This window comes from Streptomyces sp. NPDC033180 (assembly GCF_055577645.1).
On record NZ_JBVIPU010000005.1, the window covers coordinates 269,604 to 324,618 of the forward strand.

Sequence of the window (55,015 nt, forward strand, 5' to 3'; positions counted from 1 at the left end):
GCGTACAGAGAGTGCAGCAGGAGGCGGGCCGCGAGGGCAACTGATTTACCCGGCGTCGCGACGGCAGGGCGGGCGACCGGCCCCGCAGGTGCGGGGCGGCGCGGTCGGCGAGACCCTGGAAGGGAGGAAGTGAGTGCCATGAGAGTCATGCTCAGAGCGCGTCTGGACACCCAGATCTCGAACGAGGCGATCAAGAACGGAACGCTGCCGAAGCTGATGCAGTCGGTGACGGAACAGCTCAAGCCGGAGGCGGCGTACTTCGGCCCCTGCGACGGCGGCCGCACCGCCACCTTCGTCTTCGACATGCAGGACAGCTCGGAGATGCCGTCCATCGCCGAGCCGTTCTTCCTGGAGCTTGGCGCCGAGGTCGAGATCTACCCCGTGATGAATGCGGAGGACCTGCGCAAAGGCCTTGCGGCGCTGCAGGGCTGATCGGGGGGCGGAACGCCGAAAGCACCCGGCTCCGCGCGGATGCCGGGTGCTTTCAGCTGACGTGACGCGAAGGCTCAGGCCTTCTTGGTCTCCCAGAAGATCTTGTCGATCTGGGCGATGTAGTCCAGCGCCTTCTGGCCCGTGGCCGGGTCGGACGAGCCCTTGGCGGCCGAGAGGGCCTTGAGGGTGTCGTTGACCAGCTGGTGCAGCTCCGGGTACTTCTCGAAGTGCGGGGGCTTGAAGTAGTCGCTCCAGAGCACCGAGACGTGGTGCTTGGCGAGCTCCGCGCGCTGCTCCTTGATGCCGATGGCGCGCGTCTGGAACTGCGCGTCGTCGTTGCCGGCCATCTTCTCCTGGACGGCCTTGACCGACTCGGCCTCGATGCGGGCCTGGGCCGGGTCGTACACGCCGCAGGGGAGGTCGCAGTGGGCGCTGACCTTTACCTTGGGGGCAAACAGGCGGGAAAGCATGCAGCGGTCCTTCCTCGTGATCGTCTTCTCAGGTGGGACATTACTCCGTGAGAGACGGGTTTTCGCGAGTGCCCCCATGGGCTTAGGACAAAAGTCCAGGGTCAGACTGGGACTCGTGGAGGATAGGACCGGGGAGGTGCGGTGATGCCGGAGCTGCCGCAGGAGAGCGAACACAGAAGGGCCATCCTGCCGTTGGGCGCGGCCGAGGTGACCGGCCCTTCGATGGTGCCCACGCTCTACCACGGGGACCGCCTGGTGGTGCAGTGGGGCGCGCGGGTCCGAGCGGGTGACGTGGTGGTGCTCCGCCATCCGTTCCAGCAGGACCTGTTGGTCGTCAAGCGCGCCGCCGAGCGGCGCGATGGCGGCTGGTGGGTGCTCGGGGACAACACGTACGCGGGAGGGGACAGCACGGACTACGGCACGGTGCCCGAGGAACTCGTCCTGGGGAAGGTGTGGTTCCGCTACCGCCCGCCCCAGCTGAGGCCCGGTCAGCGCTCGCCGTTCAGCCTGCTGCGCTGGGCCGTGTCGGCCGCGCGGCCCGTGCTGGCCGACCGCTCCGTCTCCAGGCGCTTGCGGGCGCGGTAGGCGGCGACATTGGCGCGGGTCGCGCAGCGGTCCGAGCAGTAGCGTCGGGAGCGGTTCGTCGACGTGTCGAGGTAGGCGTTGCGGCAGGGCGCTGCCTCGCACAGGCCGAGGCGGTCGACCCCGTGCTCGGTGAGGTGGAAGGCGAGGCCCATCGCGGCGATCGCGGCGTACCCGGAGGTGGCGTTCGAGGGGTGGTCCGCGAGGTGCATGTGCCACAACGGGTTGCCGTCGTCGTCGCGGTGGTCGTGGCCCGAGATCTGCGGGCTGACCGGGAACTCCATGAGCAGTGAGTTCAGCAGGTCCACCGCGAGGGTCTCGTCCCCGCCGTCGGCCGCCTCGAAGACCGCCCTGAGCCTGGCCCGCACCGAACGGAAGCGGGTGACATCGGAGTCCGTGGCGCGACGTGCCGCCTGCGAACTGCCTCCGAACAGCTCACGGACCGCATCGACCGACGTCAGCGTGTCCTTGTTGCGACCCGGCTCCTCGCTGTTGACCAGACGTACGGCGTAGTCCGAGTAATAGGCCAGTTCCACTTGTAGTCCTTACCGGGGCGGGCTATCTTCGTCAGGTGCGTGAGTAACAGTTGCGCGCGCTTCTAGGGTATTACGAGAGCGTATTACGTACGGGAGGGCTTCTCATGACGGAAACGGTGGCCACAGCCGACTGGCGTGCCTGGCAGGACAGCTGGGACCGGCAGCAGGAGTGGTATCTGCCGGACCGAGAGGAGCGGTTCAGGGTCATGCTGGACATGGTCGAGGCCGTCGTCGGCGCCGAGCCGCGCGTCCTCGACCTCGCGTGCGGTACGGGGAGTATTACGGACCGGCTGCTCAAGAGGTTCCCGAACGCGGTCAGTACGGGCGTCGACCTCGACCCCGCGCTCCTGGCCATCGCCGAGGGCACCTTCGCCGGGGACGACCGCGTCACGTTCGTGACAGCGGACCTCAAGGACCCCGAGTGGACGGCGCAGCTCCCGTACGACGCGTACGACGCCGTCCTCACCGCCACCGCCCTGCACTGGCTGCACAGCGAGCCCCTCACCACCCTCTACGGGCAGATCGCGGGCATCGTGCGCGACGGCGGCGTCTTCATGAACGCCGACCACATGCCCGACCCGGCGACGCCCCGCCTGAACGACGCCGACCGGGCCCAGCGGCACGCCCGCATGGAAGCGGCCAAGGCCGAGGGCGCCGTGGACTGGCGGGAATGGTGGGAGCTCGCCGCCAAGGACCCGGTGCTCGCCGGGCCCACCGCCAAGCGCTTCGAGATCTACGGCGAGCACGCGGACGGCGACACGCCCCCGCCCGAGTGGCACGCGCGCACGCTGCGCGACGCGGGCTTCGGCGAGGCGCGGACGGTGTGGTCCTCGCCTTCGGACGCGATGGTGCTCGGCCTCAAGTAGGGGGTACGCAAAGGGCGGTACGGATCCGGGATCCGTACCGCCCTCTGCGTGAGCAGGAGTTACAGCACCTTGGAGAGGAACGACTGCGTCCGCTCGTGCTGCGGATTCGTCAGGACCTCGCGCGGGTGGCCGGACTCGACCACGACGCCCTCGTCCATGAAGACGAGGCTGTCGCCGACCTCGCGCGCGAAGCCCATCTCGTGCGTGACGACGATCATCGTCATGCCGGACTCCGCGAGGTCGCGCATGACGTCGAGCACGTCACCGACCAGCTCCGGGTCGAGCGCCGACGTCGGCTCGTCGAAGAGCATCAGCTTCGGGTCCATCGCCAACGCACGGGCGATGGCCACGCGCTGCTGCTGGCCGCCCGAGAGCTGCGACGGGTAGTTCTTCGCCTTGTCCGCGAGGCCGACGCGCTCCAGGAGCTGACCGGCGCGCGCCTTCGCCGCTGCCTTCGTCTCGCCCTTGACCTGGACCGGCGCCTCCATGACGTTCTCGAGGGCCGTCATGTGCGGGAAGAGGTTGAAGCGCTGGAAGACCATGCCGATGTCCCGGCGCTTGAGGGCGACTTCGCTGTCCTTGAGCTCGTACAGCTTGTCTCCCTTCTGCCGGTAGCCGACCAGCTCGCCGTCGACGTAGAGCCGCCCGGCGTTGATCTTCTCCAGGTGGTTGATGCAGCGCAGGAACGTCGACTTGCCGGAGCCCGACGGGCCGATGAGGCAGAAGACCTCACCCGACTTGACCTCCAGGTCGATGCCCTTGAGGACCTCGACGTTGCCGAAGGACTTGTGGACGCCCTCGGACTTCACCATGGCGGTGGTCATGAGCTCGCCCCCGAACGGTTGCCGAGCGACAGCATGTTGGCCTTGATCTTCTGGAAGGGAGTGGCCGGCAAGGAGCGCGACGAACCGCGGGCGTAGTAGCGCTCCAGGTAGAACTGGCCGACGCTGAGGATCGACGTCATGATCAGGTACCAGCAGGCGGCGAGCAGCAGGGTCTCCACCGTGGCGCCGGACGAGGTGCCGATGTCCTGGGCGTACTTCAGGAGCTCGTAGTACTGGACCGCCGCGACCAGCGAGGTCGTCTTCAGCATGTTGATGACTTCGTTGCCCGTCGGCGGCACGACCACGCGCATCGCCTGCGGAAGCACGACACGGCGCAGCGTCTTGCCGTGGCTCATGCCGAGCGCGTGCGAGGCCTCGGTCTGGCCCTCGTCGACCGAGAGCAGACCGGCGCGGCAGATCTCCGCCATGTACGCGGCCTCGTTGAGACCGAGGCCGAGCAGCGCCGTCAGGAACGGCGTCATGAAGTCCGACCACTCGTCCTTGTAGACGGGGCCGAGGTTCACGTAGTCGAAGACGAAGCCGAGGTTGAACCAGACGAAGAGCTGCACCAGGACCGGCGTACCGCGGAAGAACCAGATGTAGAACCAGGCGATCGAGGACGTCACCGGGTTCTTCGACATCCGCATCACGGAGAGGACGATGCCGCCGACCACGCCGATGAGCATCGACAGGAAGGTCAGGATCAGCGTCTCGCGGACGCCCCTGAGGATGCGGTCGTCGAAGAAGTTGTCAGGAATCGCGTCCCAGTTGATGTCGCCCTGGGAGAACGCGTAGACGATCGCGGCGAGCGCACCGATGGCGGCGACCGCGGCGACATACCGGCCGTAGTGGCGCACCGGGATGGCCTTGATGGCCTCGGGGTGGGAGGACGGGGGTGTGTCCTCAGGCCCCTTCTTGGAGATGTCCGTAGTCACGGGAATGGCCTTTCAGCGGCGAGACGGTTACGCGGTCACTTGCCGCCGTTGATCTGGGCTTCCTTGACCGCGCCGTCCTCGACGCCCCACTTCGAGATGATCTTCTCGTACTCGCCGTTCTTGATGATCGCGTCGAGCGCGGCCTTGATCGCGTCACGCAGCTCGGGGTTCTTCTTCGAGATCGCGATGCCGTACGGCGCGGCCTCGACCTGCTCGCCGACCAGCTCGAAGTCCTTGCCGCCGCCCGAGGTCTTCACCGCGTACGCCGCGACCGGGAAGTCCGAGGAGCCCGCGTCCGCGCCGCCGGAGCGCAGTCGCGTCTGGGCCTGCTGGTCGTTGTCGAAGGACTCGATGGCGATCTTCTTGCCGCCCTTGCACTTCTTCGACTCGGCCTTGGCCAGGTCGTGCGAGACGGTGCCGCGCTGGACGACGATCTTCTTGCCGCAGAGGTCGGCCCAGGTCTTGATCCCCTGGTCCTCGCCCTTCTTGGTGTAGATCGAGACGCCCGCGGTGAAGTAGTCGACGAAGTCGACGCCGTCGCCGATCTTCTTGCCGGTCTCCTCGTCGACGCCTTCCTGGCGGTTCTTGGTGTCGGTCATGGCCGACATCGCGAGGTCGTAGCGCTTGGAGCGCAGACCGCCGAGCAGGGTGTCGAAGGTGCCGTTGTCGAACTGGAACTCCACGCCGAGCTGCTTGCCGAGGGCTGCGCCGAGGTCGGGGTCGATGCCGACGGTCTTGCCGGACTTGTCCTTGAACTCGACGGGCGGGTAGGCGATGTCCGAACCGACCTTGATGACGCCGCCGTCCCGGATGTCCTTGGGGAGCTTGTCGGCGAGCGGTGCGTTGCTCACCTTCTCGCCGCCCTCGTCCTTGCTCTTGGTCTGGTCACCGCAGCCGGTCAGCAGCAGCGCGCCGGCGACCGCGATCGCGCCGACCGTGGCCATCCGGGACTTCGCGGACTTACCGGCGGTGGTACGACAAATGGAGCGTGCGGTCATGAGGGTCCTCCGGCGGATGAGGGAGTTGCCGAGCGGTCGTGCACACACCTTCGGGTGTCGCGACCTCGTGTGATGACGGCATCTTGCCATTCGGACCGTCCGATTCTGGGTGCCAGAGATGTCAAAATCGGATAACGGGTGACCGGGGTACCCAGACAGGCCGGGACAACAGGGCCGTACCGCCCGGGAACGAAGTACCGCCATTTGAGATCTTCAGTGAATCTCGGGTGAATCTCGCGATGCGGACCGGCGGCGTGCGCTCGACGGAGAATTCGGGCATCGGCCCGCACCCGCTCTTGTGGGACCACTACAACCACCGCGGGTGCCTCACGTAACCAATCCCACTCGCCCATGGCAAGGACCGTCAGGTAGAAAGGTGCGTTACACCCCTCATCCGGGGCCCAGGGCGCGTGTGCGGCGCGCTCGCGTGTCTGTACCTCCCTCCGCCGACAGGCGGGGAACAGACGCGGTGCCCGCCCACTTCTCAACCAGGAGTGGACACCCTCAACTGATGATTTAAGACTTAAGGGGTAAGACAAGTGGCAGCGGAGATCGTCAATCCTCGCAGCGACAGCAGTACGGGTCACGAAGGCGCTGAAGAGCCCTTCGATCCGGCGTTCGCGCTGCACCGTGGCGGCAAGATGGCCGTGCAGGCCACTGTGCCGGTGCGGGACAAGGACGACCTGTCCCTGGCGTACACGCCCGGCGTCGCGAAAGTGTGCACCGCGATCGCCGAGCAGCCGGAGCTGGTGAACGACTACACATGGAAGTCGAACGTCGTGGCCGTGGTCACCGACGGTACGGCCGTCCTCGGCCTCGGTGACATCGGTCCCGAGGCATCCCTCCCCGTGATGGAGGGCAAGGCCATTCTGTTCAAGCAGTTCGGCGGCGTGGACGCGGTCCCGATCGCGCTCGCGACGACGGACGCGGACGAGATCGTCGAGACGGTGGTGCGCATGGCGCCGTCCTTCGGTGGTGTGAACCTCGAGGACATCTCGGCGCCGCGCTGCTTCGAGATCGAGCGCAAGCTCCAGGAGCGGCTCGACATTCCGGTCTTCCACGACGACCAGCACGGCACGGCGGTCGTGACGCTCGCCGCGCTGCGCAACGCGGCGCGACTGACCGGGCGCACGCTCGGTGAGCTGCGTGCCGTGATCTCCGGCGCCGGTGCGGCCGGTGTCGCCATCGCCAAGTTCCTGCTCGAAGCGGGCCTCGGCGATGTGGCGGTCGCGGACCGCAAGGGCGTCGTGAGCCGGGACCGGGACGACCTCACCCCGGTCAAGCGTGAGCTCGCGGAGATCACCAACAAGGCAGGGCTCAGCGGTTCGCTGGAGAGCGCCCTCGCGGGTGCGGACGTGTTCATCGGCGTCTCGGGCGGCACCGTCCCCGAGCCCGCGGTCGCCTCCATGGCGCCGAACTCGTTCGTGTTCGCCATGGCCAACCCGAACCCCGAGGTGCACCCGGACATCGCCCACAAGTACGCGGCTGTCGTCGCGACGGGGCGTTCGGACTACCCGAACCAGATCAACAACGTGCTCGCCTTCCCCGGCATCTTCGCGGGCGCGCTGCAGGTGCGGGCCTCGCGGATCACCGAGACGATGAAGATCGCCGCGGCGGAGGCGCTGGCCGGCGTGGTGGGCGATGAGCTCTCCGCCGACTACGTGATCCCCTCGCCGTTCGACGAGCGGGTCGCCCCGGCGGTCACCGCGGCTGTTGCGGCGGCCGCTCGTGCGGAGGGCGTGGCTCGCCGCTGATCTCCGGGCCCCGTCACGTTGTGGCGGGGCCCATGCTTTTCCGCCCGCCCACCCGTTTCAGTCTCTTGAACGGGTGGGCGTCTCTCCTCTCGGGCGCTCGCCGTCGGCGTCTGACGGCATGTGGTCGGGTGCGGGGTGTGTCACAGAGGCATCCGGTTACGTACAGGTAGGCCGCGCGCCTATCGTCACCCTCATGTTCGCTGCCTACGCCGCCCGCATCGACCGTGACCAGCCGCTCAATGGCCTTGAGTTGGGGGAGCGACCCGCCCCCGAGGCCAGGCCCGGCTGGTCGACCGTGAACGTCCGGGCCGCCTCTCTCAACCACCACGATCTGTGGTCCCTGCGCGGAGTCGGCCTCCCCGAGGCCAGGCTGCCGATGATCCTCGGCTGTGACGCCGCGGGGATCGACGAGCACGGCAACGAGGTCGTCCTGCACTCCGTCATCGGCCAGACCGGGTACGGGGTCGACGCGGGCGAAGGCCGCTCGATCCTCACCGAGAAGTACCAGGGGACGTTCGCCGAGCAGGTGTCCGTCCCCACGTGGAACGTGCTGCCGAAGCCGAAGGAGCTGTCGTTCGCGGAGGCGGCCTGCCTGCCGACCGCGTGGCTCACCGCGTACCGCATGCTCTTCACCAATGCCGGGGTGCGCCCCGGGGATTCGGTCCTCGTCCAGGGTGCGGGCGGCGGCGTCGCGACGGCCGCGATCGTGCTCGGCAAGGCGGCGGGGCTCCGGGTCTTCGCCACCAGCCGCGACGAGGCCAAGCGGAAGCGGGCCCTGGAGCTGGGCGCGGTGGAGGCCGTCGAGACCGGGGCGCGGCTGCCGGAGCGGGTGGACGCCGTCATCGAGACGGTGGGGGCGGCGACGTGGTCGCACTCCGTCAAGTCCCTCAAGCCGGGCGGCACTCTGGTGATCTCGGGTGCGACCAGCGGTGACAGGCCCTCGCACGCGGAGCTGACCCGGGTCTTCTTCCTGGAGCTGAAGATCGTCGGTTCGACGATGGGGTCCAAGGACGAACTGGAGGACCTGCTGTCCTTCTGCGCGGCCACCGGAGTGCGCCCCATCATCGACGAGGTGCTGCCGCTGGACCGGGCGCGTGAGGGCTTCGAGCGCGTGGAGTCCGGCGACCTGTTCGGGAAGATCGTGCTCGAAGTCGGATGACCTTGAGCGTCAACTTTGATTGACATCTACCTCTTGTCAACGTAAGTTGACATGCATGACCGAAGCTACGGATCTCGCCGAGCGTGCGGGTGATCGTGACCCACGAGTCGGACTGCGGGCCGTCTCCGCGCTGCGGAGGCTGGTGGAGCAGTTGGAGGCCGTGCAGGTGCGCAGTGCGCGTCAGCAGGGCTGGTCGTGGCAGGGGATCGCCGCGGAGCTCGGAGTGAGCAGGCAGGCCGTGCACAAGAAGTACGGGAGGCAGTGATGTTCGAGCGCTTCACGAAGGACGCCCGCGCCGTGGTCAAGGGCGCGGTCGAGCATGCCGAGGGCGAGGGTGCGGCCTCCGTCGACGACGGGCACATGCTCCTCGCGCTGCTCGACCGCGAGGCCAGCCGGGCGTCCTTCGCCCTGGCCTCGCTCGGGGCCGTGCGCCGCCGTGACTCGATCAAGGGTGCGCTGGGCGAGGCACGGCGCCGCGGCGGCCTCTCACAGGCTGACACGGAGGCGCTGGCCGAACTCGGCATCGACGTGTCCGAGATCGTCTCCCGGGTCGAAGAGACCCACGGCGTGGGCGCGTTGGCGGGTGGCCGGACGGCCGGGCGCCCGGGGCGGGGCCGGGGCTGGAGCGGGCACCCGCCGTTCACCCGCGAGGCCAAGGACACCCTGGAGAAGTCCCTGCGCATCGCCACCGCGCGCCGGGACCGGCACATCGGTGACGAGCACATCCTGTTCGCCCTGACCGTCCGCCCCGGCCCCGTCAGCGAAGTCCTCGCGGACCATGGCGTGACCCATGAGTCGGTGGAGCGGGTGCTGTACGGCGAAGGCGCCGCGTAGCCCGACGGGGCTGCGGCCTGGGTGGCTGGCGTGGCCTGCCTGGGCGGCCCGCGTGGGCCGCCCAGGTCAGCCCTTCGGTGTGCGCAGGGTCGCGGCGATGTGGGCCGCAGCCGACGACAAGTGGCGGCGGGCGTCGCGCAGTTGATCCTCCGTCACGCCGTGGTCCCGGGCCGCGTCACGAATGTCGTCACGGAAGCGGTCAAGCAGCCGGTCCAGGTCACGTGCCGGATTGCCGGTGGTGTCCTCCTGGGCCCACTCCGGGACGTACTCCGTGGGGACCACGTCCTCGGGGGCCGACGTGAACTTGGGCTCCTCGGCGGTGGATCGCGGCCCCTTGCGGCCGAAGTCCTTGCCCAGGTCCTTGCCGAACTCGCCGAACTCCTTGGCCAGTTCCGTCAGCCCTTCGCGGACCCCCGTCGGCCAGTCGCCCCGCGTGAAGTGGTCCTGCACCTGGTCCTGGACGCGCCGTGCGATGCGCTGCACCTCTTCCTGCGCCTGGGCACGCGCGGTCTCCTGCGCGTCCTGGGCCTGGCGCCGGGCACGCTGGGCGTCCTCGCGTGCCCTGCGGGTCTCGTCCTTCGCCCGCCGGGCCTGCTCCTTCCACTCCTGCTTGGCGCGCTTGAACTCCTCCTTCGCCTGCCGCCAGCCATCCTTGTCACCCCAGGAACCGTCGAAGAAGTCCGACGGGTCGGGGAAGGGCTTGCCGGAGCCGGAGCCGGAGCCGGAGCCGGAGCCGGGGCTCTTGCCCTCGGTGCCGGCGCTCCTGCCCTCGGGCCCGCCGCCGGACGCGCGCGCCTCCCTGGCCGCCGCCCGCATCTCACGGCGGAGCTCGCCGGCCGCGCCCCGCACGCCGTCACGGATCTCGGCCGCGAGCTCGGCGACGGAATCGCGGATCTCCAGCTCCAGATCGGCCAGCTCACCGCTGCGGTCGGCCAGTTCGGCGCGGCCGGCGTCCGTGATGGCGTACACCTTGCGGCCGCCCTCTGTGGTGTGCGTGACCAGGCCCTCAGCCTCCAGCTTCGCCAAGCGCGGGTAGACCGTCCCGGCCGAGGGCGCGTACAGCCCCTGGAAGCGCTCCTCCAGGAGGCGGATCACCTCGTAGCCGTGGCGCGGCGCCTCGTCGAGGAGCTTGAGCAGGTACAGGCGCAGTCGGCCGTGGGCGAACACGGGGGCCATGTCAGAGCACCTTCTTGTCGGTCGGGGCGTCGTCGGCAGGGGGAGCGTCCGTCGGGTCCGTTGGGGGCACAGTCGGCGGGACCTCGTCGGACGGGTCCTCCTCCGCCGGTGGCCTGCGCAGCAGTGCGATGGACCCCGATACCGTCGTCGCCTTGAGCTTTCCGCTGCCCGAGCCCAGGCGGCCGGTGATCTTCTTCGCCCCCCACTGGCCGCTGACCCGCAGATCCTCGAACGCGTTGGACACCGAACCGCTCGCGGTGTTCGCTTCGACGTCCGCGTCCGTCGGATGGGGCAGCCGTATCGCGATCTCGCCCGAGACGCTCGTCAGGCCGATGTCGGTCGGGGCGCCCGCGGGGTCGAGGTCCACGATCATCGAGCCGCTCACCGAATCGGCCCGAACGGAGGAGCCCGCGCCCTCGAAGACGGTCAGGTCCCCGGAGACCGAGTTGAACCGGAGGTCGCCGGTGATGCCCTGTGCCTCCAGGCTGCCCGAGACCGTGTCGGCGCGCACCCGGCCCGAGAGGCCGACGAGGGTCGTGTCGCCGGTGACGCCCTTGACCTCGGTACTCCCCTCGATGCCCGAGACCACAGCGCCCGCCCCGACCACGCCCACCTCGACGCGGGTGCCCGCGGGGACGGCCAGGGAGACCACGGCACTGCGTCGCCAGCCCTTGCGGTCGAGCCACTTGAGGAAGCCCTTCCAGGGCAGGTCGTCGTACGCGACGGTCAGGGTGCCGTCGGCCTGCGTGACGGTCAGGGGTGGCCCCTCGATCTCGGAGACCTCGAGCCGGGCGGAAACTTCGTCGGTGCCCACGACGTTCACTGTTCCGTTGACGACGCGCACATGGAGGGTCTTCACGGGGGCGTCGAACGTGAGCTTCTGGGGCTCGGCGACGGACCACTCTGACATCGGGCTGACCTCCTCGGGCGGGCTGGGTGGCGCGATGGACGGCGACGACGGCGATGAACAGGGGGCCCGCAAGCCCAACCCATCAGCATCAGCACCCCATCACGCGCCATATCGCGTCTCTGAGATACACGATATATCGTGGTTACGGAAAGTCAAGACACCATCGCGTCTCTGCGCTAAATAAGGTGATTTGACCTAGCGTGGGGCCATGTCGTCCGAAGCTTTCGAGCACGCCACCGCCGGTGCGCTGCTGCTCTGCCGGGCCGAACCCGACGTGGTCGAGCCCGCCGCCCGCCTCTTGCGCGAACAGATGCTGCTCGCTCCGGCGGGCCGCGAGTGGAGCGTGCTGGTGCCTGAGGGAAAGCCCTGGGTGCACGGTGACGAACCGGTGGACCGGGTGCTCACCGGCTGGGCCACCGCGCTCGCCGTGGGGTCGAACTGGCCGGTGCTCGCGCTGTGGTGGGACGCCGACCGCTCGGGCTGCACCCTCGCGGCGGGCTTCCGGCGCACCGTCGAGTACGTGTGGCTGGCGAACGGGACGCCCGTCGGTGAGGACGAGGCCCTGCGCACCTTCGCCGCGCGCCTCGGCCTCGACCCCGTCCTGGACATGCAGTCCCTGGAGGCCCTGGGGCGCCCCGACCCAGAGTCCGACGCCCGCGCGCGACTGCTGGGACTGCTCGCTGTCCTCACGCGGGCAGGGGTGAAGCTTCCGTCCGGCCTCGGCCCCGGGGAGCCCGCCGACCGGCTGCGCGCCGTGGCACGGGTGATGCCGGGGGTGCGGGAGATCGAGTGGTCCGGGTGGCGGGAGGCGGTGCGGGCGGAGCTCGACGTGGTCGAGCGTGGCCCCTTCGGACCCTGGCTGCGGGGCCCCCGGGCCCGCGCGCTGGCCGTGGCGCAGATGACCGCCGGGCTGCCGCTCCTGGCGTGGGCCGCGCGGCGACGCAGCGGAGGATGGGCCGTGGCGGGGGCGCTCCTGCTGGTGCACGGCTCCCTGGGGCTCGCGTACGACAGGGTGCGGGCGGCCGACGCCGGGTCCGGGTGGGCCTGAAGCCCTACTCGTCCTCGTCCTCGTCGTCCAGACGGGCAAGCCACGTCGCCAGGCGCTCGACCGGGACCTCGAAGTCCGGGTTGAGGTCCACGAAGGTGCGGAGCTGCTCGGCGAGCCACTCGAAGGTGACTTCCTCCTCGCCGCGCCGCTTCTCCAGCTCCTCGATGCCACGGTCGGTGAAGTACAAGACAGGCTCCGCGATTCAGGAACGACGACGAACGACAACAGACGAGCGGTGTGCTCAGGACATTCAGGATAAGCCGATACGCCGGTGGGCCCGGCCCCGGGTGACTGGCACTCGGGACCGGGCCCACCGGCGTACGGACTGTTCAGGCAAACGCCTGCCTACGCCTCGAAGACCTCGCGCAGCAGCTGCTCCTGCTCCTGCTCGTGGCGCTTCTTCGAGCCGACCGCCGGGGACGAGCCGTGCGGCCGCGAGATGCGGCGCAGGCGCTCGCCGTGCGGGATGTCCGCGCCGACCGCCAGGTCCAGGTGGTCGATGAGGTTGAGGGCGATGAAGGGCCACGCGCCCTGGTTCGCCGGCTCCTCCTGCGCCCACAGGTACTTCTCGGCGTTCGGGTACTTGGCGATCTCCGCCTGGAGCTCGGCACCCGGCAGCGGGTACAGACGCTCGATGCGGATGATCGCGGTGCCCGTGTCGCCGCGCTTCTTCCGCTCGGCCTCGAGGTCGTAGTACAGCTTGCCGGCGCAGAAGACGACCTTGCGGACCGCCGACGCGTCGACCGTGTCGTCGCCGATGACCGGGCGGAAGCCACCCGTGGTGAACTCCTCCGTCTTCGAGGCCGCCGCCTTGAGGCGCAGCATCGACTTCGGGGTGAAGACCACCAGCGGCTTGTGGTGCGGGTTGTGCACCTGCCACCGCAGGAGGTGGAAGTAGTTCGACGGGAGGGTCGGCATCGCGACCGTCATGTTGTTCTGCGCGCACAGCTGGAGGAAGCGCTCGATGCGGGCGGAACTGTGGTCCGGTCCCTGGCCCTCGTAGCCGTGCGGAAGGAGCAGCGTGACGCCGGAGTGCTGGTTCCACTTCTGCTCGGCGGCCGAGATGTACTCGTCCACCACCGTCTGCGCGCCGTTGACGAAGTCACCGAACTGCGCTTCCCACATGACGAGGGACTCGGGACGGGCCAGCGAGTAGCCGTACTCGAAGCCCATCACCGCGTACTCGGAGAGCAGTGAGTCGTAGACGTTGTAGCGGGCCTGGTCCTCGGAGAGGTACAGGAGCGGCGTGAAGTCCTCGCCCGTCTCACGGTCGATGAGGACCGCGTGACGCTGACCGAACGTGCCACGACGCGAGTCCTGGCCCGACAGACGGACCGGCGTGCCCTCCAGGAGCAGCGAGCCGATGGCGAGGGTCTCGCCCATGCCCCAGTCGATCGTGCCTTCCTCGACCATCGACATGCGGCGCTGCAGCTGCGGCAGCAGACGCGGGTGGACGGTGACCCGGTCGGGGATGTTGACCTGGGACTCGGCGATCCGCTTGACGACTTCCTGGGTGATCGAGGTGTCGACGTTCACCGGGAACTCGGCCTCCGGGGCCGGGACCTCGGCCTCGGCGGGCTGCGAGATGGCCTCGCGGACCTCCGTGAAGACCTTCTCCAGCTGCCCCTGGAAGTCCTGCAGGGCCTGCTCGGCCTCTTCCAGGGTGATGTCGCCGCGACCGATGAGGGACTCGGTGTAGAGCTTGCGCACCGAGCGCTTCTTGTCGATCAGGTCGTACATCAGCGGCTGCGTGAACGCCGGGTTGTCCGACTCGTTGTGACCGCGGCGGCGGTAGCAGATGAGGTCGATCACGACGTCCTTGTTGAACGCCTGGCGGAACTCGAAGGCGAGCCGCGCGATGCGCACGACGGCCTCGGGGTCGTCGCCGTTCACGTGGAAGATCGGCGCCTCGATCATGCGGGCCACGTCCGTGGCGTACATGGAGGAGCGCGACGACTCCGGGGCGGCGGTGAAGCCGACCTGGTTGTTGATGACGATGTGGACCGTGCCGCCCGTGCGGTAGCCGCGCAGCTGCGACATGTTGAGCGTCTCGGCGACCACACCCTGGCCCGCGAAGGCCGCGTCACCGTGCAGGGCGACGGGCAGGACCGTGAAGTCCGTGCCGCCCTTGTTGATGACGTCCTGCTTGGCGCGGGTGATGCCCTCGATGATCGGGTCGACCGTCTCCAGGTGGGACGGGTTCGCCGCGAGCGAGACCTTGATCTGCTCGCCGTCCAGGCCGGTGAAGGTGCCCTCGGCGCCCAGGTGGTACTTCACGTCGCCGGAGCCGTGCATGGACTTGGGGTCCATGTTGCCCTCGAACTCGCGGAAGATCTGGGCGTACGACTTGCCCACGATGTTCGCGAGGACGTTCAGGCGGCCGCGGTGGGCCATGCCGATGACGACCTCGTCCAGGCGGGACTCCGCGGCGCTGTCGATGACGGCGTCCAGCAGCGGGATGACGGACTCGCCGCCCTCCAGGGAGAAGCGCTTCTGGCCGACGTACTTCGTCTGCAGGAACGTCTCGAAGGCCTCGGCGGCGTTCAGCCTGCGCAGGATGCGCAGCTGCTCCTCGCGCTCCGGCTTCGACGCGTGCGTGCGCTCGATGCGGTCCTGGAGCCACTTGCGCTGCTTCGGGTCCTGGATGTGCATGAACTCGATGCCGGTGGTGCGGCAGTACGAGTCGCGCAGGACGCCGAGGACGTCGCGCAGCTTCATCATCGACTTGCCGGCGAAGCCGCCGACCGCGAACTCCCGCTCCAGGTCCCACAGGGTGAGGCCGTGCTCGGTGATGTCCAGGTCGGGGTGCTTGCGCTGCTTGTACTCCAGCGGGTCCGTGTCGGCCATGACGTGGCCGCGGACGCGGTAGGAGTGGATCAGCTCGAAGACGCGGGCGGCCTTCGTGACGTCGTCGTCGTGCGAGGCGTCGATGTCCTTGAGCCAGCGGACCGGCTCGTAGGGAATGCGAAGGGCCTTGAAGATCTCGTCGTAGAACTCCTGCTCGCCGAGGAGGAGGTTCGCGACGATGCGCAGGAACTCGCCGGATGCGGCGCCCTGGATCACCCGGTGGTCGTAGGTCGACGTGAGCGTCATGACCTTCGAGATGCCGAGCTTGTTCAGGGTGTCCTGGGAGGTGCCCTGGAACTCCGCGGGGTAGTCCATCGAGCCGACGCCCATGATGACCGACTGTCCGGGCATCAGGCGGGGGACCGAGTGGACGGTGCCGAGGCCGCCGGGGTTGGTCAGCGAGACCGTGACGCCGGTGAAGTCGTCCATGCCGAGCTTGCCGTCGCGTGCGCGGCGGACGATGTCCTCGTAGGCCTGCCAGAACTCGAAGAAGTTCAGCGTTTCGGCCTTCTTGATGCCCGCGACGACCAGCTGGCGGTCGCCGTTCGGCTTCACGAGGTCGATGGCGAGGCCGAAGTTCACGTGCTCCGGCTTGACCAGCGTGGGCTTGCCGTCCTTCTGCACGAAGGAGTAGTTCATCGACGGCATGGCCTTGATGGCCTGCACCATCGCGTACCCGATGAGGTGCGTGAAGGAGATCTTCCCGCCGCGGGCGCGCTTGAGGTGGTTGTTGATGACGATGCGGTTGTCGAAGAGCAGCTTCACCGGGACCGCGCGGACCGACGTCGCCGTCGGGACCTCCACGGAGGCGTTCATGTTCTTCGCAACGGCGGCGGCGGGGCCGCGCAGCGTCACGTACTCGGGCCCTGCCGGAGCCTCCGTCGCGGGCTCCGCCTTGGCGGCGGGCTTCGCGGCCGCGGCCGCGGGCTTGGCGGCGGGGGCCGGAGCGGCCGCCGCGGGCTTCGCAGCCGGAGCTGCGGGCGCGACAGACGCGGGCTTCGCGGGAGCAGCCGCAGCGGCGGCGGGTGCGGCAGGAGCTGCGGGGGACGTGGTGGCCGCAGCCCCCGCGGCTGCGTCACCCGCCGGCTTGGCCGGGGCGGCGGCAGGTGAGGCGCCCGCTCCTGGCTTGTAGTCGGCGAAGAAGTCCCACCAGGCTCGGTCGACCGAATTCGGGTCCTGGAGGTACTGCTGATAGATCTCGTCGACGAGCCACTCATTGGGACCGAAGGCAGCAGCAGGGTCCTTGCCCTGACCGTCTTGGTCGGTCGAGATGCTCGAGCTACTGGGGGACTGTGACGACACGGCGGTAACCGCCCTCTTCCGCTTCACAAGGTGATGGACAGCGGGAATCAAGGCTACGCCTCCATTGCCGCCAGTTGCAGACCGGCCCCGTCATCCGTCGCGTAAGTCACATTGGGCGGATGGTTTCGGCGGCTTGAATGGCGGGAAACAAGCGAGGTTCCGGAACGCAGGATGGCCGCGCGGGCCGTGCCCTGCGCGGTGGCGTCACCCGGGCGCGCTTCCGATGCGCCCGCGAATCGCTTCCGTTTCGAACCCTACGTCAACTTCGCACTTCGGGCAGGCCCGGAAGAGTGACCTGGATGCGGCAGCCGCGAGGGGATTCAGCCACACCGATGTGCCCGCCGTGCAGATCGACCGCCCAGCGCGCGATGGCGAGCCCGAGCCCGGTGCCGCCGTCGCTGCCGGGGCCCGACGGAGGCGTGTTGGCGTGGCTGCCGCGGTTGAAGCGCTCGAAGACCCGGTGCCACTCCGACTTCGGGATGCCGGGGCCCTCGTCCAGGACCTCCAGGTCCAGGGACTCGGGGTAGAGGCCGCGCCGGGCGCGCACGGTGACGCGGCCGTGCGGCGGGCTGTGCTTGACCGCGTTGTCGATGAGGTTGGCCACGACCTGGTGCAGCCGCTCCGCGTCCGCGTGCGCGGTCAGCTCGGGCGGCGTGACGTCCAGGTGCAGATGCACGTCCGTACGCGTGTGGCTGCCGGAGCCCGACGCGATGCCCGCGCGCGCGGAGGCCACCATGTTGGCCTCCTTCAGGACGCCCGACAGATAGGGCCACACCTCGAAGCGGCGGGCGTGCAGCGGTACGACGCCGTTGTCCAGGCGGGAGAGGTCGAGCAGCGTCTCCACAAGACGCCCGAGCCGCTCCGTCTGCTTCAGGGCCGTACGCATGGTCTCCGGGTCGGCGGCGGAGACTCCGTCGACGACGTTCTCCAGGACCGCGCGCAGCGCCGCGATGGGGGTGCGCAGCTCGTGCGAGACGTTGGCGACCAGTTCCTTGCGCTGCTGGTCCTGGGCCTCCAGGTCGTCCGCCATGCGGTTGATCGTGGTGGCCACGTCGCCCAGCTCGTCGCGGCGGTCGGCGCCGCGCACCCGGCGCGTGTAGTCGCCGTGCGAGACGGCGCGCGCCACGGAGTTCATCTCGTCCAGGGGCGCGGTGAGGCTGTGCGCCACGAACTGCGTGATCAGCAGCGTGGCGATCACCGAGAAGACGGTGATGAAGCGCAGCTCCGTCTCCGTTTTCATCGCCACCATCAGCAGACCCGTGGTGATGAAGACCGAGACGACCACCAGGGTGCCGAGCTTGGTCTTGATGGAGAACGGCCGCAGCCCGCCGAAGGGACCTGTCATCGGAACGGTCACCTCAGGGGGTCGGGGTCTCCAGGGCGTACCCGACGCCGTGCACCGTACGGATCCGTTCGGCGCCGATCTTCCGGCGCAGCGCCTTGATGTGGCTGTCGACGGTCCGGGTGCCGGACGCGTCCGCCCAGTCCCACACCTCGGCGAGCAGCTGCTCGCGGGAGAGGACCGCACGCGGGGTGTTGGCCAGGCAGACCAGGAGGTCGAACTCCGTAGGCGTCAGGTGCACGTCCTCGCTGCGGACCCTGACGCGCCGCTGAGCGTGGTCGATCTCCAGCTCGCCGAGCCGCAGGATGCCGCTGCGCGGGGTGGTGGCGGCCAGGGCGGCCCGCTCGACCCTGCGCAGCAGGACGTGCACGCGGGCCGCGAGCTCCCGCATGGAGAACGGCTTGGTCATGTAGTCGTCGGCGCCGACGCCGAGCCCGACCAGCATGTCCGTCTCGTCGTCGCGTGCCGTCAGCATGAGGACCGGAACCGGCCGCTGGGCCTGCACCCGACGGCACACTTCCAGGCCATCGAAGCCCGGCAGCATGATGTCCAGGATCAGCAGATCGGGCTGCCAGGCCTGCGCGGTGTCGACCGCCGACGGGCCGTCTCCCGCCGTTTGCACTACGAAACCCTCGGCGCGTAGCCGGGCGGCGATGGCGTCGACGATCGTCGGGTCGTCCTCGACCACCAGAACCCGGCGCTGGGCGCCGGGCATCGCCGCCGTCGCGCCGTTGTGGGAGGTGTGTGTCTGCTCCATCGCCCGCCCCTGACACTGATCGCTTGTGTTCGGTCAGCAGAGTACGGGTCGCGAAGGCACCTCGGCTACGCAGCCCTTACGCCGAGATGAACCACGTCGGGTACGCCTCGGGCAACGGGGATCTCTTCCGTCCGTACCGACTGGAACCCGGCATTCCGTAGAGCGAAGTCGAAAGTGGACGAGGGCTGGGCGGACCACACGGCGAGCACACCACCGGGCTTGAGGCGGGCCTGACAGGCAGCCAGACCGGCAGGCGAGTAGAGGGAGTTGTTGTCCTCCGTCACCGTCCAGTCCGGGCCGTTGTCGATGTCGAGACAGAGCGCGTCGTACGTTTTCGGGGTGCCGTCACAGGCGTCGGCGCCCAGGACGTGGGCCACGAGGTCTGTGTGCAGAATCTCTGTGCGCGGATCGGCGAGCGCGGCGCCGGACAGCCGGGCAAGCGGGGCGTCCGCCCCCGAGCAGTGCCAGTCGATGATGGCCTGCTCGCGCTCCACGACCGTGATGCGGCCCCAGCGCGGGTCGGCCGCCGCGTGGGCGAGGGAGAAGCCGACTCCCAGGCCGCCGATGAGCAGGGCGGGGTCCCGGGGGCCGTCCAGCGCGTCGTACGCCGCGTCGACGAGCAGCCGCTCCGAGCGGCCGTCCGAAGTGTCCATGAGGAAACAGCCGTTGGCGATGATCTGCAGCAGCGCACCATGGCGCCGCAGGACGACTTCGCCGTACGGGCCCTCACGCCTGTCGATCACGACGGGGGCGGTGGTGTGGGGGTGCATGGCGGCCAGGGTATGACCGGTGGAGGTGCGGCTCGAGGGGGACGCGAAGACGGCCTTTCGGGTTGCTGTGATTTGCGTCTCACGTGTCCCGGGCCGTGGCACGGGTCATAGACACCGCCGGAAAGATCGGCAAAGGGTGGACATGACGGAAGGAGCGTCTCACCTTGGATCTGAGCGTGTCGGCCGCCCCCACGGCGCCCGACGGGAGTGCCCCACCCGACAAGAGCGCCCCGCCCGGCCTGGACGGCATCCCGCGGCAACGGCCCCGCGCGCCCGAGTCGACCGCGTCCGGGTCGACCGCGTCCGGGTCGACCGCGTCTGAGTCGACCGCCTTCGAGGCGACCGCGCCCGGCCGTCGCCCGCGCCTCCTTCGTCTCCTCCCGACCCCCACGGGTACGCCCTTCACGTTCGGCTATGCGGCGGTCCTCGCCGTGACGTCACTCCTGACCTCGTACGCGGACCCGTCCCTCATCTCGGCCCTGCACCGGCACTCCAGCACGGATGTCGCGCACCTGGCGCAGGAGCCCCTGCTCGTCCTGGTGGCCAGCGCGCTGTGGATCGCGGGCGGCATCGCGTCGCCGTACGCGATCGGCTTCCTGCTCGTCCTCACGGCTCTGGAGCGCCGCATCGGCGCGCTGCGGACGGCGGGCGTCTTCCTGCTCGGGCATGTCGTGGCCACCCTCGCGACCGAGGTCCCGGTCGGCCTCTCGGTCCTCGCGGGCCATCTGCCCGACAGCTCACTGCACCGTCTCGACTACGGCATCAGCTTCGGTGTCGCGGCGAGCGTCGGCGCGCTGGCCGGTCTTTTCAGGCCGTGGCTGCGGTGGCTGGTGCTCGCCGGGTTCGGCGGAATGCTGATCGACGACCTGATCGCGTTCACGGACCCGATGACGAACTGGGGCCACCTGCTCGCGCTGTCGCTCGGCGTCGCCACGTGGCCGCTGGTGCGGCGGTGGCGCCGACCCGCCTGAGGGCGGAGAGCCCCTGGCATTCGCATTCCCGCACGTGTCGCAGTGATCGCTCACAGCGAACACCCTTTGGGGAACATTCAAGGACTCACGAGCATTGAGTCCACATAGCTCAACTTGAATGCCGAAGGGGAGATCATGTCTGCTGAGTCCGCTGAGTCAAAGGCCACCACACCGCTCGCGTTGCCCGTGCTGCCGCTCGACGACGAGGTTGTCCTGCCCGGCATGGTGGTTCCGTTCGACCTGTCCGACACCGAGGTGCGCGCCGCGGTGGAGGCGGCCCAGGCGGCCGCACGCTCCACTGGGAGCAGCAAGCCGCAGGTCCTTCTTGTTCCGCGCATCGACGGGACGTACGCCGCGACCGGCGTCCTCGGCACCGTCGAGCAGGTCGGCCGCCTCTCCGACGGTGACCCCGGCGCCCTGATCCGCGGCCGTGGCCGCGTGCACATCGGCGCAGGGACGACCGGGCCGGGCGCCGCGCTCTGGGTGGAGGGGCTCAAGGTCGACGAGACCGTCCCCGACCCCCTCCCCGGTGCCGTCGCCGAGCTGGTCAAGGAGTACAAGGCGCTCGCCACCAGCTGGCTGAAGAAGCGCGGGGCCTGGCAGGTCGTCGACCGTGTCACGCAGATCGACGATGTCTCCGCGCTCGCCGACAACTCCGGATACTCCCCCTTCCTCTCCACCCAGCAGAAGATCGAACTCCTGGAGACCGACGACCCGGCCGCCCGCCTGAAGCTCGCCACCGAGCAGCTGCGCGAGCACCTCGCCGAGCAGGACGTGGCCGAGTCCATCGCCAAGGACGTCCAGGAAGGCGTGGACAAGCAGCAGCGCGAGTTCCTCCTTCGCCGCCAGCTCGACGCCGTGCGCAAGGAGCTGCGCGAGATCAACGGCGACAGCAACGACGCAGCAGAGGAGTCCGACGACTACCGCACCCGCGTCGAGGCCGCCGACCTCCCCGAGCACGTCCGCGAGGCCGCCCTCAAGGAGGTCGACAAGCTGGAGCGGTCCAGCGACCAGTCGCCCGAGGGCTCCTGGATCAGGACCTGGCTCGACACCGTCCTCGAACTGCCCTGGAACGAACGCACCGAGGACGAGTACGACATCAAGGGCGCCCAGAACGTCCTCGACGCCGAGCACGCGGGCCTTGAGGACGTGAAGGAGCGCATCACCGAGTACCTCGCGGTGCGCAAGCGGCGCTCCGACCGCGGCCTCGGGGTCGTGGGCGGCCGTCGCGGCGGCGCGGTGCTCGCCCTGGTGGGCCCGCCCGGCGTCGGCAAGACGAGCCTCGGAGAGTCCGTCGCGCATGCCATGGGCCGCAAGTTCGTGCGGGTCGCGCTCGGCGGCGTACGCGACGAGGCGGAGATCCGCGGACACCGTCGTACGTACGTCGGCGCGCTGCCAGGACGGATCGTGCGGGCCATCAAGGAGGCCGGGTCCATGAACCCGGTCGTGCTCCTCGACGAGATCGACAAGGTGGGCTCCGACTACCGCGGTGACCCGGCCGCCGCCCTCCTCGAAGTCCTCGACCCGGCGCAGAACCACACGTTCCGCGACCACTACCTGGAGGTCGAGCTAGACCTGAGCGACGTCGTCTTCCTGGCGACGGCGAACGTCCTCGAATCCATCCCCGAAGCGCTGCTGGACCGCATGGAGCTGGTCAGGCTCGACGGGTACACCGAGGACGAGAAGGTCGTCATCGCCCGCGACCACCTGCTCCCGCGCCAGCTGGAGCGGGCAGGCCTGGAGACGGACGAGGTGACCCTGGACGAGAGCGCGCTGCGCAAGCTCGCGGGGGAGTACACCCGGGAAGCGGGCGTACGGAACCTGGAGCGGTCCGTGGCGCGGCTGCTCCGCAAGGTCGCGGCGCAGCACGAACTGGGCGAGCGGGAGCTGCCGTTCACCGTCGGCGACGACGATCTGCGCGGCCTCATCGGGCGCCCGCACCACGTCCCCGAGTCCGCGCAGGACCCGGCCGAGCGGCGCACGGCGGTGCCGGGCGTGGCGACCGGGCTCGCGGTCACCGGCGCGGGCGGTGACGTCCTCTTCGTGGAGGCGTCGCTCGCCGATCCGGAGACCGGCGCCGCCGGCCTCACCCTGACCGGTCAGCTCGGCGACGTGATGAAGGAGTCCGCGCAGATCGCGCTCTCCTTCCTGCGCTCGCGCGGCGCCGAACTGGAGCTGCCCGTCGCCGACCTGAAGGAACGCGGCGTGCACATCCACTTCCCGGCGGGCGCGGTCCCCAAGGACGGGCCGAGCGCGGGCGTCACCATGACGACCGCCCTCGCGTCGCTGCTGAGTGGCCGTCTCGTCCGTACGGATGTGGCCATGACCGGTGAGGTCTCGCTGACCGGGCGCGTCCTGCCGATCGGTGGCGTCAAGCAGAAGCTGCTCGCCGCGCACCGGGCCGGGATCACCACGGTGATCATCCCGAAGCGGAACGAGGCCGACCTGGACGACGTCCCCGCGGAGATCCTGCAGAAGCTGGACGTGCACCCGGTGACGGATGTCCGTCAGGTGCTCGAACTGGCCCTGACCGAGGCCGAGGTGAGGGTTCCGGCCGCCGCGTGACGGAGGAGGCCGGTCAGCGCGGGCCCGGGACCCCTCGAGGGGTCCCGGGCCCGCGTGCCGAGAGCGGCGTGCTCAGCCGTTGGCGAGCGCCCGCACCCTGTCCAGGGCGCCGTTGAACTTGTTGTGGTCCCCGACCGTCGGGCCCGTCGAGGTGTACTGCCACATCGTGTGGAAGCCCCACCCGGCGGGCAGCTCACCCGGCGATGTGTTGTAACGCGCGATCCACAGCGGGTTGTTGGCCGCGAAGCCGCCGTAGTTGCCGGTGCACTGCTTCCACCAGCTGGTGGCCGTGTAGATCACCGCGTGCCGGCCGGTGCGTGCCTTGTACTGGTTCAGGAAGTCACGGATCCAGGTGACCATCGCGGACTGTGACTTGCCGAAGCAGGCCGCCCCGTACGGATTCCACTCGATGTCCAGCGCGCCCGGCAGTGTCCTGCCGTCGCGGGACCAGCCGCCGCCGTTGTCCACGAAGTAGTTGGCCTGGGTGGCGCCGCTCGTCGTGTCGGGCGTGGCGAAGTGGTAGGCGCCGCGGATCATGCCCACGTTGTACGAACCGTTGTACTGCTGGGCGAAGTACGGGTTCTTGTAGTACGTGCCCTCGGTGGCCTTCACGTAGGACCACTTCACGCCGCTGTTCCAGAGCGTCGCCCAGGCGACGTTGCCCTGGTGGCTGCTGACGTCGACGCCTTCGGTCTGTACGGCGTCGCCACCGGGCGGCAGACTGCCCTGCCCGTCGTGCTCGATGACGCCCTGGCCCATGCGGGCGGAGCCGCGGGCCGGTGCGTCGTCGCCGTCGGCGGCCTGTGCGGCGCCGGGCAGAGTGAGGAGGAGGGAGAGGGCGGAGAGGACTGAGAGCAGGACCGCGGCCGCTGACCAGCGGGAGCGGCGGGGCGTTCCGGGTCTGTGCACGGGCATGTGCGTGCCTCCGTAGGCCTCGGGTGAGCTCGATGGAGCTCGTGGGGGGACCTGTCGACATGTCGTGGTGTGAACATGTCATGTACGACGCTACGCACGTAGACCCGCGGCTGGGAAGGGGAGCCGGTGTCTGCCGTTGGTCTACTCCTGCGGCGGTGTGCTCGTCGTGGCCCGTCGGAGCGTTACGAAATACTGGTCGAGCTGCGGCGATGGGCCGACGCGGGTGTCTGCCGCCGTGCGGGGCGGAAACTTCTCTGATCCGGAAAGAAAGCGTGCCATGGGTGCTGAAGTGCACGAGGGCGAGAAAGACGGTGGAGTCGACGTGAACGGCGGTGAGGTCGACGTGAACGGCGGTGGAGTCGACGTGAGCAGCGGGGTCGACGTGCGCAGGGGTGTCGACCGTGAGTTCCTCTCCCTGGAGCGCGAGTTGACGCTGCTCCTGCGCCGGGCGCGTGCCTCATCCGGGGAGATGGCGCGTCAGGTCCACCCCGATCTGGAGCCCGCCGCGTACGGACTCCTGGTCTGCCTCGACGACTCCGGCCCGCAGCGGGCCACGGAACTCGCCGCGTACATCGGCGTCGGCAAGGCGACGATGAGCCGCCAGCTGCGTGCCCTCGAGGAGCTCGGGCTCGTCGCCCGCGAGCCCGACCCCGCCGACGGCCGGGCGTGGTTGGTGCACCTCACGGAGGAGGGCGGCGCCCGGTTCCGTACGGTGCGGGCGGGGCGGCGGGAGCGGTATGTGCGGAAGCTGGCCGGATGGGACCGTACGGAGGTGGCGGAGCTTGCCCGCCTGCTGCGGCAGCTGAACGAGTCCCCTGAGGGCTGAGGGGGCACCCTGAACCGCCGCTTCGCGGCGGATTTCTTCCCGCCCGTCCACCCGTTACTCGGCGGACTACAACTCCGCGTACACCACAGCCGCGTCGTCATGCCGCTTACCGCGCGGGAAGCCCGTGCCCTCAGGGTCCGCGCGCTCCAACTCCCGCACCCGGTCCACCAGGCGCTGCGGACCGTCCTTCCGCAGCAGCGCGAAGCACTCGGCCCAGTCGCCCTGCCGGAACGTCTCGACCCAGCGGCCGACCCCGTCCGTCAGGGCCGCCACCGCCGTCACTTCGGCGCGCGGCCAGGCGCCGGTGATCGCGCGCGTTGCCGCCGAGGGGTCCGCGGCCGCGGTGAAGAAGCCGTCCTCCGCGTTCCGCAGGGCCTCGACGGCGGCGCCGTACGCGCGGCCCGCCTCCTCGCGCTCGGCGGAGCCGCGCGGCAGCGCGCGCACCGCGTCGCGCATCGCGCGGATTCCCGGCGGCAGTTGCGCGAGGCGCTCGTCGAGCACCGGCGTGACCAGACCGTCCGGGCCCGCCATCAGGAGCGCCGAGTCGGACAGGACGAGGTGCTCGACCTGCTCCTCGTCCCAACGCACCAGAATCACGGTCGCCTGAGGCGTGCGCGGGTGAGAAAGGTCACAAGTTTGACAATGGGCCTCCGCGGTGCGCACGATCGCCGCCGCGAGGATCTCGGAGAGCGTCATATCCCGCCGTGAAACGGACAGTTCCCCCAGTGCGCCCCCGAGGCGTGCCGTGAACCAAGGGACGGAATGCAGACAGCCGTCATCCCCCGCGGGCGGAGTCACCCCATCCAGAAGGACGAGCGATCCGCCTTGTCCGGCTGCGGGAAGAATCACCGCGGCATAGTCCTCGTTGGGGCGTGCGGGGTCCCCGGGCTCGGTGGCGAGTTCGATACGCATTCGGCCAGTCTGCACGAGGCCTTCACAAGGTCATCCGGAGGCGGCAGAAAGGCGAGGATTGGCCCGGACCAGCAGGTCAGACGCCGGATTTCAGTCGGAATGATCGCTTCCGGCGCCGTGTGGCGGCGCATCCTGCCAAAGCCTGCGGTCGGCGTCCAACCGGCGCACCGTGGCCGGGACTTTCGGCTCCGGGCGGAACTTGCTCGCCAACTCCCCGCCGATGTTCACTCCTTCGGGTGGCCAGGCATGTGATGCACGACTGCCACCCATCGGCACTGGAAGGGTCTGGAGCCGTACCGGGGGCGCGTGTGTTGACGGATCGTCACCCGGGCCCATGGGCAGACGAAAACAAGAATGCGAGCACCGGTGCAGAAGATGCGGCCTGGGCGCAAGGGCAAGCAGACGGCTTCCGAAGGGGCCACGCCGGGCGCGACCACCCCTACAGAGCGCTCGCCCGAGCCCACAGCGGCCGAGAACCCCGAGCCCGCGGCGGGAGAGCACGCTGCCCCTGCCGTGACGGCTCCTGACGGCTCGAAGCCCGCCGAGGGAGCCCCGAAGCCCGCCGAGGGGGCCCCGAAGCCCGCCGAGGGAGCCCCGAAGCCCGCCGGCGGACCCTCGAAGCCCGTGAAGTCCGTCAACTCCAAGCCCACCGCACGCGTACGCAATCGGCTGATCGTCGCCGTCGCCGTCGTGGCCGCCGCGATCGCCGGGGCCGGAGCGCCCGCCATCGTCGCCGCCTCCGGGCAACTGAGCGACGCGCAGAGTCTGGTCACCCTCGCCGAGCGCACCCAGGACGCCGTGTCCCTCGGCCACTCGCTGGCCGACGAGCGCGACGAGGTCACCTCGTTCATCGCGGCGGGCCGCCCGCAGGGCAGGGGGCTCTCCGAGAGCCGCAGCGCCCGCGTGGACCGCCAGATCGAGGAGCTGCGCACGGCCGACGCCCCGGCCGGACTGCGGGAGGACCTCGCCGACATCGCCGCCGTGCGCAGAGCGGCGCTCACCGGCAAGAGCACCGCTCTTCAAGCCCACACGTCGTACTCGAACGTCATCACCGAACTGCACGGCCTGACCCGCGAACTCGCCGAGAAGACCCCGCCGCGCGCGGGATCCGGCGCCTACGCCCTCGCCGACCTGGACCACGCCGTCGAACAGGCGGCCAGCGCCCGCGGCCTGCTCCTGGCCGCCCTCGCCGTCCCGCGCTCCACGCAGACGAGCACCACCGTCGACCCCGTCACCGGCCTTCCCACCACGGTGGTCGACGAGTCCCCCGCCGCGGGCAGGAGCCGAGACGCCCTCAGCGCCGCGGGCCAGCAGGCCCGCACCCGCGCGGAGGCGGCCCTCGCCGACTTCCGGGACGCGGCAACGGACGGCGCCCGCACCACGTACGACTCGGCGGTCACGGGCCACGAGGTGACGACGGCCGAGAAGTACCTCTCCCGCCTCACCGACCAGCCCACGCTCTCCATCGCCGAGCAGGCCTTCGACCGCAAGAAGCTCGACACCGCGCTCTCCGCCCGCATCGAGATGATGCGCGGCGCCGAGTCCGCGCTCACGGTGCAGCGCACCAAGGACCTCACCTCGCTGCGCGACGACGACGTGACGGCCCTGGAGATCCGCGTCGCGCTCATCGGCGTCACGCTGCTCGTCGCGGTCGGCGTCTCCATGGCCATGGCCCGCAGCCTGACCCGTCCGCTCGCCGTCCTGCGCATCGGCTCGGCCCGCCTCGCCCACGAGCCCGCGCCCCAGGCGCCGATCCGCTTCACCGGCCGCGACGACGAGTTCGCCCAGGTCGTACGGTCCGTCAACGCGCTGCACGAGCATGCCTCCGCCCTCACCGAGCGCCTCACCACGCTCGAAGCCGACCGCAAACACCTCATCGGGCAGCGCCAGTCGATGGCCGACGAGCGCGAGACGCTGCGTGCCGAACTGACCGAGGCCTCCGCCCACCTGGAGCGGGTGCGCCAGTCCATCCACGGCACCTTCGTCAATCTGGCCCTGCGCACCCTCGGCCTGGTCGAGCGGCAACTCGCCGTCATCGAGAACCTCGAGGACCGCGAGCAGGACCCCGACCGCCTCGCCACGCTCTTCAAGCTCGACCACTTCGCCACGGTCATGCGCCGTCACAGCGAGAACCTCCTGGTCCTCGCCGGCGCCGAGCACGGCCACCAGCACCCGGGACCGGTCCCGCTCGTCGACGTCGTACGCGCCGCCGTCTCCGAGATCGAGCGGTACGAGCGGGTGCGCATCGCCACGCTGCCGCCGCACGCGCACGTCGCGGGTTTCGCCGCGGACGACATCAGCCACCTGGTCGCCGAGCTCCTGGAGAACGCGACCTCGTTCTCGCCGCCGGACGCCTCCGTGGAGGTCTCCGGCTGGCTCCTGGAGAGCGGCGAGGTCATGCTCTCCGTGCAGGACGAGGGCATAGGCGTCACGCCGGACCGCATGGACGAGCTCAACTCCCGCCTCGCGGACTTCCGTCCGGACGACGCGTACGACCAGGAGAGCGGGGACGGGCTCGGGCTCGGCCTCTACGTCGTGGCCCGGCTCGCCGCGCGGCACGGGGCCAGGGTCCGGCTGCGCGAGCAGAAGCAGGGCGGTGTCGCGGCGGTCGTGGTGCTGCCGAAGTCGATCCTCGCCGCGGCGCCCGCGGTGACGGCTCCGCCGGTCGGTGAGCATGTACCCGGCGGGGCGCCCGCCCTGCACCTGCCGGGCTCCGAGGCCGAGGCCAACTCCAACGTGCTGCCGGGCCGCTCGGCGCTGACCGCTGCCGCGGGGGCCGACGAGGATCCGCTGATCGCGGCAGCGGAGCAGGCCGTACGGGAGGCCGAGCCTGACCCCGCGCCTGCGCCTGTGCCTGAGCCCGAAGCTTCACCCGAGACGACTCTGGAGCTGACCCCTCCGCCCGCCGTCGAGGACCCCGAAGCCGCCGAAGCGCCCGAAGCGCCCGAAGCGGAGACACAGCAGGACGAGGAGACGCGGCAGGACGAGCCGGAGGCCGAACCCGCACCGGCCCCCGCCCCCAAGTGGGAGCGCGTCACCGACAAGGGCCTCCCCAAGCGCACGCCGAAGATCACCGCGCCCGAGCCGACCGTGCCCAAGGCGCGCGGCTCCGTCGACGCCGAAGCGCTGCGCAAGCGGCTCGGGGGATTCCACCAGGGAGCCATCAGCGGCCGCCGCGACGTAGAGGCCGAGCTGACGGAACGTAACGCGGAGACCGAAGAGACCGCAGAGACCAAAGAGACCGAAAACATGGGGGACACAGTCGAGGAGGCAAGCAGTTGACTGCGCCCATGCGCTCGCCCAGTTCTTCCACCGGCAGTAAACCCACCGGCAGCTCCACCCCCGGCGGCAGCTCCGCCAGGTTCGGACTGAGCAGCGAAGCACGCAACCTGCACTGGCTGCTGACGAACCTCGTCGAGGAGGTGCCAGGTCTGCTCTCGGTCGCGGTGGTCTCGTCCGACGGTCTGCTCCTGCTCTCCTCCGACCCCGCACGGAACAACGAGCAGGCGGTCGACAACAGTTCGGGCCCCAGAGGCTCCAGCGCGGACCTCGCCACCATCGTGTCCGGCCTCGGTTCCCTGTGCATCGGCGCCGCCAAGCTGATGGACGCGGGACCGGTCAAGCAGACCGTCGTCGCGATGGAGGAGGGCAGCCTCTTCGTCATGTCGATCAGCGACGGCTCGCTGCTCGGCGTGCACGCCACCCCGGACTGCGACATGAGCGTCGTCGCGTACCACATGGCGCTCTTCGTCGGCCGCGCCGGGCATGTCCTCACCCCCGAACTCCGCAGCGAGCTGCGCCAGTCGATGGAGAGCGTCCGATGAGCAAGCCCGGGAAGCTGCCGCAACGCGGCGGCGATCGCAAACCCGCCCGCGTACGGCCGTACTCGCTCACCGGCGGCCGCACCCGCTTCGGCCACGTCCTGCTCGTCGAGACGTTCGTCGCCGCCCTCGAAGCCCCCGAGGAGCGCCGCGAGCTGCCGCAGGGCAACGCCACCGCCCGCGTCATGCCGGAGATGCGGGCCATCGTCGAGATCTGCCGCCGTATGCGTACGGTCGCGGAGATCGCCGCGCTGTTGAAGATGCCGCTCGGCGTGGTCCGCGTACTGCTCAGCGACCTCGCAGACCAGGGAAAGATCCGCGTGTACGGAACGGGCCACGGCCCGGGACAGCCGGACCGCGCACTGCTCGAAAGGGTGCTCAGTGGACTCCGCCGTCTCTGAAATCCGGCACCCGGGCCCCGACCCGGACGAGAACCTCCAGGCCTGGCAGACGGACCGCACCCGCGCCCCGATCGCGACGAAGATCGTGGTGGCGGGCGGCTTCGGCGTCGGCAAGACGACTCTGGTCACCGCGGTCTCCGAGATCACGCCCCTCCAGACGGAGGCGCTGATGACGCAGGCGAGCGAGGACACGGACGACCTCACGTCGACCCCGGACAAGACCACGACCACGGTCGCCATGGACTTCGGCCGGATCACGCTCGACGACGACCTCGTGCTCTACCTCTTCGGTACGCCGGGGCAGCAGCGCTTCTGGTTCATGTGGGACGACCTGGTGCGTGGGGCGATCGGCGCGGTGGTCCTCGCCGACACCCGCCGCCTGTCCGACTGCTTCCCGGCGCTCGACTACTTCGAGAGCTGCGGGCTTCCGTACATCGTGGCCGTCAACCACTTCGACGGCACCGAGGAGTTCGAGTCCGCGGACGTCCGTGAGGCGCTGACGATCCCGCCGCACATACCGGTGCTGATCATGGACGCGAGGCAGCGGATCTCGGTGATCGAGTCGCTGCTCTCGCTGGTGGGCCACGCCCTCGCAGCAACCCCCGAATAGTTCTTGCATTGACCCCGTAGGAGAAGTTGCCGCATGCGGAAGATACTCGTCGTCGGAGCCGGTCAGGCCGGGCTCCAGATCGCCCTCGGACTCCAGTCGCAGGGGTACGAGGTCACCCTGATGTCCAACCGCACGGCGGACGAGGTCCGGTCCGGCCGTGTGATGTCCACGCAGTGCATGTTCCACACGGCGCTGCAGCACGAGCGGGACCTCCAGCTGAACTTCTGGGAGTCGCAGGCCCCCAAGATCGAGGGCGTCGGCGTATCGGTCGCCGGTCCTGACTCCTCCCGCGTCATCGACTGGGTCGGCAAGCTGGACGGCTTCGCCCAGTCCGTCGACCAGCGCGTGAAGATGGCGGGCTGGATGGAGACGTTCGCGCAGCGGGGCGGCCAGCTGGTCATCCACGGCGCGGCGGTCTCGGACCTCGACTTCTTCTCGCGCACGTACGACCTGGTGCTCGTCTCCGCGGGCAAGGGCGAACTGGTCTCGATGTTCGAGCGGGATGCCTCGCGCTCCCCGTACGACGCCCCGCAGCGCGCGCTCGCCGTCGCGTACGTCCACGGCATGGGGCCGCGCCCCGAGCACCCCGAGTTCGACGCGGTGCGGTGCAACCTCGTGCCGGGCGTGGGCGAGCTCTTCGTCATGCCGACCCTCACCACGTCCGGGCGCGCGGACATCCTGTTCTGGGAGGGCGTGCCGGGCGGCCCGCTGGACGTCTTCCAGGGCGTCAAGGACCCCTCCGAGCACCTCGCGCTGACCCTCGGACTCCTGGAGAAGTACACGCCGTGGGAGTACGCGCGGGCGACGAAGGTCGAACTCACGGACGCGGGCGGCACGTTGAGCGGCCGTTACGCGCCGACCGTGCGCAAGCCGATCGGCCGGTTGCCGGGCGGCGGCCTGGTCCTGGGCGTCGCGGACGTGGTGGTCGCCAACGACCCGATCACGGGCCAGGGCTCCAACTCGGCGTCCAAGTGCGCCGCTTCGTACCTCTCCTCGATCCTCGCCCGCGGCGACAAGCCGTTCGACGAGGAGTGGATGCAGACCACGTTCGACCGGTACTGGGACACGGCTCAGCACGTCACCAAGTGGACGAACGCGATGCTGTCCCCGCCGCCGGAGCACGTCCTGAACCTCATCGGCGCCGCGGGCCAGCTCCAGCCGGCCGCGGACCGCTTCGCGAACGGCTTCAACGACCCGTCGGACTTCGAGAACTTCTTCTACGAGCCGGAGAAGACGGGCGCGTACCTGGGCTCGCTCTCCGGGGCCTGACGGTCGCTCGCCCGGCACTCTCCCGCGGACCCGGTCAGCCGCCCTCGGCCAGAAGCTCGTCGAACCGGGCCCAGCCCTCCCAGGTCCACACGTCGGCGTCCGGGTCCGCGCGCAGCGGTACGAAGCGGCCGAGCTCGAAGTCGTCGGAGCCGGCGGACACATCGAACCAGTGTTCGTCGGCGACTTCGGTCCCCAGGCCCACCGTCCTCGCGGTCAGCCTGACAAGGAGCTTCACCTCGGTCGCCGCCGACAGGCCCTTGCCCTGGATCCGCGCGAGAGGCAGGGCGGCGAGCGGGGCGTCGACGGGGATCCAGACCGTGAAAGGAGCCCCGCGCTCCACCGCGAGCCACGCCCGCTCGTCGGCCCGCTCGCCCTTCTCGTGGAGGACCTGGAGCGGGCGATGCTGCCGGGGGGCGAGTTCGACATGATCATGCCCTCCGGGGAGCGGCTCGGTGGTGCGTACATCTACTTCAGCGCGCACGGTGACCTCGCGGGCCCCCACGGGCGGCCAAGGCCCGGCGGGGGCGACCAGTCCGCGCTGCTCGCCGCGCTGCTCGCCGAATCGGCTCAGCTGCGGGAGCTCCTCGGCCCCGATCCGGGCACCTGGGTGGCGAGGGCGGGCGGCGACGAGGCGGTGCGGGAGCAGGGGACAGCGATCTTCGGCCAGGCCGGCTGGGTCCTGCCGCAGAGCGAATTCCTGCCCTACCTGGACGACTCCGGCGACCTGCCGCTCTACGACGACCTTCCTCCGCTGGCCGGCTCTCTTCCGTCGATGACGTAGCCCGGGCCGTCCGAACCGGCCCTACGCCCGCGGTGCCCCCGCCGCCCCGTACCCCGCGTCGCCGCCCTTCATCGCCCCACGCGGCAGCTTCGGCGGCTCGTAGCCCTTCATGGGCTTTGCCTTGGGGTCGGGGCGTACCGCTCCCCTTACGGGGTTTGCCGCGATGGGGGAGACCTTGATGCGGGCTCCCGGGCGCGGGGCCTGGATCACCATGCCGTCGCCCAGGTACATCGCCACGTGCGTGGCCTTGGGGAAGTAGACGATCAAGTCGCCCGGCCGCAGCTTCCGCAGCGAGACCCGCCGCAGTTGCGCCCACTGCTCCTGCGACGTGCGGGGAATCTCCTTCCCCGCCGCCGCCCACGCCTGTGACGTCAGTCCCGAGCAGTCGAAGGACTTGGGTCCTTCCGCGCCCCACTTGTACGGCTTCCCGATCTGTCGCACGGCGTAGGAAAGCGCCTCGTCCCCTCGCCGCGACGGTGGCCGGGTCGGCGCGGCGGAGCCTGGAGACCCGCTCAGGGAGCCCGACTTCAGGAACTTCCGCTGGGACTCGGCCATCCCCTCCTCCTCCGCACGCGCCAGATCCTCCAGCTGTTCCGTGCTCAGGGAGGCGAGCAGCTCCTCGACCTCCTTCAGCCGGCCCTTGACCGTGTCCCGCGCCTCCTTCTGGCGTGCTGCGAGCTCCAGTTGGGCCGCCAGGGCCTTCTTCGCGCCGGCCGCGAGCTCGGATGCCTTCTTCTCCCCGCCGACCAGCCGGTCCACCGTCGCGGCGCGTTCCGCCGACGCCCGCCCGATCACATGCCCCTGGTCGAGGGCCTGCTGCGGGTTGCGGGCGAGGAGGAGATGTACGTACGGGGAGATGTTCGTCCTGCCCTGGTACTGCTGGCGCGCGAAGCGGCCCGCCGCGCCTCGGCTGTCGCGCACCGAGGTCCGGGCGCGGGCCAGATGGCCGTTGAGGCGTCTGACCTCGGCGCGCTGTTCCTTCAGCTTCTCCGCCGTCGCGTTGTACGTCTCCGTCGACTCCTCGGCCTTCCGGTACAGCTCCTGAAGGTCCGTCAGGAGCTCGGAGACCGTGCGCTCCCCGGCGCCGTCGGGCCCCGGGGCGGCGTACGCCGGGTAGGCGGGCGCAAGCAGCGCCCCGACCGCGGCGCCCGTACCGACCCATCGCAGCAATGTTCCTGACATGCCATCACCTCCGGCGCGCGGCGGCGGTTCCGCCCCGCACCGCGAGCATCGGGCGCCCCGGCGCGGCCCGCCTCCGGAAGGTGCGCGGGTTGGCGCAATGCGGTCACTCGTCCAGGGCCCCACGGCGCGTCGCCCTTGCGGCGGTGGCCTCTCAGCCCGCAGCCCCGCCCGGCTTCGACCAGGGCCACTTCAGTCCGGACCCGGCCTTGTCGCCGTCGGGGTCGTACTCGTACGTCCAGCCCTGGTGAAGGCCGAGCCGCTTGCCCCCGGCCCTGGCCACCCGGCGGTACACGAGCACGGTCGCCGGTCCGCCCGCCTCGTCCGGCACCGGGACCCGGTACACCTTCGGGGGGTGGCCGGTCGGGCCGAGCAGGATGGGCAGTACGCGGCCGTCCAGGGGGCCACCCACGAAGGGGGTGTCTTCGCTCTTCACCCGGCCAGTGTCACAGCAGGCGCCCGCCGCGCTTCACAGCAGGTGCGCCGCGTCGCTCACCACGGGAAGGACACGCCGGGCGAGCGAGCCCGCGGGGCCCTCGGACGTCTCCATGGCAAGGGCGACCCGTACCGCCTCCGCGGTCTGCGGGTCGCGGCCCGCGGAGGCCACCAGGACCGCCATGAACTGCTCGACCAGCCAGTCCCGCAGCTCGTCGAGCGGCGGCTGCTTCTCCTCGTCAAGCCAGATCAGGGACGCCGCCTCGACGGAGGTGATCCACATCCGCACGGTCATCCTGAGCCGGGGGCCCGTGGCGCCCACGACCTCCAGGTGGGCCAGGATGTGCTCGGCGGCCGTCCTGCGCACCTCGTCCACTATGGCGGTGGTCCGCGAGGTCTCCACCACGCTGCCGCCCTGGAGCAGCGCGCTGAACCCCGCGTCGTGCTGGTCGACGAAGGCGAGGTAGCGGTCGAGGGCGTTCGCGAGGCGCTGAGTGAGCGGACCCTCCGGAGGCTCGGCGAAGCACTGCTCCAGCTCGTCCGCGGCGGAGCGCAGCGCGGCCTCGTACAACTGCTGCTTGCCGCCCGGGAAGTAGCGGTAGACGAGCGGCCGGGAGACCCCGGCCGCCTCCGCGACGTCGTCGAGGGAGACCTCGTCGGGTGCGCGCACCGCGAAGAGGGACAGGGCGGCCTCCTTGAGCTGCCGCTGCCGCTCTTCGACACTGAGGCGCCGGTACGCGCGGGTGGGAGCAGGCGAGGTCATGCCTCGCAGCGTAACCGCCCTTTCGAACAAGCGCCCCGAAACCCCGCGTACCCTCTTCGCTACGCCAGGAGCCCCGAGCTCTTCCACAGCCGCCGACCGGCCCCCCGCAGCACGCCGATGTCGTCCAGGCTGCATCGATGTGCGGCTTCGCCGCGCGGCCGCCAGGCGCTTCGTGGAGGGTGGCGGTGGGGTCGTGGGGTGATGAGTGTGTTCACGCCAGGAGCCCCGAGCTCTTCCACAGCCGCCGCCCGGCCCCCCGCAGCACGCCGATGTCGTCCAGGAAGTCGGTGAGGCGCTTCGCTCCGGTCTGCATGATCTCGCGGCGGTGGGCGCTCGCCTTGACCTGGGCCATGGCTTCGCGCCTGTCCAGGCCGACGTTCGTGTAGACCTCGGGGTTGATGAAGGCGATGGAGAAGACGCGGGCGAACTCGCCGGAGGTGAGGCGGGTGAACTCCTGGGACCAGCGCGGTGCCGTCACCATCTGGCGGCGCAGCTCCTCACGGGCGTACCGCACATGGCGGGCCTCCTCCACGACGTGGATCCGCGTGACGCCGCGCACGAGGGTCTGCACGCGCTCGTCCGGGAACGTCAGGCGCTGCATCCAGTCGAGGATCTCCTCGCCGAGCAGCGTCGCCGTGAACGAACCGGGCGTCGTCGAGATGGTCTTGAAGAGCCGGCCGAGGTTCCGGTGCACGGTGCTGACCGGGTAGTACGGGGTGTCCCCGCGCGTGATCAGGCGCGCGAACATCTTCGAGTGCCGGCACTCGTCCTCGATCTCGGTCAGGGCATACCGCACGTGCGCGCTCGTCGCCGGCTTGTCGTAGATGTGCCGTACGAGCAGCTGCATCAGGATCAGCTCGAACCAGATGCCGAGCGACGCGAGCGCCGCGGCCTCGTGCTGGGAGAGCGCGATCCGCTGCTCCTCGCTCATCCGCCGCCACATCGGCGTCCCGTACAGGGAAAGGAGCTCCGGGGGCCAGAACCACTTGCCCTCCTCGAAGGGCGCCTCCCAGTCCAGCTCCTTGTCGGGGTCGAAGGAGTGCTTGGCGGAGGAGTCGAGCAGCCGCTCGGCCACCTGCTCCCGGTCCTTGAGCAGTCCGAGCGCGTCCCGCAGCCCTTCGATCGCCGCGTCCTGCGTGGTGGTCGTCATGACTCTGCCCCTGCCTCGTCGTCACAGTTACCGGCGGTCACGACTTATGAGACTGCCTGTCAGCAAGGGCGTCAATCCCTTGCGCACGACTTGTTGACCCCACATCTACGAACGTGTGAGCCTTCCAACTACCAATCAGTACAAGCGATTACGGAGCGTCCAAGGCCCATTGTTAGGAGCCGTCAGTGTCCACGCACGAGCTGTACACGAACCCCCCGGACGAGACCATCTGGCAGATACCGGCGAACGGCGCGGCCCGCTTCAGCTGGGAGTACGACGAGGGCCGCGCCCGGCTGCTCGCCCTCTACCAGAAGGGCAAGGACAAGCAGTGGGACGGGGCCAAGCGCATCGCCTGGGATCTGGAGGTCGACCCGTACGACCCCCTGGGCACCCCCGACGAGTCCCTCTCCCTCTACGGCACCCGCCACTGGGCGAAGATGACCGAGCGGGACAAGGGCGAGCTGCGCAAGCACTACGCCTCCTGGCAGTTCAGCCAGTTCCTGCACGGTGAGCAGGGCGCGATGGTGTGCGCGGCGCGCATCGTGGAGTCCGTCCCCGACCTGGACGCCAAGTTCTACTCCGCGACCCAGACCATGGACGAGGCGCGGCACGCGGAGGTCTACGGCCGCTTCCTGCACGACAAGATCGGCATGCTCTACCCGATCAACGACAACCTCCAGTCGCTGCTCGGCGACACCCTGCGCGACTCCCGCTGGGACATGCCCTACTTGGGCATGCAGGTCCTGATCGAGGGGTTGGCCCTCGCCGCCTTCGGCATGATCCGCGACACGACGGACAAGCCGCTGCCCAAGCAGATCCTCGCGTACGTCATGCAGGACGAGGCCCGGCACGTGGCCTTCGGCCGCATGGCCCTGCGGGACTACTACAAACAGCTGACCGACGCGGAACGGCGCGAGCGCGAGGAATTCGTCATCGAGGGCTGCTACTTGATGCGTGACCGGCTGCGCGGCGTCGAGGTCCTGGAGAACTTCGGCATCCCGAAGGCCGAGGCGGAGGAGTGCAGCGAGAACTCCGAATTCCTCGCCCTCTTCCGGCAGTTGCTCTTCAGCCGCATCGTCCCGTGCGTCAAGGACATCGGCCTGTGGGGCAAGCGGCTCCAGGAGGCGTACGTCGACATGGGCGTCTTCGATATGGGCAACGCCAACCTCGACCAGCTGATGGCCCAGGACGAGGAGATCGCCGAGAAGCTGGACGCGGAGAGGTTCGCGGCGGAGGAGGGGGAGCGGGTGGCGGAGGTGGAGGGCATGATCGCCGCGGGGGACGGAAAATAGGGCCTCAAGTCCTCGCTCCGCACGGCAGCATGACCCCATGACTTCCGTGACCGCCGCATCCGCCGACCGCGCCGCCGCCCGCCGGAGCCTCGAAGGGCTCGCCCTCGGCGACGCCTTCGGTGAGCGGTGGTTCCCGCTCTTCCGGGCGCCACGCGTCGCGTACGCCCAGATCCGCGCGCGCCAAGTGCCCGAGGAGCCGCACTGGCCCTGGACCGACGACACCGCGATGGCGCTCGGCGTGCAACGCGTGCTCGACCAGCATGGGGAGATCCGGCAGACCGAGCTGGCCGCGGCCTTCGCGCTGCTGCACGACGCCGACGCGGGCCGCGGATACGGCAGCGGAATGCACGAGCTGCTGCCCCGCCTCGTCGAGGAGCCGCAACGCTGGCGGGAGCTCGCGTGCGAACTCTTCGACGGGCAGGGAAGCCTCGGCAACGGAGCGGCGATGCGGGTCGCGCCGCTGGGCGCCTGGTTCGCGAACGACCTCGAACGGGTCGCGGCACAGGCCGAGTTGTCGGCCCAGGTCACCCACGCGCACCCGGAGGGCGTCGCGGGAGCGGTGGCCGTGGCCGTCGCTGCCGCGCTCTCCGTACGCGAGGAGCTGACGCTGGGCGCGGTCGCGGAGCACACCCCTGCGGGAGTGGTCCGAGACGGCGTGCGGCGCGCGGACGCCCTGCCCTTCGACACCGAACCGTGGCAGGCCGCCGACGTGCTCGGCAACGGCCGTCGCATCCGGGCCGCGGACACGGTGCCGTTCGCCCTGTGGTCCGCCGCACGGCACCGTGCCGATCTGGTCGCCGCGCTGTGGACCACGGCCGAGGGGCTCGGCGACGTGGACACCACGTGTGCGATCACCGGCGGAGTGGTCGGGGCCCGCACGGGAGTCGGCGCGGTCCCTGAGGCCTGGCTGCGGCGCCGGGAGGCGCTGCCGGGCGCCGAGTGACGTCCGCCGTCCTCAGGAACCCGCCAGCACCGCCTCCATCACCGCCCTGGCGATCGGCGCCGCGCTCCCGCCCCCGCTGATGTCCCCCCGGTCCGCCGCCGCGTCCTCCACGACCACCGCCACCGCCACCGACGGCTGTGCCTCGCCGGACTTCTGGGCCCAGGAGATGAACCACGCGTAGGGCGTACCGGAGTTGTCGATGCCGTGCTGGGCCGTGCCCGTCTTGCCGCCGACCGTCGCGCCGGGGATCGCCGCGTTGGTGCCCGTGCCCTCCTTGACCACGTCGGTCATCATCTCCCGCAGCTGCATCGCCGTGGCCGGGTTCATCGCCTGGTGGAGGGAGTCGGTGCCGGTGTTGCGCACCACGTCGCCGTCGTCCGTCGTGGTCTCGTCCACCAGGTTCGGGGACTGCACCTGGCCGCCGTTGGCCACCGCCGCCGAGACCATCGCCATCTGCAGGGGCGTCGCCCTCGTGTCGTACTGGCCGATCGCGGAGAGCGCCAGCTGAGCCTTGTCCATCGACGTGTCGAAGTTGCTCGCCGCCACTGACGAGGGGATCTTCAGGCCGCTGTCGTTGAAGCCGAAGTTCCGTGCCGTGTCCAGCATGTCGTTCAGGCCGGTGTCCGCGCCGAGCTTGGCGAAGACCGTGTTGCAGGACCACTCGAAGGCGTAGCGGAGGGGGGCGTTCGTGCAGCCGTCGACCTCGTTCGTCAGCTGTGTGCTGGTGCCGGGCAGCGTGTAGGGGTTGGGGGACTTGGTGGCGGCGTCCAGGTCCGTGACCGTGCCCGCGTCCAGAGCGGCCGCCGCCGTCACCACCTTGAACGTCGAACCGGGCGGGTACGTCTGGCGGATCGCCCGGTTCAGCATCGGCTTGTCCGCGCTGCCGTTCAGCGCCGCCCACGACCCCGCCACCGACTCACTGGTGCCGGAGAGCCGCTCCGGGTCGTACGACGGGGTGCTGACCAGGGCGAGGATCTTCCCGGTGGACGGCTCGATCGCGGCGACCGCGCCCTTCTTGCCGCCGAGCCCGGCGTAGGCGGCCTGCTGCGCCGCCGCCTTGATGGTGGTCCGCACCTTGCCGCCGGGGTTCTGCGCGCGGCTGACGTCGTTCCACAGGGGGAGCGGGGCGAGCATCGGGTCGGTGCCGGAGAGGATGTCGTCCTCGGCGTTCTCCAGGAGGGTCGTGCCGTAGACCTGCGACGCGTATCCCGTCACCGGCGCGTACAACGGGCCGTCCGTGTACGTCCGTTCGTAGCGGAGCTGCTCCCCGGTGTCCTTGGAGCCGGTGACCGCGTGGCCGTCGACCATGATGTCGCCGCGCGGCTGGCCGAAGCGGACGATGGCCTGGCGGCGGTTGGCGGGGTTCTCGTCGAAGTGCTCGGCCTGGACGACCTGGACGCGGGTCGCGTTCACGAGCAGGGCGATCAGGAGCAGTGCGCAGAACGCGGCGGCATGCCGGATGTACCTCGTCACGCGTCCTCCCCGGGGGGCCCGACCGGCTGGCTGCGGGCCGAGTCGCTGACCCGGATGAGCAGCGCCACGATGATCCAGTTGGTGACGACCGACGAGCCGCCCTGCGCGAGGAACGGCATCGCCATGCCGGTCAGCGGAATGAGCCCGCTCACCCCGCCCGCGATCACGAACACCTGGAGGGCGACGATCGAGGCGAGCCCGACCGCGAGCAGCCGCCCGAAGGCGTCCCGCAGCGCGAGCCCCGCACGGTAGCCGCGCTCCACCAGGAGGGCGTAGAGCAGGAAGATCGCGGCGAGGCCCGCAAGCCCCAGCTCCTCGCCCGCCGTCGCCAGGATGAAGTCGGACTTGGCGGCGAAGCCGATGAGGATGGAGTGCCCGAGCCCGAGCCCCGTCCCGAGCATCCCGCCGGCCGCGAACGCGAAGAGCGACTGGGCCAGTTGGTTCGGCCCCTCGCCCGCGTCGATGGAGGCGAAGGGGTGCAGCCAGTCCTCGACCCGGCTGTGTACGTGCGGTTCGAGCGAGCCCACGGTGTACGCCCCGATCCCGGCGAGCACCAGACCGACCGCGATCCAGCCGGTGCGCCCGGTCGCGACGTACAGCAGGATCACGAAGAGGCCGAAGAAGAGCAGCGAGGTGCCGAGGTCCCGTTCCAGGACCAGGACCCCGACGCTCAGGAGCCAGATCGCGACGATCGGACCGAGCACCCGCCCGGTCGGCAGCTGGAGCTTCGTCAGCTTCCAGACCGTACGGCCGGTGTAGGCGAGGGCGTTGCGGTTGGCGGAGAGATAGCTGGCGAAGAAGATCGCGAGCAGGATCTTCGCGAACTCGCCGGGCTGGATGGAGAATCCGCCGATCCTGATCCAGATCCGGGCGCCGTTCACGGCCGGGAAGAAGATCGGCACGATCATCAGGACCAGTGCGGCGACGACGCAGATGTACGCGTACCGCTGGAGCACCCGATGGTCGCGCAGGAAGACCACGACACCGATGAAGAGCGCCACGCCGACGGTGGACCAGATGAGTTGCGTGGGCGCGGCCTCGTCGCCGGGGGTCTCCAGGTCGAGCCGGTAGATCAGGACGAGGCCCAGGCCGTTGAGGAGCACGGCGATCGGCAGGAGCAGCGGATCGGCGTAGGGCGCGCGGAAGCGGACCGCGAGATGGGCCACGAGCGCGAGCACGCCGAGCCCGGCGCCGTAACCGGCGGCGCCGGGCGGGACGGTGCCGTTCCTGGCGAGGCCGACATCGCAGTAGCCGTAGACCGAGAGCAGGACGGCCACGACGATCAGGGCGACTTCGGTGCCACGGCGCCGGGGTACGCGAACAGCGGGTACGGAGGGGGGCGCCGCTGCTGTTCGGGTCATGCCCGGAACGTAGCAAGCGATAGGCCCCAATGTCCGTTTATGTCACCTAGGGGTGGTGGTGCGTCAGCACCAGCGCGGTGCCGGCCCGATGTTCGCGATGTAGTGCGCGGCACCCCATGCCCAGGTGCCGTTGGTGAGGAGGTACCAGCGGTTGTTGCCGGACACGTGGTCGCCGGTCGTCTTGCAGTAGATGGAGACGACCTTGCCGTACGGAACGCTGCGGATCACCTTGCTGCCCCGGTGGGGAGAGGTGCGAAGCAGCAGTCCGGACTTGGCGGTGACACGGCCCTTGTAGATACGCGGGTGGCCGTTCGCGTCGGTGTCGTCCGCCGCGACTGCGGGGCCGGTGAGGGTGAGGGCGGCGAGCGCGCTGCCGGCGGCCAGTATGCCGAGCCGGGCGGTGGCGGAGGTGGGCCGAAGAAACATGGGGTCTCCTCTGGGGAGGGGCGGATGTGATGAGGCCTCAGGCCCCCGGAACGAGGGTCATAGGCCGCAATTCACACTAAAATCGGCACGCTGAGTGCGCAAAAGCTCACGCGGCGTCAAACCGCCCGTCAGGCCGTCCCGTCGGCGCCCCTGGCACCGTTCCCCGCGCACTCCTCGTACGGCAGCGTCAGCGTCGCCACCGCGCCTCCGTCCGCCGCGTTCGTGAACGTCAGCTGCGCGCCGAGGACCGCCGTCTGGCCCAGCGCGATCGTCAGACCGAGCCCGTGACCCCTGGTCGTCCCCTCGGTGCGGAACCGCTGCGGCCCGTGTTCCACCAGGTAGTCGGGGTATCCGTCGCCGTGGTCGCGCACCGAGACCACGGGTCCGTCGACGGTCAGCACGATGGGCCGCCGCCCGTGCTTGTCCGCGTTGGCGATGAGATTCCCGAGCACCCGCTCCAGACGCCTACGGTCGGTCTCCACGCAGACATCGCGTACGACGACCAGCTCGGCATCGGCTCCCGAACCCCGCACGGCACGCTCGGCCAGTGGGGCGAGATGGTGGTCGTCCAGATCGACGCGCTCGCTCTTCGCGTCGAGCCGGGAGATCTCCAGAAGGTCCTCGGTGAGGGTCCGCAGCGCGGCGACCCGGTCGCGCACCAGCTCCGTCGGGCGGCCCGGCGGCAGCAGCTCGGCCGCCGCGTGCAGACCGGTCAGCGGCGTACGCAGCTCGTGCGCCACGTCCGCGGTGAACCGCTGCTCGCTCTGGAGCTTGCCCTGCATCGAGGACGCCATCGTGTCGAGCGCTCCGGAGACCGCCGCCACCTCGTCCTGGAGGCGCGACGGCTCGCGGGTGCGCGGGTCGTTCACGCGGGCGTCGAGGTCACCCGCGCTGATCCGGCGGGCCACCCTCGCCGTCTGGTGCAGGCGCCGCGTCACGCGCGTCACGGAGAACGCTCCGACCAGGAGCGTCGCCCCGATCGCGAGAGCCGAGGAGCCGAGGATCGCCCGGTCGAGGCCGTCGATCGTGCGGGCGCCCTGGGCGTAGTCGACCTGGATGGCGATGGCACGCCGGTCCGTGGCGGGGCCCGCGGCCCACATCGTCGGCCGGGAGTCCCGCGCGGCGACCATCGTCCCGCGCTCCCCGCCCACCGCGAGCTTCCGCAGCTGTTCGGGCAGGCCCGGCGGATCGACCCCCGCGCCGGGGCCGGGATCGTCGCCCGCCTCGAACGCCGCGGTGGCGTCGTCGAGCCGGGTGAGGGCGTGGTCGCGGGCCTGGCCCACGGTCTGGTTGGTCACCGAGACATGCACGAGCGCGCCGAGCAGCGCGGCGAGCGCACAGCACATGACCGTGATGAAGACCGCGGCCTTCCAGGTCAGCGTCGCCGTCCAGGCGGGGAGCCGCGGTCCGCGCGGCAGCCGGTGGCTCATCGGCTGCCGCTCGGGGAGGGCATGGGGCGTGCGCTCGCCGCCGGCTCGGGCTTGCGCGAAGGCTTCCTCTTCGGCGCGTTCGGGGAGCGCACGATCTCGTCGGTCGTCGGCAGCATGGTCTTCTGGTGCGCGTCCCACGACCAGACGGTGCGGTACTCGTAGCCCTGCATGCCGGAGACGGCGCGGACGATCACCTCATGACCGGCCAGCTCCACACCGAGCACCGCGTCCCCCATCTCCATGATCTGCGTCAACTGCCGCTTCTCCACGGCGTAGGCGCGTATGTCCAGATTCTCGGCGTGCCCCCGGGCGAGCCGGATGCCGACGATGAGGTCGTCCTCGCCGTCCCCGGTGAGGTCGCGGTAGTAGGCGTTCAGGACGGGGCACTCGTCGTCGCCGCCGTGGCCGGTGTCGCATGCGGCCAGTTGCTCGGCCGTCTGTTTGTAGACCGCGTCCGAACGGCTGTACATCCCCGGATTCTCGTCGAAGTCGGCCTTGGCGACGGCCACCGGATTCACCTTGTGCAGGTCCCCGCCCGGCACACGCACGCCCTTGACCGGCAGGCTCTCTATCGTGCCGTAGTCCTCGGCGGGAGCCGACGGAGGCGGCAGCTTCGGCCACAGGCGCGTGGGCGCCTCGGCGTCGGGCGTGGATCCCGCGCTGCGCAGGCCGCCGGGGTCGCCACAGCCGCCGGCCAGCAGGGCGGCGGACAGGACGAGTCCTGTGGCGAGCGCGAGACGGCTCCGGTGCACTGCACTCCTGCCTGCCGGTGGAGCGGGCCCGGGGGCTGCTCGGCTGCGGCGCGAGGTTCGGTTGCGGCGCCGCGCGGTCCGGGTCCCGTTGCCCGGGTCCGGCTACGGCGCGAGGTCGGCGTAGAGAATGATGTTGTCGGTGCGGTGACCGCCCTTGATCGGCCCGCCACAGGTCAGCAGGCGCAGCTCGGGCCGGTTGGTCGCCCCATACACCTTATGGGTGGGGAAGTTCTTTTTGTCCACCTGTTCCATCTCGCGCACCTTGAACGTCGCGGTGCTCCCGTCCGCTCGCGGCACCTCGATCTTGTCCCCCATTCTCACCTTCGCCACGTTCTTCATCAGCGCGGGCCCCTTCACCGTGTCGTAGTGCGCGACCAGAACGGCCGCCCCCTTCTCGCCGGGGGTGGCGCCGCCGGTCCACCAGCCCGGCTCTTCCGCCTTGTTCACGGGTGGCACTTCGAGCGCGTCGTCCGCGCCCACGCCGAGGTCGAGCATGGACTTCGCGTCGACGCCGGCCGCCGGTATGCGCAGGCCCGTCGGGCGGGACTTCTCCAGCGGGGCGTGCGGGTCGGCCGCCGGTGAGGCAGTGGCGTCGTCGACCTTGACGTCGGGCGCGGGGTCTTTGCCGGAGCCCTGGCCGCAGGCGATCAGGCCGATGCCGAGGGCTGCGGTCAGCGTGGCGGCCGCGGCGATGCGGGTGGTGTGGCGGCGCTTCGCGGGGGTGGAGGCGGGTTCGGGCGCGGGGACGGGGGCTTCTTCGGTGGGCGTGCTCACAGCGGCTCCTGCGGGGTGCGTGGGGGAGGGGGCTCAGGCGTCGGTGCGGCCGCGGCGCAGCATCGCGTATCCGAGACCGGCCGCTCCGGCCACCGCCATGGCGCCACCGGTGACGATGAACACGGGGTCGCCGCTGTGGAACCCCTCGGTGCCGGCCTTGACCCCGCCCTCGGGGGTGCCGGGGGCGGCCGGCGCCACCGTCCGCGTGCCCTCGGCGTGTGCCGGGGCGTCCGCGACGGCGGCCACGGCCGGCATGAGGAGCGCGCTGCCGACGACGGTGGTCACGGCGGCGGAGCGGAGGAAGGTGCGGCGGCGGTGGCTGCTCATGGGCGGTCGGTCCTTACGGCTGGAGCCTGGAGGCTGGCGGCCGATCGCTGCCAGGCAGCGAAAGGGCACCCGGAAGCCGCGGAAGGAACACCTCCGCAGCTACGAAAGGGGCACCTCTGAAGCTAGATGTCCGCCATTGCGGCAGTTCGTCGGCTATGTAACAGCCGGCCATAACTGCGGAGACGGTGCAGTTACGAGTGGCTCAACTTCCTTCTCCGTCGCCCAGGTTCTTGCCCACGGCATGCCCTTGCTGCTCCCATGGTCCGTGGGGTGGTGGTGCATGAGCGGACTGCGCGTCATACCGGCCTGGCGGCACGGACAGGAGCGGCTCTACGTCTGTCTCACGGACGGCAGAAGCGTGGCGTGGTACGAGAGGGAGTCGTCCCGCGTGAACCTCCTCGACGAGGAGCACAGGGAAGCCGTCCTGCGCGCCCTCGCACCCTTCCTGACCGGCGGCTTCTCGGTCGGCCCGCCCCCGGTACCCACCCCCGCCGAGCTGGCCCGCCTCGCCCTCCATCCGGACGACGACCTGGCCCCGAACCGCCCCGGTGAGGCACTCCTGATCGCCCTGGACCGCGACCCGGCCCCCGCCCGCAGGCTGCGCGCCGACCCGCGGCAGCGGGCGCTCACCGCCGAGCAGTCCATCGGCGATGTGCTCGACGGCCTCGAGGGCGGCGGCTGGCACACCCTGCACTCGGTGCCGCTGCCGGGCGGTGCCCGCATCCATCACCTCCTGATCGGCCCCGGCGGTCTGTTTGGCGTCCACACGCTCCCCGCCCGCAAGCAGCGGGTGCGCGTCGCCGACCCGATGGTCACGGTCGGCCGCGCGGACCCGCGTCCACTTCTGAGGGAGCTGCGCGCCGACGCCGACCGGGCGTCCTTCGCGCTGACCGCCGAGATCCGCCCGGTTCTGGCCCTCTGCGGGGCGGCGGGCCTCGACGTCACGGCCCCGCCGCGCGAGGTGCGGATCGTGCGCGACGGGGAGGTGGCGGCGCTCGCGGGCATCGGCGGCGTACTGAAACCGGCCGATGTGGAGGCTCTGCACGCGATGGCCCGCGACCGGCGTACGTGGCTGCGGGTCTGAACGCGGGAGGGCTCGCCTCCACGGGCCGTCCCTTCCGGGTTGCCCCCTTACAGGTTGTCCCCCCAGCCACCCTGGATCATGGTCTGGAACGCCCAGGCCCCGCCCCGCTTCAGCAGGATGTCGGCGTACCGCAGCTGCTGCGTCTCGCCGTTCGCGGTCATCACCGAGTCGGTGAAGACCACCGCCATGGCGGGGGAGAGGAAGACGGGCGTGCGCGTGGACTCGAAGGTGATGTCCTCGCTCCCGTCCCCCATCACGTGGGTCATGGTCGCGACGAACTGTTCCCGGTCCCACTGCGCGGAGCGGCCGTCGCCCGCGGAGTCGTCACTGACCAGGTTGAGCGGGAAGACGGCCAGGTCGGCCATGCGCTCCACATCGCGCTTGGCGCTGTGTGCGTCGTACGCGGCGAACCAGGCGGCAAGGCTCGCACGGTCCTCGTCGGTCGCGACGTATCCGGTCTCGGGCAGAACGGTCATGCGGGCTCCTGATCAAGTTTGACTACGTGAGGAAGCTATGCTCGATTACATCGCTAGTCAAACTTGATTAGATGTGATGCCGGTCACGCGGCTCATGAGCCTGCCGTACGGGGAAGGGGGCGGGCCCGGTCCGGATCGGTGAGCGGGCCCAGCAGATCCCCATGTCGCTGGAGGCGGGGCGCGATGTCGGCCGCCAGGAAGACGAGCTCTGCCGGGTCGCCGCACCCCTCTACTTCCTCCCAGGTCACGGGGGTGGAGACCGTCGGGTCCCGGCGGGCGCGCAGGGTGTAGGGGGTGGCGGTCGTCTTCGCCGCGGCGTTCTGGCTGAAGTCGACGAAGACCTTGCCGGGCCGCAGGCTGCGGGTCATCCGGTGGACGACGAGGTCGGGCAGCTCGGCCTCGGCTGCCTGGGCGAGCTTCTTCGCGTACGCGGTGACGTCCTCGGAGGGCGTCGGCTCCAAGGCGCAGAGCAGGTGCAGGCCCTTGGAGCCCGAGGTCTTCGCGTACGCGTGCAGGCCGTCCGCCCGGAGGCGCTCGCGCAGCCAGAGGCCTGCCCGGCAGCACTCGACGATGGTGGCGGGCTCGCCCGGATCCAGGTCGAGCACGAGCCGGTCGGCCAGGGCCGGGGCGTCCGCCTGCCACTGGGGGGTGTGGAACTCGGTCACGAGGTTGCCCGCCCACATCAGCGAGGCCAGGTCGTCCACGACGATCTGCCGGATGTTCCCGTCCGAGCGTGGCACCTCGGCGGTATGCACCCAGTCGGGGGTGCCCGGGGGCACGTTCTTGGCGAAGAAGCGCTGGCCGTCCGGCCCGTCCGGAAAGCGCAGGAAGGAGAGGGGGCGGTTGCGCAGATGGGGGAGGAGGGCCTCGGCCGTGCTGGCGTAGTAGTGCAGCATCTCGCCCTTGGTGAAGCCGGACGCGGAGTAGAGGACCTTGTCGAGATTGCTGAGGGCCAGCCGCCGCCCCTCCACCTCGGTGATCGGCGTCATACGATGAGACTCCCATGAATGGTGATGAATCACCTGAATCACCTGAATCGGATGAATCACCGTGAGAGCGATGCTCGGCTGCTGAGAGGTGCCTGACGTGCGATCCATATGGAACGGTGCGATCTCCTTCGGCTTGGTCAGCATCCCGATCAAGCTCGTGAACGCCACCGAGAACCACTCGGTGTCCTTCCGGCAGATCCATGCGGAGGACGGCGGCCGGGTCCGCTACCGCAAGGTGTGCGAGCTGGAGGAGCGGGAGGTGACGTCCGCCGAGATCGGCAAGGGGTACGAGGACGCGGACGGCGCGATCATCCCGATCACGGACGAGGATCTGGCGGCCCTGCCGATTCCGACCGCCAAGACGATCGAGATCGTCGCCTTCGTGCCGGCGGACGCGGTCGATCCGATGCAGATGGACACGGCGTACTACTTGTCGGCCAATGGAGTGCCCGCGGCGAAGCCGTACACGATGCTGCGGGAGGCGCTGAAGCGGAGCCGGAAGGTGGCGATCGCCAGGTACGCGCTGCGGGGGCGGGAGCGGCTGGGGATGCTGCGGGCGGTGGACGACGTGATCGCGATGCACGGGCTGTTGTGGCCGGACGAGATCCGGTCGCCGGAGGGCGTGGCTCCGGACGCCGAGGCCAAGGTGCGGGACGCGGAGCTGGACCTGGCGGACGCGCTGATGGACACGCTGGGAGAGGTCGACATCTCCACCCTCCACGACGACTACCGCGCCGCGGTGGAGGAACTCATCACCGCCAAGGCCGAGGGCACGGCCCCCGCGGCGCCGGCCGCGGAGGGGGACTCCGGTGGCAAGGTGATCGACCTGATGGCGGCGCTGGAGAAGAGCGTGCGCGCGGCCAAGACGGGACGGGGCAGTGGCGGGGTGGCGGACGTGACGCCGCTGGAGCGGGGTGGGCGCAAGCGGGCTGCGGCGAAGACGGCGCCGAAGGAGGTCGGGGGCAAGAAGTCGACGGCGAAGAAGACGACTGCGGCGAAGAAGACCGCGGCGAAGAAGACGGCTGCGAAGAAGACGGCAACGAAGAAGACGGCAGCGAAGAAGCAAACGGCAAAGAAGCGGACTTCGGCTTAGAACGGTACCCACTCGCCCCCCCCTGGCCTGCACGTCGTCCACCCGCCCCCCTGGCCTGTACGTCGTCCACCCGCCCCCCTGGCCTGTACGTCGTCCACCCGCCCCCCCCCGGGCCAGTTACGCCCTCGCTCGCCCCTCCTGTCCGCACCCCCGGCGCCCCGGGGCAATCGGGCGGCTGGGCGGGAAGGTCTGTTCGGACAGGGCAGGCTGCGGGGTGATCGGCCGGATGGGTGGGTGGGTGGGTGGGTGAGCCTGTTCGCTCAGGCGCAGGCTGCGGGGCCACCGACGGACACGGGGGGCGACGGTTCAAGCGCCGACGCAACCCACGTGGCGTCCCCAGGCTCGCCGCCGCGTACGGACGCGGGGAACCTGGGGGAATGACCCAGGACAAGGACAGCGACTACCGGCCCGTCGTCTTCCGGGACCGCTCGGCGGGCTACGCCTTCCTCACCCGTTCCACCGCGGAGAGCGACCGGACCATCGAGTGGGACGACGGCGAGACGTACCCACTGGTGGAGGTGGAGATCTCCTCCGAGAGCCACCCCTTCTACACGGGTCGCGCCCGCGTCGTGGACTCCGAGGGCCAGGTCGCCAAGTTCGAGCGCCGCTACGGCGATCAGGCACCCCCGGGCGCACCGGAGGGGTGAGACCACCGCCCCGCCGGGCCACGCCACGCCGCGTTCGGCGCAGGAGTGGCAGGAGGGGCACGGCGGCCCGACGATGTCCGTAGAACCTTGATCACGAACGAGAAGAACGAACGACGACGAGCGAGCTTGATCTCAAGAAGGCGGCGGGCATGACCGACGGCACGACCGATCTCCAGGCGCTGGCGGCCGAGGCGTACATCTACGGCTGCCCGATGGTGCTCAACCTCGACGAAGTCGACCGCTTCTCCCGCAAGGGCATGGGCTCCCTGGCCCCCGCGCCGTTCAACGAGTTCAGCCACGCAAGCAGGCTCGCGGGACCGGACGACCCCTTCGTGAGCGTCAACAACGACACCATCTACTCGCTGGCCCAGCTCGACCTGTCGGGGGGCGCCCTGCTCCTGACGGTGCCGGACACGGACGGCCGCTACTACGTCCTGCAGTTCGTGGACGCCTGGACCAACAACTTCGCGTACGTGGGCCGCCGCGCCACCGGCACCGGCGCGGCCAGCTTCCTGCTCACGCCGCCCGGCTGGGACGAGGAGGTCCCGCTGGGCGCCACCAGGATCGCCGTACCGACAGACGTGGCGTCGATCGTCGGCCGCTGGGCCTGCTCGGGCCCTGACGACGTGGCGGCGGTACGTGCCCTCCAGGAGGACACCCTCCTGGAGCCGTACTGGACGGCCTCCGGAGAATCCCACGGGCTGCCGACCCACACGTACGTCCCCGACGGCGAACCGGAGCTGCTCTTCTACGAGAAGCTGCGGGCCAGGATGGCCGCCTTCCCGCCCGCGCCCGCAGACCTCGCGTATCAGCAACAGTTCGCCCCGCTGGGCCTGTTGGACGCGCAGAGCCCCTACGCGACGCCCGAGCCCGACCTCGCCGAAGCCCTGCGCGCGGGATTCGCCGCGGGCAAGGAGCAGGTCGAGTACACGTCGACCCACGGGGACAGTGCCGAGCAGAACGGCTGGAAGCTGACGTACCACGCCTTCGACTACAACGCCGACCACTTCGAGGTCGGCACGCTCAAGGATCCGCAATGGATCTACACGGACCGGGAGTTGGGCCGCATGGTGCGCGCCACCTCGGCCCGCACCGCGCTCTGGGGCAACCACGCCTACGAAGCGGCGTACGCGATGACGTGGAACGACGGCGACGGTCAGCCCTTGGAGGGCGGACAGTCCTACACCCTGCGCTTCGAGAAGCCGCCGCCCGTGGACGCGTTCTGGTCGATCACGATGTACGACCTGCCGGACTACTACCTGGTCGACAACCCCATCGCCCGCTACTCCATCGGCGACCGCACCCCGGGTCTCGCCTACGACGACGACGGCTCGCTCACGCTCGTTCTCCAGGCGCAGCGCCCCGCCGACGACCAGGACGACAAGACGGCCGCCAACTGGCTACCCACGCCCAGCGGCCACTTCCGTCCGATCCTGCGGATGTACACACCGCACGCCGCGATCTTCGACGGGACGTACGAACTGCCGCCGATCCGCCGGAGTTAGGGCCGACCCGGGGGCGGGCTCAGGCATGCAGGGTGGGCCGGTAGACGAGCTCCTGGATGTGGCCGTCGAGCGTACGGTGGTCGATCAGTTCGAGGTCGAAGTCGGCCGCATCCCGGAAGATCGGATCAAGACCGGTCCGACCGGTGATCACGGGAAAGAGCGTCACCTGGACGCGGTCGACGAGACCGGCGGCCATCAGCGCCCGATTCATCGACAGACTGCCGTGCGAGCGCAACGGAACCTTGGACTCCTTCTTGAGCCGGGCGACGACATCGACGGCGTCACCGCTCGCGACGTCCGCGTCCGGCCAGTCGAGAGGCCCTTCCAGCGTGGTCGACACCACCGTCGTCGGCAGATTCCGCATCCGTGTGACCCACGGGTCACGCACCTCGGACTCCGCGGTGCTCGAAGCCACCATCTGCGCGAACGCCCGATAGGTATGGGCCCCGAAGACCATCCGCTGCTCCTCGTCGTACAGGGCGAGGCGGTGATCGAGGAGCTCGGGACCCTGCTTGCCCCAGTAGCCGGTCCATTCGCCGCCGGCGGCACCGAAGCCGTCGAGGCTGGAGAAGACATCGAAGGTGTACGTGGCCGTCATGATTCTCTCCCTGCGTGCGGCTGATCGTGTGTCGGTAATGCAGACCGGCGTCCACGGCAGGACTCATCGGTGCCGTTGGACAAGCGGTGCCGAAACCTACTGAGGTGGAGGGCCGATGTGAGACGATGCGTGATCGTCCACGCCGCCACGCCCCCCAGCTGAGAAGCTCGAACGAGGGCTTACGACACATGCAGGTACATGGTGATGACTCAGAGTCGTAGCTCTGCTGCGCAGCTCAACGCCGTTCCAGGCGGTGAGGCGCAGCAGAGCAAGAACTTCATCGAGTTCTTCGCTGGTATCGGGCTTATTCACGAAGCCCTGTCGCCGCTGGGGTGGAATTGTCTGCTGGCGAACGACAACGACCCTCAGAAGGTTGTCGCCTACCAGGCCAACTTTCCGGATGTCGCGTTCTCTGACGCCGACATCCGGGAAATCCCCGCAGCGGACCTGCCTCACGCCTCGCTGGCTACTGCGTCCTTCCCGTGCATCGACCTGAGTCAGGCCGGGGGCAGGCGTGGGATCGAAGCTGAGCACAGCGGCATCGTCTGGTCCTTCCTCGAGCATATCTCCGGTCTTATCGCTGAAGGCAAAGCTCCGCAGTTTCTTCTGTTGGAGAATGTCGCCGGCTTGTTGACGCTCCATGAAGGGCGCAGCATCGATCTCCTGCTCACCGAGATCGCGCGGCTCGGGTATGCCTTTGATCTGGTACAGGTCGATGCTCAACACTTCACTCCGCAGACGCGAAATCGCGTGTTTATCATTGCGGTACGCGACCCGAATTTGGCAGCCGGCATCGAGATGCCAGATTCGCACATCCGGCGATACAAGGTTCGGCACGTTTTTGACCGTAACAGGCACTTGCCCTGGGCATTTTTTGACTTTCCCTCCGTGCCGGATCGAACGTTGTCGCTTCGCGATGTAATCGAAGACATTCCCATCGATGACGGGCGTTGGTGGGACGCCAAGCGGATGGAATACTTCTGGTCGCATCTGGAGCACGACCACAAGCCGCGACTCGTTGACTTGATGAACTCCGATGCCGACGTCCACTTGACTGCGACTCGTAGGGGCAGGCGAAGAGGGCTCCGCGAGCAGATCATCAATGTTCGTTGGGACGGTCTGGCAGCATGCTTGCGCACCCCTAAGGGGGGATCATCGATTCAGTTCGTTGTCCGGCTTCGGAAGGGCACGGCTCAGGTCCGAAGGATCACCGGCCTCGAGAGCGCCAGGCTGCAGGGCGTTGCGCTGCCGAACATGTCACCGGATTTCGTCGTCCCAGAAACCGAGCAGGCCGCTCTTTACGCCTTTGGTGACGCCGTTTGTGTGCCGGCTGTGCGATGGGTGATGCAACACAGCATTGAAAAATTCCTGACCGAAGGGGAAGCTGCGATTCTGAGGCCGACGGTATCCTCGGCATCCTCGTCGCAGCTCGAGCTGGACTTGGGGGCAATTGCGTGACCATAAACTTTCCAAATTACGCAGATTCAAGCAAAAAGGAAAAGATCGCAGATCTCCTGCGTCGTGCGGATGGCGATCTACTCGGCAATGAGTACATCGACGGTCGGCGGGCCAGTCAATTTCTGGGTGTCCTTGTCAATTCTTACAAGGAGTTGATACAGGAGGAACAGTATCTCGATGACCCCTTCCTGCGGAACGCCTTCCAGGACGACTCACTTTTCCGACTTGCGCTCGCCGCAGCCTTTGATCTGGTCTCCAATGCCGAGTATCTGCACGGTCGAGTAGTCAACTCCAAGTGGATCTACTGCAATCGCCAGGGCACCCCCAGGGCCTACTACTCCTTCCTCAAGCAATGTCCGCACTGCTCTGTTGAGTTCGGTCTCGGTCCCAGACTGAACGGTGCGCAGCACAAGCCCACCAGTCACCATATTGGCGAGATCACCACAGCGGTCTCGGTCCTGCTGCTTCAGATGATCGCGGCGGCGAACGACGAACCTTTTGCGGTCGCCACGATCACGAAGCAGTCGCATGATGTGGACGCTATCGGATACCGAGAAGATCTCCTTCTGCTGTTTGAGATCAAAGCGTCGCCGATGGTGACGTTCCCGCTTGTAGTAGATCTTCCTGAGCCGCTGCTCACGGATACATCCGGCGAGCCGCGTGAGTACGATCAACATTCACTGGTCGATATGAACCTGGCCGGCGCGTCCCTTGGTCTCGCAATCCCTCACCGTGGACAGACGATTCCGCTCGGTGAAAAGGCAGCGGCCGACTGGCCGTATGTGCCGATGATTGAATACTTCCGTCAGCCGGGGAACTTTCGCGACTTCCTGGCCTCTTGGATCGAGCTGTACGAGGCTTACAGGACTCCCAAGGTCCAGAGAGTCGGGCGAGCGGCGCGGCTGGCCTACCTGGTCAATGGGTGGGGCGACGAGATCGACTCCAACAAGACGAAACCAGGCCTTGGGCGAACCGACGACATCAAGAAGGGCACGTACCAGCTCCTGAAGTTCGGCTCCTACTACAGGGACGACTCCTCTGCTCTGAAGGTTCGAGGGGCATTGATCGCCAACCTGGACCCACTCTTTCTGCGGGCCGGCTACGTGGACGGCCTCATTGATATTCGCTGGGGCCAGGGTGAGGACTTCATCATCGACGGCGACTACTACAAGATTCCGCAAGATCGCCTCAGGTATCTCTACGACGCCATCTTCGCTTTCAACAGGCCCACGTTGAACGACCCCTGCCTGGAATCCGCTCTGGAACTGACATCGGTGGCGAAGAGCCTCCAGAATGGTCAACTAGACGATTTCCTCAGCCGCTGGACCCAAGAAGGCCCTGAAGCTGCGGTGGAAGAAGTAGCCTCGGGGGAGCTCTGGTAGTACCCGACTCCACGGCCCGGCGCCCCGCCCCCTGGGGCTGAATACACCGTCCGTAGGCGCGGTCGCGCCGGCGGGCGTCACTCCAAAAGGATCTCCTCGGGGCGACGGCTGGTGATCGGCACGCCCTGGGCGTAGAGGATGTGGTTCAGACAGGCGGCCAGGTCGTCGCCGTGATCGTCTCGGGCCATGCTGCGCAACTCGCGGGCCAAGTCCATCCCGCTGACCAGGACGATGGGGTACTGGTCTTCGACCATCTCGAGTTGAGCCGGCTCCGAGAAGGCTCCGGTGGTGACGTAGATGCCGATCCAACCGCGGCGCAGGCGTGCAACGACTCGTGCGATCTGTTCGGCGGACACGAGGCTGTCCGGGCGTATGCATTTAGCCTGGCCCAAGACTACGAGGCTGGTACCGGCGAGTCCCGCGCCCAGGTCGATGCGCCCAACGAAGTCCGCTCCTCCGTCCCCTGAGCGGCGGGTGATCCACCCCTCGCGGTAGCTGTGTCCAGAGCCCCTCAGCACCCGCGCGGCGACGGCGGAAGCGACGGCTTCGAAGTCGTGCTTGCGTCCGTCGAACTGTTGGTAGACGAGTTGTAGGTCGTCGTGCCGCTTGCTGCCGGTCACCGGACGTTGATCACGTACTTTGGTGATGCGCGCCCGTGCAACGCGTCGCCGAACCCGCGGTAGCGCAGAGTGCCCTCGCCCGACCCACTCCCGCCAAGCGTGGGGCGCCTTCGAGAGGGCTTCCTGATCGGAAACCAACGGAGTGCGGCGAGCCGTGATCCAGTCCCAATCGACCTGATCGTTCTCTGCTGTCAGGTCGATCAGGGCGATGTCGTACACGTAGTTGGTGAACGTGGTGTGCTCAT

At 69.5% G+C, this 55,015-nt stretch carries 55 protein-coding genes (1 of these 55 running past the window's edge); 25 read left to right on the forward strand and 30 right to left on the reverse strand.

What is annotated here, in order from left to right; genetic code table 11:
- Nucleotides 1-138: 138 nt before the first annotated feature.
- On the forward strand, nt 139-432 hold the full coding sequence (locus tag ACZ5WE_RS17755; RefSeq protein ID WP_467688955.1) for a hypothetical protein: 294 nt from the start codon (nt 139-141) through the stop codon (nt 430-432).
- 74 nt (nt 433-506) lie between these two features.
- On the opposite strand, the gene sodN is transcribed toward ACZ5WE_RS17755, so the two are convergent.
- Complete coding sequence (gene sodN, locus ACZ5WE_RS17760; RefSeq protein WP_190081992.1) at nt 507-902, reverse strand: superoxide dismutase, Ni; 396 nt, start codon at nt 900-902, stop codon at nt 507-509.
- A 144-nt stretch (nt 903-1,046) separates the two neighbouring features.
- Here sodN and sodX point away from each other — a divergent pair, with 144 nt between their 5' ends.
- Complete coding sequence (gene sodX / locus ACZ5WE_RS17765) at nt 1,047-1,487, forward strand: nickel-type superoxide dismutase maturation protease (RefSeq protein ID WP_467688957.1); 441 nt, start codon at nt 1,047-1,049, stop codon at nt 1,485-1,487.
- Here the strand turns inward: sodX and ACZ5WE_RS17770 are convergent.
- Entirely contained in the window at nt 1,391-2,020 is a 630-nt protein-coding gene (locus tag ACZ5WE_RS17770; RefSeq protein ID WP_467688959.1) for a CGNR zinc finger domain-containing protein, read from the reverse strand. The two genes, sodX and ACZ5WE_RS17770, sit on opposite strands and share 97 nt — an antisense overlap.
- A 104-nt stretch (nt 2,021-2,124) precedes the next feature.
- Here ACZ5WE_RS17770 and ACZ5WE_RS17775 point away from each other — a divergent pair, with 104 nt between their 5' ends.
- Nucleotides 2,125-2,886 (forward strand): class I SAM-dependent methyltransferase, encoded by a 762-nt coding sequence (locus ACZ5WE_RS17775; RefSeq protein ID WP_467688961.1) that lies wholly within the window; start codon nt 2,125-2,127, stop codon nt 2,884-2,886.
- Nucleotides 2,887-2,945: 59 nt separating this feature from the next.
- On the opposite strand, the gene ACZ5WE_RS17780 is transcribed toward ACZ5WE_RS17775, so the two are convergent.
- From ACZ5WE_RS17780 to ACZ5WE_RS17790, 3 genes are read right to left on the reverse strand one after another with little or no spacing between them, the layout of a single operon-like run.
- On the reverse strand, nt 2,946-3,698 hold the full coding sequence (locus ACZ5WE_RS17780) for an amino acid ABC transporter ATP-binding protein (RefSeq protein WP_467689219.1): 753 nt from the start codon (nt 3,696-3,698) through the stop codon (nt 2,946-2,948).
- A gap of 8 nt (nt 3,699-3,706) precedes the next feature.
- Nucleotides 3,707-4,645 (reverse strand): amino acid ABC transporter permease, encoded by a 939-nt coding sequence (locus tag ACZ5WE_RS17785; protein ID WP_467688963.1) that lies wholly within the window; start codon nt 4,643-4,645, stop codon nt 3,707-3,709.
- 35 nt (nt 4,646-4,680) lie between these two features.
- A complete protein-coding gene (locus tag ACZ5WE_RS17790) occupies nt 4,681-5,643 on the reverse strand; it encodes an ABC transporter substrate-binding protein (RefSeq protein WP_467688965.1) in 963 nt (320 codons plus the stop codon).
- A gap of 539 nt (nt 5,644-6,182) precedes the next feature.
- Here ACZ5WE_RS17790 and ACZ5WE_RS17795 point away from each other — a divergent pair.
- The 4 genes from ACZ5WE_RS17795 (at nt 6,183) to ACZ5WE_RS17810 (ending at nt 9,390) form a co-directional block, all read left to right on the forward strand.
- Nucleotides 6,183-7,397 (forward strand): NAD(P)-dependent malic enzyme, encoded by a 1,215-nt coding sequence (locus ACZ5WE_RS17795; RefSeq protein ID WP_249587807.1) that lies wholly within the window; start codon nt 6,183-6,185, stop codon nt 7,395-7,397.
- 193 nt (nt 7,398-7,590) lie between these two features.
- Entirely contained in the window at nt 7,591-8,556 is a 966-nt protein-coding gene (locus ACZ5WE_RS17800) for a zinc-binding dehydrogenase (protein WP_467688967.1), read from the forward strand.
- Nucleotides 8,557-8,611: 55 nt separating this feature from the next.
- The gene (locus tag ACZ5WE_RS17805) at nt 8,612-8,821 is read left to right on the forward strand and encodes a helix-turn-helix domain-containing protein (protein WP_160507185.1); all 210 of its coding nucleotides are present in this window, start codon (nt 8,612-8,614) and stop codon (nt 8,819-8,821) included.
- Entirely contained in the window at nt 8,821-9,390 is a 570-nt protein-coding gene (locus ACZ5WE_RS17810) for a Clp protease N-terminal domain-containing protein (protein ID WP_467688969.1), read from the forward strand. Before ACZ5WE_RS17805 ends, ACZ5WE_RS17810 begins: the two co-directional genes overlap by 1 nt.
- Nucleotides 9,391-9,456: 66 nt before the next feature.
- Here ACZ5WE_RS17810 and ACZ5WE_RS17815 read toward each other — a convergent pair whose 3' ends face one another.
- Both ACZ5WE_RS17815 and ACZ5WE_RS17820 read right to left on the reverse strand, forming a co-directional pair.
- Entirely contained in the window at nt 9,457-10,566 is a 1,110-nt protein-coding gene (locus ACZ5WE_RS17815; RefSeq protein WP_467688970.1) for a PadR family transcriptional regulator, read from the reverse strand.
- A 1-nt stretch (nt 10,567) separates the two neighbouring features.
- Complete coding sequence (locus tag ACZ5WE_RS17820; RefSeq protein ID WP_467688972.1) at nt 10,568-11,476, reverse strand: DUF4097 family beta strand repeat-containing protein; 909 nt, start codon at nt 11,474-11,476, stop codon at nt 10,568-10,570.
- 208 nt (nt 11,477-11,684) lie between these two features.
- Between ACZ5WE_RS17820 and ACZ5WE_RS17825 the strand changes: the two genes are divergently transcribed.
- The gene (locus ACZ5WE_RS17825) at nt 11,685-12,524 is read left to right on the forward strand and encodes a hypothetical protein (RefSeq protein WP_467688973.1); all 840 of its coding nucleotides are present in this window, start codon (nt 11,685-11,687) and stop codon (nt 12,522-12,524) included.
- Between the two features lie 4 nt (nt 12,525-12,528).
- Here the strand turns inward: ACZ5WE_RS17825 and ACZ5WE_RS17830 are convergent, their stop codons facing one another.
- From ACZ5WE_RS17830 to ACZ5WE_RS17850, 5 genes are all read right to left on the reverse strand, one after another.
- Entirely contained in the window at nt 12,529-12,711 is a 183-nt protein-coding gene (locus ACZ5WE_RS17830; RefSeq protein WP_003961784.1) for a DUF6104 family protein, read from the reverse strand.
- 158 nt (nt 12,712-12,869) lie between these two features.
- Complete coding sequence (locus ACZ5WE_RS17835) at nt 12,870-16,673, reverse strand: multifunctional oxoglutarate decarboxylase/oxoglutarate dehydrogenase thiamine pyrophosphate-binding subunit/dihydrolipoyllysine-residue succinyltransferase subunit (RefSeq protein ID WP_467688975.1); 3,804 nt, start codon at nt 16,671-16,673, stop codon at nt 12,870-12,872.
- Nucleotides 16,674-16,932: 259 nt separating this feature from the next.
- Nucleotides 16,933-18,018 carry a sensor histidine kinase gene (locus ACZ5WE_RS17840; RefSeq protein WP_399394861.1) on the reverse strand — a complete coding sequence of 362 codons (1,086 nt, stop codon included), beginning with the start codon at nt 18,016-18,018 and terminating at the stop codon, nt 16,933-16,935.
- A gap of 13 nt (nt 18,019-18,031) precedes the next feature.
- Nucleotides 18,032-18,772: a response regulator transcription factor gene (locus tag ACZ5WE_RS17845; protein ID WP_055555160.1), complete on the reverse strand. Its 741-nt coding sequence runs from the start codon at nt 18,770-18,772 to the stop codon at nt 18,032-18,034.
- 65 nt (nt 18,773-18,837) lie between these two features.
- Nucleotides 18,838-19,542, reverse strand: a complete 705-nt coding sequence (locus ACZ5WE_RS17850; protein WP_467688978.1) for a spermidine synthase family protein — start codon at nt 19,540-19,542, stop codon at nt 18,838-18,840.
- A gap of 164 nt (nt 19,543-19,706) precedes the next feature.
- Here ACZ5WE_RS17850 and ACZ5WE_RS17855 point away from each other — a divergent pair, with 164 nt between their 5' ends.
- Together ACZ5WE_RS17855 and lon are read left to right on the forward strand one after the other, a co-directional pair.
- On the forward strand, nt 19,707-20,513 hold the full coding sequence (locus ACZ5WE_RS17855; protein ID WP_467688980.1) for a rhomboid-like protein: 807 nt from the start codon (nt 19,707-19,709) through the stop codon (nt 20,511-20,513).
- A gap of 135 nt (nt 20,514-20,648) precedes the next feature.
- Nucleotides 20,649-23,078, forward strand: a complete 2,430-nt coding sequence (gene lon / locus ACZ5WE_RS17860; RefSeq protein WP_467688982.1) for an endopeptidase La — start codon at nt 20,649-20,651, stop codon at nt 23,076-23,078.
- 72 nt (nt 23,079-23,150) lie between these two features.
- On the opposite strand, the gene ACZ5WE_RS17865 is transcribed toward lon, so the two are convergent.
- The gene (locus ACZ5WE_RS17865; RefSeq protein ID WP_467688983.1) at nt 23,151-23,993 is read right to left on the reverse strand and encodes a lysozyme; all 843 of its coding nucleotides are present in this window, start codon (nt 23,991-23,993) and stop codon (nt 23,151-23,153) included.
- 277 nt (nt 23,994-24,270) lie between these two features.
- Here ACZ5WE_RS17865 and ACZ5WE_RS17870 point away from each other — a divergent pair, with 277 nt between their 5' ends.
- On the forward strand, nt 24,271-24,819 hold the full coding sequence (locus ACZ5WE_RS17870) for a MarR family winged helix-turn-helix transcriptional regulator (protein WP_467688985.1): 549 nt from the start codon (nt 24,271-24,273) through the stop codon (nt 24,817-24,819).
- Nucleotides 24,820-24,885: 66 nt separating this feature from the next.
- On the opposite strand, the gene ACZ5WE_RS17875 is transcribed toward ACZ5WE_RS17870, so the two are convergent.
- Nucleotides 24,886-25,731, reverse strand: a complete 846-nt coding sequence (locus ACZ5WE_RS17875) for a hypothetical protein (protein WP_467688987.1) — start codon at nt 25,729-25,731, stop codon at nt 24,886-24,888.
- A 354-nt stretch (nt 25,732-26,085) separates the two neighbouring features.
- Here ACZ5WE_RS17875 and ACZ5WE_RS17880 point away from each other — a divergent pair, with 354 nt between their 5' ends.
- Genes ACZ5WE_RS17880 through ACZ5WE_RS17900 form a run of 5 tightly spaced genes read left to right on the forward strand, consistent with a single transcriptional unit; the run spans nt 26,086 to nt 31,832 of the window.
- Nucleotides 26,086-29,013, forward strand: coding sequence for a sensor histidine kinase (locus tag ACZ5WE_RS17880; protein WP_467688989.1), 2,928 nt, complete (start codon nt 26,086-26,088; stop codon nt 29,011-29,013).
- Nucleotides 29,014-29,021: 8 nt separating this feature from the next.
- On the forward strand, nt 29,022-29,555 hold the full coding sequence (locus tag ACZ5WE_RS17885) for a roadblock/LC7 domain-containing protein (protein ID WP_467688991.1): 534 nt from the start codon (nt 29,022-29,024) through the stop codon (nt 29,553-29,555).
- Nucleotides 29,552-29,953 carry a DUF742 domain-containing protein gene (locus tag ACZ5WE_RS17890; protein ID WP_467688993.1) on the forward strand — a complete coding sequence of 134 codons (402 nt, stop codon included), beginning with the start codon at nt 29,552-29,554 and terminating at the stop codon, nt 29,951-29,953. The genes ACZ5WE_RS17885 and ACZ5WE_RS17890 overlap by 4 nt, the downstream gene beginning before the upstream one ends.
- Nucleotides 29,934-30,563 (forward strand): GTP-binding protein, encoded by a 630-nt coding sequence (locus ACZ5WE_RS17895; RefSeq protein WP_453638042.1) that lies wholly within the window; start codon nt 29,934-29,936, stop codon nt 30,561-30,563. Before ACZ5WE_RS17890 ends, ACZ5WE_RS17895 begins: the two co-directional genes overlap by 20 nt.
- A 33-nt stretch (nt 30,564-30,596) precedes the next feature.
- A complete protein-coding gene (locus ACZ5WE_RS17900; protein WP_467688995.1) occupies nt 30,597-31,832 on the forward strand; it encodes a styrene monooxygenase/indole monooxygenase family protein in 1,236 nt (411 codons plus the stop codon).
- Nucleotides 31,833-31,866: 34 nt separating this feature from the next.
- Here ACZ5WE_RS17900 and ACZ5WE_RS17905 read toward each other — a convergent pair whose 3' ends face one another.
- On the reverse strand, nt 31,867-32,172 hold the full coding sequence (locus ACZ5WE_RS17905) for a hypothetical protein (RefSeq protein ID WP_467688997.1): 306 nt from the start codon (nt 32,170-32,172) through the stop codon (nt 31,867-31,869).
- Between the two features lie 39 nt (nt 32,173-32,211).
- Between ACZ5WE_RS17905 and ACZ5WE_RS17910 the strand changes: the two genes are divergently transcribed.
- A complete protein-coding gene (locus ACZ5WE_RS17910) occupies nt 32,212-32,613 on the forward strand; it encodes a hypothetical protein (protein ID WP_467688998.1) in 402 nt (133 codons plus the stop codon).
- Between the two features lie 21 nt (nt 32,614-32,634).
- On the opposite strand, the gene ACZ5WE_RS17915 is transcribed toward ACZ5WE_RS17910, so the two are convergent.
- From ACZ5WE_RS17915 to ACZ5WE_RS17930, 4 genes are all read right to left on the reverse strand, one after another.
- Entirely contained in the window at nt 32,635-33,795 is a 1,161-nt protein-coding gene (locus ACZ5WE_RS17915) for a C40 family peptidase (RefSeq protein ID WP_467688999.1), read from the reverse strand.
- A gap of 151 nt (nt 33,796-33,946) precedes the next feature.
- Complete coding sequence (locus tag ACZ5WE_RS17920) at nt 33,947-34,228, reverse strand: hypothetical protein (RefSeq protein ID WP_467689001.1); 282 nt, start codon at nt 34,226-34,228, stop codon at nt 33,947-33,949.
- Nucleotides 34,229-34,261: 33 nt separating this feature from the next.
- Nucleotides 34,262-34,990, reverse strand: a complete 729-nt coding sequence (locus ACZ5WE_RS17925; protein WP_467689003.1) for a TetR/AcrR family transcriptional regulator — start codon at nt 34,988-34,990, stop codon at nt 34,262-34,264.
- Nucleotides 34,991-35,201: 211 nt separating this feature from the next.
- Nucleotides 35,202-36,140: an AurF N-oxygenase family protein gene (locus tag ACZ5WE_RS17930; protein WP_467689005.1), complete on the reverse strand. Its 939-nt coding sequence runs from the start codon at nt 36,138-36,140 to the stop codon at nt 35,202-35,204.
- 185 nt (nt 36,141-36,325) lie between these two features.
- On the opposite strand from ACZ5WE_RS17930, the gene ACZ5WE_RS17935 reads away from it, so the two are divergent.
- Together ACZ5WE_RS17935 and ACZ5WE_RS17940 are read left to right on the forward strand one after the other, a co-directional pair.
- The gene (locus ACZ5WE_RS17935; protein ID WP_467689007.1) at nt 36,326-37,432 is read left to right on the forward strand and encodes a ferritin-like domain-containing protein; all 1,107 of its coding nucleotides are present in this window, start codon (nt 36,326-36,328) and stop codon (nt 37,430-37,432) included.
- 37 nt (nt 37,433-37,469) lie between these two features.
- The gene (locus ACZ5WE_RS17940) at nt 37,470-38,375 is read left to right on the forward strand and encodes an ADP-ribosylglycohydrolase family protein (RefSeq protein ID WP_467689009.1); all 906 of its coding nucleotides are present in this window, start codon (nt 37,470-37,472) and stop codon (nt 38,373-38,375) included.
- A 12-nt stretch (nt 38,376-38,387) separates the two neighbouring features.
- On the opposite strand, the gene ACZ5WE_RS17945 is transcribed toward ACZ5WE_RS17940, so the two are convergent.
- From ACZ5WE_RS17945 to ACZ5WE_RS17975, 7 genes are all read right to left on the reverse strand, one after another.
- Nucleotides 38,388-39,848 (reverse strand): penicillin-binding transpeptidase domain-containing protein, encoded by a 1,461-nt coding sequence (locus ACZ5WE_RS17945; protein WP_467689011.1) that lies wholly within the window; start codon nt 39,846-39,848, stop codon nt 38,388-38,390.
- Nucleotides 39,845-41,209: an FtsW/RodA/SpoVE family cell cycle protein gene (locus ACZ5WE_RS17950; protein ID WP_467689012.1), complete on the reverse strand. Its 1,365-nt coding sequence runs from the start codon at nt 41,207-41,209 to the stop codon at nt 39,845-39,847. The genes ACZ5WE_RS17945 and ACZ5WE_RS17950 overlap by 4 nt, the downstream gene beginning before the upstream one ends.
- 63 nt (nt 41,210-41,272) lie before the next feature.
- A complete protein-coding gene (locus tag ACZ5WE_RS17955; RefSeq protein ID WP_467689014.1) occupies nt 41,273-41,635 on the reverse strand; it encodes an SH3 domain-containing protein in 363 nt (120 codons plus the stop codon).
- A gap of 128 nt (nt 41,636-41,763) precedes the next feature.
- Nucleotides 41,764-43,065, reverse strand: a complete 1,302-nt coding sequence (locus ACZ5WE_RS17960; RefSeq protein ID WP_467689016.1) for an ATP-binding protein — start codon at nt 43,063-43,065, stop codon at nt 41,764-41,766.
- Nucleotides 43,062-43,817: a hypothetical protein gene (locus ACZ5WE_RS17965; protein ID WP_467689018.1), complete on the reverse strand. Its 756-nt coding sequence runs from the start codon at nt 43,815-43,817 to the stop codon at nt 43,062-43,064. Before ACZ5WE_RS17965 ends, ACZ5WE_RS17960 begins: the two co-directional genes overlap by 4 nt.
- Before the next feature lie 102 nt (nt 43,818-43,919).
- Nucleotides 43,920-44,591: a class F sortase gene (locus tag ACZ5WE_RS17970; protein ID WP_467689020.1), complete on the reverse strand. Its 672-nt coding sequence runs from the start codon at nt 44,589-44,591 to the stop codon at nt 43,920-43,922.
- A gap of 33 nt (nt 44,592-44,624) precedes the next feature.
- A complete protein-coding gene (locus ACZ5WE_RS17975) occupies nt 44,625-44,918 on the reverse strand; it encodes a hypothetical protein (protein WP_467689022.1) in 294 nt (97 codons plus the stop codon).
- A 280-nt stretch (nt 44,919-45,198) separates the two neighbouring features.
- Here ACZ5WE_RS17975 and ACZ5WE_RS17980 point away from each other — a divergent pair, with 280 nt between their 5' ends.
- Entirely contained in the window at nt 45,199-46,002 is an 804-nt protein-coding gene (locus tag ACZ5WE_RS17980) for a nuclease-related domain-containing protein (RefSeq protein WP_467689024.1), read from the forward strand.
- 47 nt (nt 46,003-46,049) lie between these two features.
- Here ACZ5WE_RS17980 and ACZ5WE_RS17985 read toward each other — a convergent pair whose 3' ends face one another.
- Both ACZ5WE_RS17985 and ligD read right to left on the reverse strand, forming a co-directional pair.
- On the reverse strand, nt 46,050-46,478 hold the full coding sequence (locus ACZ5WE_RS17985; protein ID WP_467689025.1) for a DUF4440 domain-containing protein: 429 nt from the start codon (nt 46,476-46,478) through the stop codon (nt 46,050-46,052).
- A gap of 92 nt (nt 46,479-46,570) precedes the next feature.
- Entirely contained in the window at nt 46,571-47,467 is an 897-nt protein-coding gene (ligD, locus tag ACZ5WE_RS17990; RefSeq protein WP_467689027.1) for a non-homologous end-joining DNA ligase, read from the reverse strand.
- A 97-nt stretch (nt 47,468-47,564) separates the two neighbouring features.
- Here ligD and ku point away from each other — a divergent pair, with 97 nt between their 5' ends.
- From ku to ACZ5WE_RS18005, 3 genes are all read left to right on the forward strand, one after another.
- Entirely contained in the window at nt 47,565-48,560 is a 996-nt protein-coding gene (ku, locus tag ACZ5WE_RS17995; RefSeq protein ID WP_467689029.1) for a non-homologous end joining protein Ku, read from the forward strand.
- A gap of 377 nt (nt 48,561-48,937) precedes the next feature.
- Nucleotides 48,938-49,207 carry a type B 50S ribosomal protein L31 gene (locus ACZ5WE_RS18000; RefSeq protein ID WP_467689031.1) on the forward strand — a complete coding sequence of 90 codons (270 nt, stop codon included), beginning with the start codon at nt 48,938-48,940 and terminating at the stop codon, nt 49,205-49,207.
- A gap of 149 nt (nt 49,208-49,356) precedes the next feature.
- Nucleotides 49,357-50,712: a DUF1254 domain-containing protein gene (locus ACZ5WE_RS18005; RefSeq protein ID WP_467689032.1), complete on the forward strand. Its 1,356-nt coding sequence runs from the start codon at nt 49,357-49,359 to the stop codon at nt 50,710-50,712.
- A 19-nt stretch (nt 50,713-50,731) separates the two neighbouring features.
- On the opposite strand, the gene ACZ5WE_RS18010 is transcribed toward ACZ5WE_RS18005, so the two are convergent.
- Nucleotides 50,732-51,310 (reverse strand): dihydrofolate reductase family protein, encoded by a 579-nt coding sequence (locus tag ACZ5WE_RS18010; protein ID WP_467689034.1) that lies wholly within the window; start codon nt 51,308-51,310, stop codon nt 50,732-50,734.
- A 198-nt stretch (nt 51,311-51,508) separates the two neighbouring features.
- Here ACZ5WE_RS18010 and ACZ5WE_RS18015 point away from each other — a divergent pair, with 198 nt between their 5' ends.
- Both ACZ5WE_RS18015 and ACZ5WE_RS18020 read left to right on the forward strand, forming a co-directional pair.
- Entirely contained in the window at nt 51,509-52,768 is a 1,260-nt protein-coding gene (locus tag ACZ5WE_RS18015) for a DNA cytosine methyltransferase (RefSeq protein WP_467689035.1), read from the forward strand.
- Nucleotides 52,765-54,150: a hypothetical protein gene (locus tag ACZ5WE_RS18020; protein WP_467689037.1), complete on the forward strand. Its 1,386-nt coding sequence runs from the start codon at nt 52,765-52,767 to the stop codon at nt 54,148-54,150. Before ACZ5WE_RS18015 ends, ACZ5WE_RS18020 begins: the two co-directional genes overlap by 4 nt.
- A 77-nt stretch (nt 54,151-54,227) precedes the next feature.
- Here ACZ5WE_RS18020 and ACZ5WE_RS18025 read toward each other — a convergent pair whose 3' ends face one another.
- Nucleotides 54,228-55,015, reverse strand: partial view of a restriction endonuclease gene (locus tag ACZ5WE_RS18025; RefSeq protein ID WP_467689039.1) — the 3' portion only. It continues 388 nt past the right edge of the window; only the last 788 of its 1,176 coding nucleotides appear in the window; its start codon lies off the right edge, out of view; the stop codon is at nt 54,228-54,230.

What these genes read in the sequence shown, in the direction of transcription:
- ACZ5WE_RS17790 (WP_467688965.1), bottom strand. Translation starts at nt 5,643, where the DNA reads ATGACCGCACGCTCCATTTGTCGTACCACCGCCGGTAAGTCCGCGAAG.
- ACZ5WE_RS17865 (WP_467688983.1), bottom strand. Translation starts at nt 23,993, where the DNA reads ATGCCCGTGCACAGACCCGGAACGCCCCGCCGCTCCCGCTGGTCAGCG.
- ACZ5WE_RS18000 (WP_467689031.1), top strand. Translation starts at nt 48,938, where the DNA reads ATGACCCAGGACAAGGACAGCGACTACCGGCCCGTCGTCTTCCGGGAC.
- ACZ5WE_RS18005 (WP_467689032.1), top strand. Translation starts at nt 49,357, where the DNA reads ATGACCGACGGCACGACCGATCTCCAGGCGCTGGCGGCCGAGGCGTAC.
- ACZ5WE_RS17810 (WP_467688969.1), top strand. Translation starts at nt 8,821, where the DNA reads ATGTTCGAGCGCTTCACGAAGGACGCCCGCGCCGTGGTCAAGGGCGCG.
- ACZ5WE_RS17975 (WP_467689022.1), bottom strand. Translation starts at nt 44,918, where the DNA reads ATGAGCAGCCACCGCCGCCGCACCTTCCTCCGCTCCGCCGCCGTGACC.
- ACZ5WE_RS17985 (WP_467689025.1), bottom strand. Translation starts at nt 46,478, where the DNA reads ATGACCGTTCTGCCCGAGACCGGATACGTCGCGACCGACGAGGACCGT.
- ACZ5WE_RS17955 (WP_467689014.1), bottom strand. Translation starts at nt 41,635, where the DNA reads ATGTTTCTTCGGCCCACCTCCGCCACCGCCCGGCTCGGCATACTGGCC.
- ACZ5WE_RS17800 (WP_467688967.1), top strand. Translation starts at nt 7,591, where the DNA reads ATGTTCGCTGCCTACGCCGCCCGCATCGACCGTGACCAGCCGCTCAAT.
- ACZ5WE_RS17915 (WP_467688999.1), bottom strand. Translation starts at nt 33,795, where the DNA reads ATGTCAGGAACATTGCTGCGATGGGTCGGTACGGGCGCCGCGGTCGGG.
- lon (WP_467688982.1), top strand. Translation starts at nt 20,649, where the DNA reads ATGTCTGCTGAGTCCGCTGAGTCAAAGGCCACCACACCGCTCGCGTTG.
- ACZ5WE_RS17885 (WP_467688991.1), top strand. Translation starts at nt 29,022, where the DNA reads ATGCGCTCGCCCAGTTCTTCCACCGGCAGTAAACCCACCGGCAGCTCC.
- ACZ5WE_RS17820 (WP_467688972.1), bottom strand. Translation starts at nt 11,476, where the DNA reads ATGTCAGAGTGGTCCGTCGCCGAGCCCCAGAAGCTCACGTTCGACGCC.
- ACZ5WE_RS17780 (WP_467689219.1), bottom strand. Translation starts at nt 3,698, where the DNA reads ATGGTGAAGTCCGAGGGCGTCCACAAGTCCTTCGGCAACGTCGAGGTC.
- ACZ5WE_RS17845 (WP_055555160.1), bottom strand. Translation starts at nt 18,772, where the DNA reads ATGGAGCAGACACACACCTCCCACAACGGCGCGACGGCGGCGATGCCC.
- ACZ5WE_RS17775 (WP_467688961.1), top strand. Translation starts at nt 2,125, where the DNA reads ATGACGGAAACGGTGGCCACAGCCGACTGGCGTGCCTGGCAGGACAGC.
- ACZ5WE_RS17805 (WP_160507185.1), top strand. Translation starts at nt 8,612, where the DNA reads ATGACCGAAGCTACGGATCTCGCCGAGCGTGCGGGTGATCGTGACCCA.
- ACZ5WE_RS17755 (WP_467688955.1), top strand. Translation starts at nt 139, where the DNA reads ATGAGAGTCATGCTCAGAGCGCGTCTGGACACCCAGATCTCGAACGAG.
- ACZ5WE_RS17825 (WP_467688973.1), top strand. Translation starts at nt 11,685, where the DNA reads ATGTCGTCCGAAGCTTTCGAGCACGCCACCGCCGGTGCGCTGCTGCTC.
- ACZ5WE_RS17880 (WP_467688989.1), top strand. Translation starts at nt 26,086, where the DNA reads ATGCGAGCACCGGTGCAGAAGATGCGGCCTGGGCGCAAGGGCAAGCAG.
- sodN (WP_190081992.1), bottom strand. Translation starts at nt 902, where the DNA reads ATGCTTTCCCGCCTGTTTGCCCCCAAGGTAAAGGTCAGCGCCCACTGC.
- ACZ5WE_RS17900 (WP_467688995.1), top strand. Translation starts at nt 30,597, where the DNA reads ATGCGGAAGATACTCGTCGTCGGAGCCGGTCAGGCCGGGCTCCAGATC.
- ACZ5WE_RS17950 (WP_467689012.1), bottom strand. Translation starts at nt 41,209, where the DNA reads ATGACCCGAACAGCAGCGGCGCCCCCCTCCGTACCCGCTGTTCGCGTA.
- sodX (WP_467688957.1), top strand. Translation starts at nt 1,047, where the DNA reads ATGCCGGAGCTGCCGCAGGAGAGCGAACACAGAAGGGCCATCCTGCCG.
- ACZ5WE_RS17815 (WP_467688970.1), bottom strand. Translation starts at nt 10,566, where the DNA reads ATGGCCCCCGTGTTCGCCCACGGCCGACTGCGCCTGTACCTGCTCAAG.
- ACZ5WE_RS17870 (WP_467688985.1), top strand. Translation starts at nt 24,271, where the DNA reads ATGGGTGCTGAAGTGCACGAGGGCGAGAAAGACGGTGGAGTCGACGTG.
- ACZ5WE_RS17890 (WP_467688993.1), top strand. Translation starts at nt 29,552, where the DNA reads ATGAGCAAGCCCGGGAAGCTGCCGCAACGCGGCGGCGATCGCAAACCC.
- ACZ5WE_RS17840 (WP_399394861.1), bottom strand. Translation starts at nt 18,018, where the DNA reads ATGACAGGTCCCTTCGGCGGGCTGCGGCCGTTCTCCATCAAGACCAAG.
- ACZ5WE_RS17930 (WP_467689005.1), bottom strand. Translation starts at nt 36,140, where the DNA reads ATGACGACCACCACGCAGGACGCGGCGATCGAAGGGCTGCGGGACGCG.
- ACZ5WE_RS17940 (WP_467689009.1), top strand. Translation starts at nt 37,470, where the DNA reads ATGACTTCCGTGACCGCCGCATCCGCCGACCGCGCCGCCGCCCGCCGG.
- ligD (WP_467689027.1), bottom strand. Translation starts at nt 47,467, where the DNA reads ATGACGCCGATCACCGAGGTGGAGGGGCGGCGGCTGGCCCTCAGCAAT.
- ACZ5WE_RS17980 (WP_467689024.1), top strand. Translation starts at nt 45,199, where the DNA reads ATGAGCGGACTGCGCGTCATACCGGCCTGGCGGCACGGACAGGAGCGG.
- ACZ5WE_RS17875 (WP_467688987.1), bottom strand. Translation starts at nt 25,731, where the DNA reads ATGCGTATCGAACTCGCCACCGAGCCCGGGGACCCCGCACGCCCCAAC.
- ACZ5WE_RS17850 (WP_467688978.1), bottom strand. Translation starts at nt 19,542, where the DNA reads ATGCACCCCCACACCACCGCCCCCGTCGTGATCGACAGGCGTGAGGGC.
- ACZ5WE_RS18015 (WP_467689035.1), top strand. Translation starts at nt 51,509, where the DNA reads ATGGTGATGACTCAGAGTCGTAGCTCTGCTGCGCAGCTCAACGCCGTT.
- ACZ5WE_RS17960 (WP_467689016.1), bottom strand. Translation starts at nt 43,065, where the DNA reads ATGAGCCACCGGCTGCCGCGCGGACCGCGGCTCCCCGCCTGGACGGCG.
- ACZ5WE_RS17925 (WP_467689003.1), bottom strand. Translation starts at nt 34,990, where the DNA reads ATGACCTCGCCTGCTCCCACCCGCGCGTACCGGCGCCTCAGTGTCGAA.
- ACZ5WE_RS18010 (WP_467689034.1), bottom strand. Translation starts at nt 51,310, where the DNA reads ATGACGGCCACGTACACCTTCGATGTCTTCTCCAGCCTCGACGGCTTC.